50 protein-coding genes are annotated in these 53,417 nt (G+C 42.1%); 28 read left to right on the top strand and 22 right to left on the bottom strand.

Translation table 11 applies throughout. The features are described 5' to 3' along the window. From HMPREF9444_RS05240 to hslR, 5 genes are all read right to left on the bottom strand, one after another. On the bottom strand, positions 1-356 hold a 356-nt coding region (locus HMPREF9444_RS05240; RefSeq protein ID WP_198002761.1), incomplete at its 3' end, for a hypothetical protein. 214 nt (positions 357-570) lie between these two features. Next, positions 571-1,308, bottom strand: a complete 738-nt coding sequence (gene pdxJ, locus HMPREF9444_RS05235) for a pyridoxine 5'-phosphate synthase (protein ID WP_009143342.1) — start codon at positions 1,306-1,308, stop codon at positions 571-573. Between the two features lie 111 nt (positions 1,309-1,419). Then, positions 1,420-2,634 carry an MFS transporter gene (locus HMPREF9444_RS05230; protein ID WP_009143341.1) on the bottom strand — a complete coding sequence of 405 codons (1,215 nt, stop codon included), beginning with the start codon at positions 2,632-2,634 and terminating at the stop codon, positions 1,420-1,422. Between the two features lie 17 nt (positions 2,635-2,651). Beyond that, positions 2,652-3,539, bottom strand: a complete 888-nt coding sequence (hslO, locus tag HMPREF9444_RS05225) for an Hsp33 family molecular chaperone HslO (RefSeq protein WP_009143340.1) — start codon at positions 3,537-3,539, stop codon at positions 2,652-2,654. Positions 3,540-3,553: 14 nt separating this feature from the next. Beyond that, complete coding sequence (gene hslR, locus HMPREF9444_RS05220; RefSeq protein ID WP_009143339.1) at positions 3,554-3,952, bottom strand: ribosome-associated heat shock protein Hsp15; 399 nt, start codon at positions 3,950-3,952, stop codon at positions 3,554-3,556. A gap of 78 nt (positions 3,953-4,030) precedes the next feature. Between hslR and nudE the strand changes: the two genes are divergently transcribed. The 6 genes from nudE (at position 4,031) to HMPREF9444_RS11335 (ending at position 10,281) form a co-directional block, all read left to right on the top strand. Further along, positions 4,031-4,597 carry an ADP compounds hydrolase NudE gene (gene nudE, locus HMPREF9444_RS05215; RefSeq protein ID WP_009143338.1) on the top strand — a complete coding sequence of 189 codons (567 nt, stop codon included), beginning with the start codon at positions 4,031-4,033 and terminating at the stop codon, positions 4,595-4,597. A 131-nt stretch (positions 4,598-4,728) separates the two neighbouring features. Beyond that, positions 4,729-5,634 carry an ornithine carbamoyltransferase gene (gene argF / locus HMPREF9444_RS05210; RefSeq protein WP_009143337.1) on the top strand — a complete coding sequence of 302 codons (906 nt, stop codon included), beginning with the start codon at positions 4,729-4,731 and terminating at the stop codon, positions 5,632-5,634. 21 nt (positions 5,635-5,655) lie between these two features. Then, complete coding sequence (locus tag HMPREF9444_RS05205; protein ID WP_009143336.1) at positions 5,656-6,885, top strand: argininosuccinate synthase; 1,230 nt, start codon at positions 5,656-5,658, stop codon at positions 6,883-6,885. A 128-nt stretch (positions 6,886-7,013) separates the two neighbouring features. After that, a complete protein-coding gene (argH, locus tag HMPREF9444_RS05200) occupies positions 7,014-8,396 on the top strand; it encodes an argininosuccinate lyase (RefSeq protein WP_009143335.1) in 1,383 nt (460 codons plus the stop codon). A 780-nt stretch (positions 8,397-9,176) separates the two neighbouring features. Further along, complete coding sequence (locus tag HMPREF9444_RS11340) at positions 9,177-9,482, top strand: reverse transcriptase domain-containing protein (RefSeq protein ID WP_148514369.1); 306 nt, start codon at positions 9,177-9,179, stop codon at positions 9,480-9,482. Positions 9,483-9,486: 4 nt separating this feature from the next. Then, positions 9,487-10,281: a reverse transcriptase domain-containing protein gene (locus HMPREF9444_RS11335; protein ID WP_320410105.1), complete on the top strand. Its 795-nt coding sequence runs from the start codon at positions 9,487-9,489 to the stop codon at positions 10,279-10,281. Positions 10,282-10,358: 77 nt separating this feature from the next. Here HMPREF9444_RS11335 and HMPREF9444_RS05190 read toward each other — a convergent pair whose 3' ends face one another. Continuing rightward, a complete protein-coding gene (locus HMPREF9444_RS05190) occupies positions 10,359-10,910 on the bottom strand; it encodes a PD-(D/E)XK nuclease domain-containing protein (RefSeq protein ID WP_009143331.1) in 552 nt (183 codons plus the stop codon). Between the two features lie 118 nt (positions 10,911-11,028). Here HMPREF9444_RS05190 and HMPREF9444_RS05185 point away from each other — a divergent pair, with 118 nt between their 5' ends. After that, positions 11,029-11,907 (top strand): hypothetical protein, encoded by an 879-nt coding sequence (locus HMPREF9444_RS05185; RefSeq protein ID WP_009143330.1) that lies wholly within the window; start codon positions 11,029-11,031, stop codon positions 11,905-11,907. 1 nt (position 11,908) lies between these two features. Next, positions 11,909-13,993, top strand: coding sequence for a hypothetical protein (locus HMPREF9444_RS05180; protein ID WP_009143329.1), 2,085 nt, complete (start codon positions 11,909-11,911; stop codon positions 13,991-13,993). A gap of 86 nt (positions 13,994-14,079) precedes the next feature. Here the strand turns inward: HMPREF9444_RS05180 and HMPREF9444_RS05175 are convergent, their stop codons facing one another. The 6 genes from HMPREF9444_RS05175 to HMPREF9444_RS05150 form a co-directional block, all read right to left on the bottom strand. Then, positions 14,080-15,558: a tagaturonate reductase gene (locus HMPREF9444_RS05175; RefSeq protein ID WP_009143328.1), complete on the bottom strand. Its 1,479-nt coding sequence runs from the start codon at positions 15,556-15,558 to the stop codon at positions 14,080-14,082. A gap of 57 nt (positions 15,559-15,615) precedes the next feature. Next, positions 15,616-16,641 (bottom strand): zinc-binding alcohol dehydrogenase family protein, encoded by a 1,026-nt coding sequence (locus tag HMPREF9444_RS05170; protein WP_009143327.1) that lies wholly within the window; start codon positions 16,639-16,641, stop codon positions 15,616-15,618. 17 nt (positions 16,642-16,658) lie between these two features. Beyond that, positions 16,659-17,945: a TRAP transporter large permease gene (locus tag HMPREF9444_RS05165; RefSeq protein ID WP_009143326.1), complete on the bottom strand. Its 1,287-nt coding sequence runs from the start codon at positions 17,943-17,945 to the stop codon at positions 16,659-16,661. A gap of 2 nt (positions 17,946-17,947) precedes the next feature. Further along, positions 17,948-18,448, bottom strand: a complete 501-nt coding sequence (locus tag HMPREF9444_RS05160; RefSeq protein WP_009143325.1) for a TRAP transporter small permease — start codon at positions 18,446-18,448, stop codon at positions 17,948-17,950. Between the two features lie 68 nt (positions 18,449-18,516). Next, a complete protein-coding gene (locus HMPREF9444_RS05155; RefSeq protein ID WP_009143324.1) occupies positions 18,517-19,566 on the bottom strand; it encodes a C4-dicarboxylate TRAP transporter substrate-binding protein in 1,050 nt (349 codons plus the stop codon). A gap of 204 nt (positions 19,567-19,770) precedes the next feature. Continuing rightward, positions 19,771-21,639 (bottom strand): sigma 54-interacting transcriptional regulator, encoded by a 1,869-nt coding sequence (locus HMPREF9444_RS05150; protein WP_009143323.1) that lies wholly within the window; start codon positions 21,637-21,639, stop codon positions 19,771-19,773. A 128-nt stretch (positions 21,640-21,767) separates the two neighbouring features. Between HMPREF9444_RS05150 and rpoN the strand changes: the two genes are divergently transcribed. Both rpoN and HMPREF9444_RS05140 read left to right on the top strand, forming a co-directional pair. Then, positions 21,768-23,213, top strand: coding sequence for an RNA polymerase factor sigma-54 (rpoN, locus tag HMPREF9444_RS05145; protein WP_009143322.1), 1,446 nt, complete (start codon positions 21,768-21,770; stop codon positions 23,211-23,213). 62 nt (positions 23,214-23,275) lie between these two features. Beyond that, on the top strand, positions 23,276-23,797 hold the full coding sequence (locus HMPREF9444_RS05140) for a GrpB family protein (protein WP_198002760.1): 522 nt from the start codon (positions 23,276-23,278) through the stop codon (positions 23,795-23,797). A gap of 50 nt (positions 23,798-23,847) precedes the next feature. Here the strand turns inward: HMPREF9444_RS05140 and dut are convergent, their stop codons facing one another. Next, positions 23,848-24,306 carry a dUTP diphosphatase gene (dut, locus tag HMPREF9444_RS05135; RefSeq protein WP_009143320.1) on the bottom strand — a complete coding sequence of 153 codons (459 nt, stop codon included), beginning with the start codon at positions 24,304-24,306 and terminating at the stop codon, positions 23,848-23,850. A gap of 9 nt (positions 24,307-24,315) precedes the next feature. Next, positions 24,316-25,608, bottom strand: a complete 1,293-nt coding sequence (gene coaBC, locus HMPREF9444_RS05130; RefSeq protein WP_009143319.1) for a bifunctional phosphopantothenoylcysteine decarboxylase/phosphopantothenate--cysteine ligase CoaBC — start codon at positions 25,606-25,608, stop codon at positions 24,316-24,318. A 475-nt stretch (positions 25,609-26,083) separates the two neighbouring features. On the opposite strand from coaBC, the gene HMPREF9444_RS05125 reads away from it, so the two are divergent. From HMPREF9444_RS05125 to HMPREF9444_RS05095, 7 genes are all read left to right on the top strand, one after another. After that, positions 26,084-26,836 (top strand): DeoR/GlpR family DNA-binding transcription regulator, encoded by a 753-nt coding sequence (locus tag HMPREF9444_RS05125; RefSeq protein ID WP_009143317.1) that lies wholly within the window; start codon positions 26,084-26,086, stop codon positions 26,834-26,836. Between the two features lie 373 nt (positions 26,837-27,209). After that, the gene (phnX, locus tag HMPREF9444_RS05120; protein ID WP_009143316.1) at positions 27,210-28,007 is read left to right on the top strand and encodes a phosphonoacetaldehyde hydrolase; all 798 of its coding nucleotides are present in this window, start codon (positions 27,210-27,212) and stop codon (positions 28,005-28,007) included. 14 nt (positions 28,008-28,021) lie between these two features. After that, on the top strand, positions 28,022-29,152 hold the full coding sequence (locus HMPREF9444_RS05115; RefSeq protein ID WP_009143315.1) for a phosphonoacetaldehyde reductase: 1,131 nt from the start codon (positions 28,022-28,024) through the stop codon (positions 29,150-29,152). A 16-nt stretch (positions 29,153-29,168) separates the two neighbouring features. Beyond that, the gene (locus HMPREF9444_RS05110) at positions 29,169-30,074 is read left to right on the top strand and encodes a phosphate/phosphite/phosphonate ABC transporter substrate-binding protein (protein WP_009143314.1); all 906 of its coding nucleotides are present in this window, start codon (positions 29,169-29,171) and stop codon (positions 30,072-30,074) included. A gap of 21 nt (positions 30,075-30,095) precedes the next feature. Continuing rightward, complete coding sequence (gene phnC, locus HMPREF9444_RS05105; protein WP_009143313.1) at positions 30,096-30,881, top strand: phosphonate ABC transporter ATP-binding protein; 786 nt, start codon at positions 30,096-30,098, stop codon at positions 30,879-30,881. After that, entirely contained in the window at positions 30,871-31,671 is an 801-nt protein-coding gene (gene phnE / locus HMPREF9444_RS05100; protein ID WP_009143312.1) for a phosphonate ABC transporter, permease protein PhnE, read from the top strand. The genes phnC and phnE overlap by 11 nt, the downstream gene beginning before the upstream one ends. After that, a complete protein-coding gene (locus tag HMPREF9444_RS05095) occupies positions 31,668-32,495 on the top strand; it encodes a PhnE/PtxC family ABC transporter permease (RefSeq protein WP_009143311.1) in 828 nt (275 codons plus the stop codon). The genes phnE and HMPREF9444_RS05095 overlap by 4 nt, the downstream gene beginning before the upstream one ends. A gap of 248 nt (positions 32,496-32,743) precedes the next feature. On the opposite strand, the gene HMPREF9444_RS05090 is transcribed toward HMPREF9444_RS05095, so the two are convergent. Together HMPREF9444_RS05090 and HMPREF9444_RS05085 are read right to left on the bottom strand one after the other, a co-directional pair. Continuing rightward, positions 32,744-34,627, bottom strand: coding sequence for a heavy metal translocating P-type ATPase (locus HMPREF9444_RS05090; protein ID WP_009143310.1), 1,884 nt, complete (start codon positions 34,625-34,627; stop codon positions 32,744-32,746). Positions 34,628-34,685: 58 nt separating this feature from the next. Further along, positions 34,686-34,904: a cation transporter gene (locus HMPREF9444_RS05085; RefSeq protein WP_009143309.1), complete on the bottom strand. Its 219-nt coding sequence runs from the start codon at positions 34,902-34,904 to the stop codon at positions 34,686-34,688. Between the two features lie 145 nt (positions 34,905-35,049). Here HMPREF9444_RS05085 and HMPREF9444_RS05080 point away from each other — a divergent pair, with 145 nt between their 5' ends. From HMPREF9444_RS05080 to mutM, 4 genes are all read left to right on the top strand, one after another. Next, positions 35,050-36,003: a helix-turn-helix domain-containing protein gene (locus HMPREF9444_RS05080; RefSeq protein WP_009143308.1), complete on the top strand. Its 954-nt coding sequence runs from the start codon at positions 35,050-35,052 to the stop codon at positions 36,001-36,003. A gap of 288 nt (positions 36,004-36,291) precedes the next feature. Next, a complete protein-coding gene (gene rpmB, locus HMPREF9444_RS05075) occupies positions 36,292-36,528 on the top strand; it encodes a 50S ribosomal protein L28 (protein ID WP_009143307.1) in 237 nt (78 codons plus the stop codon). A gap of 11 nt (positions 36,529-36,539) precedes the next feature. Continuing rightward, on the top strand, positions 36,540-36,710 hold the full coding sequence (gene rpmG, locus HMPREF9444_RS05070; protein WP_009143306.1) for a 50S ribosomal protein L33: 171 nt from the start codon (positions 36,540-36,542) through the stop codon (positions 36,708-36,710). Positions 36,711-36,780: 70 nt separating this feature from the next. Continuing rightward, positions 36,781-37,599: a bifunctional DNA-formamidopyrimidine glycosylase/DNA-(apurinic or apyrimidinic site) lyase gene (gene mutM, locus HMPREF9444_RS05065; RefSeq protein WP_009143305.1), complete on the top strand. Its 819-nt coding sequence runs from the start codon at positions 36,781-36,783 to the stop codon at positions 37,597-37,599. Between the two features lie 4 nt (positions 37,600-37,603). On the opposite strand, the gene coaD is transcribed toward mutM, so the two are convergent. The 3 genes from coaD to HMPREF9444_RS05050 all read right to left on the bottom strand — a co-directional run bounded on the left by coaD (position 37,604) and on the right by HMPREF9444_RS05050 (position 41,050). Beyond that, positions 37,604-38,092 (bottom strand): pantetheine-phosphate adenylyltransferase, encoded by a 489-nt coding sequence (gene coaD, locus HMPREF9444_RS05060; RefSeq protein WP_009143304.1) that lies wholly within the window; start codon positions 38,090-38,092, stop codon positions 37,604-37,606. Then, positions 38,085-39,131 carry a glycosyltransferase family 9 protein gene (locus HMPREF9444_RS05055; RefSeq protein ID WP_009143303.1) on the bottom strand — a complete coding sequence of 349 codons (1,047 nt, stop codon included), beginning with the start codon at positions 39,129-39,131 and terminating at the stop codon, positions 38,085-38,087. Before HMPREF9444_RS05055 ends, coaD begins: the two co-directional genes overlap by 8 nt. Positions 39,132-39,442: 311 nt before the next feature. Next, the gene (locus HMPREF9444_RS05050) at positions 39,443-41,050 is read right to left on the bottom strand and encodes an MFS transporter (protein WP_040909265.1); all 1,608 of its coding nucleotides are present in this window, start codon (positions 41,048-41,050) and stop codon (positions 39,443-39,445) included. Positions 41,051-41,478: 428 nt separating this feature from the next. Here HMPREF9444_RS05050 and HMPREF9444_RS05045 point away from each other — a divergent pair, with 428 nt between their 5' ends. The 5 genes from HMPREF9444_RS05045 (at position 41,479) to HMPREF9444_RS05025 (ending at position 47,491) form a co-directional block, all read left to right on the top strand. Continuing rightward, positions 41,479-42,492 carry a LacI family DNA-binding transcriptional regulator gene (locus tag HMPREF9444_RS05045; protein WP_009143301.1) on the top strand — a complete coding sequence of 338 codons (1,014 nt, stop codon included), beginning with the start codon at positions 41,479-41,481 and terminating at the stop codon, positions 42,490-42,492. 26 nt (positions 42,493-42,518) lie between these two features. After that, positions 42,519-43,430: a PfkB family carbohydrate kinase gene (locus HMPREF9444_RS05040; protein ID WP_009143300.1), complete on the top strand. Its 912-nt coding sequence runs from the start codon at positions 42,519-42,521 to the stop codon at positions 43,428-43,430. Between the two features lie 141 nt (positions 43,431-43,571). Further along, positions 43,572-45,395, top strand: a complete 1,824-nt coding sequence (locus HMPREF9444_RS05035; RefSeq protein WP_009143299.1) for a sulfatase-like hydrolase/transferase — start codon at positions 43,572-43,574, stop codon at positions 45,393-45,395. A 3-nt stretch (positions 45,396-45,398) separates the two neighbouring features. Beyond that, positions 45,399-46,763, top strand: a complete 1,365-nt coding sequence (locus HMPREF9444_RS05030; RefSeq protein WP_148514365.1) for a 3-deoxy-D-manno-octulosonic acid transferase — start codon at positions 45,399-45,401, stop codon at positions 46,761-46,763. Beyond that, positions 46,760-47,491 (top strand): 3-deoxy-D-manno-octulosonic acid kinase, encoded by a 732-nt coding sequence (locus HMPREF9444_RS05025; protein WP_009143296.1) that lies wholly within the window; start codon positions 46,760-46,762, stop codon positions 47,489-47,491. The genes HMPREF9444_RS05030 and HMPREF9444_RS05025 overlap by 4 nt, the downstream gene beginning before the upstream one ends. Here the strand turns inward: HMPREF9444_RS05025 and HMPREF9444_RS05020 are convergent. Both HMPREF9444_RS05020 and waaF read right to left on the bottom strand, forming a co-directional pair. Next, positions 47,480-48,766: a 3-deoxy-D-manno-octulosonic acid transferase gene (locus tag HMPREF9444_RS05020; protein ID WP_009143295.1), complete on the bottom strand. Its 1,287-nt coding sequence runs from the start codon at positions 48,764-48,766 to the stop codon at positions 47,480-47,482. The genes HMPREF9444_RS05025 and HMPREF9444_RS05020 overlap by 12 nt on opposite strands. 1 nt (position 48,767) lies before the next feature. After that, positions 48,768-49,793, bottom strand: coding sequence for a lipopolysaccharide heptosyltransferase II (gene waaF / locus HMPREF9444_RS05015; RefSeq protein WP_009143294.1), 1,026 nt, complete (start codon positions 49,791-49,793; stop codon positions 48,768-48,770). 135 nt (positions 49,794-49,928) lie between these two features. Between waaF and rfaD the strand changes: the two genes are divergently transcribed. After that, positions 49,929-50,891, top strand: a complete 963-nt coding sequence (gene rfaD, locus HMPREF9444_RS05010) for an ADP-glyceromanno-heptose 6-epimerase (RefSeq protein WP_040909264.1) — start codon at positions 49,929-49,931, stop codon at positions 50,889-50,891. Next, complete coding sequence (locus HMPREF9444_RS10555; RefSeq protein WP_009143292.1) at positions 50,891-51,760, top strand: rhomboid family intramembrane serine protease; 870 nt, start codon at positions 50,891-50,893, stop codon at positions 51,758-51,760. The genes rfaD and HMPREF9444_RS10555 overlap by 1 nt, the downstream gene beginning before the upstream one ends. 44 nt (positions 51,761-51,804) lie before the next feature. On the opposite strand, the gene HMPREF9444_RS05000 is transcribed toward HMPREF9444_RS10555, so the two are convergent. After that, a complete protein-coding gene (locus HMPREF9444_RS05000) occupies positions 51,805-53,058 on the bottom strand; it encodes a malic enzyme-like NAD(P)-binding protein (RefSeq protein WP_009143291.1) in 1,254 nt (417 codons plus the stop codon). Positions 53,059-53,417: the final 359 nt, after the last annotated feature.

The raw sequence follows: 53,417 nt of genomic DNA, 5'->3' as shown, positions 1-53,417 counted from the left end.
TTCGGGCGATCGCCTGGGTCACGGTCAGGACGTCTGTCAGGTCTAAAGTTCGGGTGATCACCTGGACCGCGATCTGGTCTTCTATCAGGTTTAAAGTTAGGTCCGTGGTCTGGATGTTTTTTTGGCTTTAGCTTTTTATGTTTGGGAGGAGGCGGAGGTTTATGCCCGCGCTTGTTTCTATCTGCAAATAAATTGTCTTTTTCTTGTAAAAAGGCAAGTTTTACAAAGGATGAGTCGACACTGTTTACGATTTGCATGTTTTCTGCAGGATCGCTTATGTCGCTTAATGGTAAGGAAAAAGCACATCCTGACCATATAAGTAAAGAGCAACTTCCGGCTATAATAAAAGATTTCATAGAAGTCTCCTATTGCTGTTTGCCTATTACTTACTCTATAAGGGTAAACTTAGGGAAAATATAGTAAAGTATTGTAAATTTGTGACAACTATAAAGATTCTGTACAGACTGGGTGTTTAAATTCTGTCTATGTTGAAGGATTTTGTTAATTGAGGTGATGTTGGGAGCATATATAAACCGGCGCATGAGCGCCGGCAAAGTGTGTAAATAAGAGTTAAGCGTTGTGGCGAGCTTCACGCATAATACGTTTCATTTCACGCACCGCCTCGCCAAGACCCGTGAATATTGCCCGGGCGATGATGCTGTGTCCGATATTGAGTTCTTCCATTTCAGGAATTGCAGCGATCGCAGCAACATTGTTGTAATTAAGGCCGTGGCCTGAATTTACGTGAATCCCTAAAGAATGTGCATATGCAGCCATTTCTTTTAGACGATTAAGTTCAAGAGTCCTTGCTTCATCGGTTACTGCATTAGCATAAGCACCGGTATGAAATTCAACATAAGGCGCACCTACTTTTAAAGCGGCATCGATTTGTTCTTTTACCGGATCAATAAACAATGAAACTTTGGTTCCGACTTTTTCAAGTTTACGAATGGCTGCGTCGATTTTGTTCATTTCTCCGACTACGTCCAATCCGCCTTCTGTGGTGATTTCCTGACGGCGTTCAGGAACAAAGCAGGCAGCCTGCGGAGCAAGCGCTGCGGCAATACCTAAAATATCATCGGTAACTGCCATCTCCAGGTTTAATTTAGTTTGTACCGTTTCACGAATAATTCTGACATCGCGGTCAGTGATATGACGGCGATCTTCACGTAAGTGCGTAGTGATTCCGTCGGCACCGGCCATTTCGGCAACAGCAGCTGCAGTTACGGGATCAGGATAGGTGCCGCCGCGAGCATTGCGGACGGTTGCGACATGATCGATGTTTACGCCTAAATAAATTTCTTTCATAGTTGTAGCCTGTTTTTTTAATTGAAGAAATTTTTTTCAATTATAGAACAAAGTTGTAAAAAGAAAGGACACGGTGCATGAGTTTAATTCTCATACACCGTTAGTGCGAGATTAACTTTTGCTTAAATCAATATCGGCAGGCTTGGGAGGTTCTTTTAAAGCCAGAATAATGAAGATAGCTAAAACTAACGCAGGAAAAATAGTAGCAATCATTCCGATTCTCAGACCGAAAATATCTCCGACAAATCCGGTAATTACCGATTCAACGTATCCCATGCCGAAAGTAAAGCCGAGCATCATTGATGCGGCAAAAGCGGCATTGCGGGGTAAGAGACGCTGTGCCCAGACAATAGCTGCAGGAGTGGAACCGTACATGCCGGCACCTGCTAAAAACAAGGCAACCATGGATAAGAACGAGATATCAAGGCGCCATAAGAAAAAGCCTAAAGCTATTATGGTAACGATATAAGTGGAAATAATTAAAGATCTGAGTCCGAACTTGTCTGACAAACCGCCGGTCGCTAATCCTCCGAAGACAGTACCTACAAGAAGGCACATCAAAGCAAGGCCGCTTTCAACGGTTGAGTAGCCGTGATCAGTAAGCAAAAGCGGCAAGAACACAACTAAAGCGCAGTAGCACCATGATCTTAGGGCAATAGACGTATTTAAAAAGATAAACTGTTTAGATTTTATGATGCTTTTTAAGTTTATCTGCGGACCGTTGCCGCTGTCATTGCGCGGCGGTGTGACATAGAGCCTTTGCTTATATACCATCAGAGAAACGATAAGCGCCAATAGGAACAGAGCCGGCAGGCTCTTGTCGGTAAATTGTTCGATAAACGCGGCAATGATGAGCGGCGCGATGGCAAAGCCTAAATTGCCGCCTGCTATATAAATACTGGTTGCAAATGTCTGATAGCGTTTTGGCGAAATATCATGAACAATCCCCGCACTTATCGGATGGAAAGCCGAGCTGCAGATACCGGAAAGCAGAATGATGAAAATAAGAACGTAAATATTGGGACTCCATCCCACGATACTGGCAAAAAAAGCACCGGTTAAAATCGATAAAGGCATCAGATAATTTACCGGTTTTTTATCTGCCCAGATACCGATAGGCGGCTGCAGGAAGTTGGTTGAAACTGAGAATACCATGAACAAAGCCGCGCTTTGGGAGTAGGAAATTCCGTAACGGGCAGCCAGAATCGGCAGCATGATTGGCAGGACGTTACAGAAAAAGTCACTTGTAAAGTGAGAAAGGCTCATGATTGAAACATTCGACCATGAGGCTGCAGGAAGGCTGATGGCGGTAACAGTTGCTTTCATAAAAAGTAGCTTAAATTTTACTGAGATACGGTTAAAAGCATTTTTTCCAAATCTTCTTTAGTAAAATTATAAATTTTACCGCAGTGCTGACAGGTCATGGAAGTACCGTTATCAGAAATAAGATTTTCAAGTTCAGTGCGAGGCAGACCTTTTAATGCTCTTTCACAGCGTTCGCGCGAACAAACGCATTTAAATTGAATTTCCTTAGGATCAAAAACCTTTACTTCCTCTTGAACAAAAAGATTATGAAGATTTTGATATAAAGACAGTGATGTGATTTCTTCATATGTCATGGTTGAGCAAAGGGTACTCAAATGTTCAAGCGACAGATGGTTATCCTTTATTTCAGGGATAATCTGCAGCATGATAGCACCCGCTTTATGCTCTTTAGCATTTGCATAAATAAAGAAAGTGGTGTCAAGCTGCTCCGAATTTTTAAAGTAGCCTTCCAGGGCTTTGGCAAGGCTTACGGTATCAAGGCTTACGATGCCTTGCCATTTATTGCCGTCTTCAGGGAAAACGGAAATAACCAGGACGGCATCTTCTCCGCAGATATCTTTAAAACTCAGCTCCCCTTCATAATCGTTGCCTTCAATTAAAGCGGCACTGCCGTAAAACGACAAATCTTTATCGATGTTGATTAAGGCGTATTTTATGGCGTGATCTCCCTTACCGCCTAAAATCTGTACCATGATTTGACCGTTGGCTTTAAGCGTTGAACCGATAAGAATTGCCGAGCAGGCAAGCTCAATTAAAAGCTGTTTTACTGAAAGGGGATAATTATGGTGTTCTAAAAGTTTAAAACAAGGGGTATCCATCTGCATAATTTCACCGCGAACCCCGTGTTTTTCAAAAAGAAAACGAATTATTTTATTTTGAGTATCTTGATTTAAGACTTCGGTCATTTTTAATCCTCTTTTTAAAAACCGTTTTGTTTAAGGTTGATTAGAGCGCGGCGTTCTTTTTTATTAGGTTTGGTGTCAGGACGCGGATTGATAAGTGCAAGTTCTTTATTCATTCGGGAAATTTCTTCGCGGCGCTTAATGCTTTCTTCCGTCTCTTTATAAAGAAGCTGAGCTTCCTTTGCAGGACCTCTGGTGTCGGAAATGCCTAATACCACGATTTCGCGGCGGGCATTACCTTGCAGAAGCTTTATTACTGCACCTATTTCAACAGGTCGCGCTGGTTTGGCGCGGGCCCCGTTGTAATCAACTTTTCCGCCTTCGATCATTTGCCTTGCTATAGAACGGGTTTTATAAAAACGCGCCGCCCACAGCCATTTATCGATACGAACCGTTTTTTCTTTTTCTTCGCTCACTTAGTTTAATCTTCAACCTGAAAATGTGTTAATTTGACATGTGAAGTATAAGTGAAATCTAAAATAAGGGATAGCGTTATGAATCTTAGCGCGTTAAAAAAGAATCCTCCGCAGATTTTAGGAAGGCGCAAACACAAAGTTTCAAGAATTTTTACGGTAGAAGAGCTGGATTTGCAGTTTTCTAACGGTACTAAAACCGTTTATGAAAAAATTTGCGGCGGATCGGGGGCCGTGATGTGCATTCCCTTTGACGGAACACACTTTTTATTAAGTTCCGAGTATGCCTGCGGGCTTGAAGGTTACTCTTTAGGTTTTGTCAAAGGAAAGATAGATAAGGGAGAGACTCCGGAAGAGGCTGCCGTAAGAGAACTTGAAGAAGAGATAGGTTTCGGGGCAAAGCGTCTTACCAGATTGCGCAGGACTATGACTGTAGCTCCCGGCATGCTTGAGCTTAAGATGCACGTGTTTTTGTGCAGAGATCTGTATCCGTGCAAGCTTACAGGTGATGAGCCCGAGCCTATTGATATTATTAAGGTATCGATAGAAGAAGCTAAAAATTTACTTTTTGACGTTGATTCTCCGCTTATGGAAGCACGATCTATAGGAGCATTGGCACTTTCTTTGCATGAAATTGGTGCAATCTAGTTATTTGTTCTGTTTCTTGCCCTATAATTTTCTTTTACATTTTTTAGATTAGATGACGGTCTATTGCCGTCTTTAAAATTAGGACGCAGCCTAAAAGCTTGCATTTTGCTACTTTCCTTTAGGAGTACAGTATGCGCCACTTGTTAACCGGTTTTGAATTTTCTCAAGACGAGTATCTTGATATTATCAATACCGCCGCATCAATGAAAAAAGATCCTAAAGCTTACGCTGACACCTTAAAAGGCAAAGCCGGAGCTTTGTTATTTGAAAAACCTTCTTTACGTACCCGAACCACTTTTGAACTTGCTTTGTTCCGCTTAGGCGGTCACGGAGTTTATCTTGACGAGCAGAGCGGAGAACTAGGCGTACGTGAAACTATCGCTGACTATGCCCGTAATCTTTCGCGCTGGACCGACTGCTTAATCGGCCGTGTATTTTTGCAAAGAACTTTAGAAGAGTTAGCGGCAACCGGATCCGTTCCCGTGATTAACGCTTTATCCGATTTATATCATCCGGCCCAGGCTATGGCCGATTATATGACCGTAGGGGAGCATTTGGGATCAATTAAGGGTACAAAGCTTGCGTATTTAGGCGACGGTAATAACGTAACTAATTCTTTGCTTGTAGCCGGTGCTATTTTAGGCGTGAACGTTACATGTTTCTGTCCTCTCGGCAAGGGACCTGATGTTCAGATTTTTAATAAGGCAGCTGAAATTGCCCGTAAGAACGGTTCAAAACTTGAAGTTTTAAGCGATCCTTCTAAAATATCAGGATTTGACGTCATTTATACCGATACTTGGGTATCTATGGGTGATAACACTCCGCTTGACAGCGTGAGAAAGCTTTATATGCCGTTCCAGATTAATGATGAAATGGTAGAAAAATCAGGCGCTAAGATTGTTTTGCATTGTCTGCCGGCTCATCGCGGTTACGAAATTACCGACTCGGTTATGGACGGCCCGAAATCAGCAGTTTTCGATGAAGCGGAAAACCGTCTGCATATTCATATGGCTTTGCTGGCAAAACTTGTCGGCTAAGACTTTTTGAGGAAATAAAAGATGTTAAAGCATGAGAAGAAACAGTATAAAAAGGTTGTCTTAGCTTATTCCGGCGGCCTTGATACTTCAACTATCGTTCCTTGGCTTAAAGAGAACTACGGCTGTGAGGTCGTATGTTTCGTTGCTGACGTAGGTCAGGAGCGTGAGGATTTGGACGGTATTGAAGATAAAGCCAAAGCCTCCGGTGCAACAAAGTGCATTGTTAAGGATTTACGCGAAGAGTTTGTTCGTGATTATGTCTACGAGACCTTCAAGACCGGTGCTATCTACGAAGGCGATTACATGTTAGGTACCGCAATCGCTCGTCCGGTTATTGCCAAGGCTATGGTTGCTTGTGCTCTTGAAGAAGGTGCAGATGCGATTGCTCACGGCGCTACCGGTAAAGGTAACGATCAGGTGCGTTTTGAAAGTGCCGTTGCCGCTTTGGCTCCGCAGCTTGATGTTATCGCTCCGTGGCGTATTTGGGATATGCAGTCTCGTGAGGAGCTGCTTGCTTATTTAAACGAGCGTAATATCCCGTGCAAGACCACTTTAAAGAAGATTTACAGCCGTGATGCCAACGTTCTTCATATTTCAACCGAAGGCGGTGAGCTTGAAAACACTTGGAATCCTGCCTCTGAGAATGTTTGGGTTTGGACTACCGATCCTTTAAAGGCTCCTGATACTCCTGAAACTGTTGAAATTACCGTTGAAAAAGGCGTCGTTACCAAGATTAACGGTAAAGACATGACTCCGTTTGAGTCTATCAGCTTCTTAAATGAAATCGGTGCACGTCACGGTGTCGGTCGTGTTGATATTACCGAGAACCGTCTTGTCGGCATGAAGTCCCGCGGCTGCTATGAAACTCCGGGCGGAACCATTATTTACAAGGCTCTTCGCGCTATTGAACAGCTGGTTTTAGATAAGAATACCCGCTTGTATCGTGAACATTTGGCAATTGATTTTGCCCAGCTCGTTTATGACGGCCGCTGGTTTACCCGTTTGCGCGAAATCATGATGGCAGCTGCTGACGAGATTGCAAAAGACGTTAACGGTAAAGTCGTTGTTCGTCTTTACAAGGGCAATATCGATGTTATTCAGAAGGATTCACCTAACAGCCTCTTTAACTTTGATTTCGTAACTTTCGGTGCTGACCAGGTTTACGATCAGAAAGACGCTGAGGGCTTTATCCGTTTGTACTCTTTGCCTTCACGCATCCGCGCTTTAAACGAGCAGCAGCGTAAGCAGTAATTTAGGAGATGATACGCCTAAAAAGACGTATTTTCCCTTCGCAATAGAATGAAGGGTATGTCAAAATAGAGCCTGACTAAAAAAGAGAGTCGGGCTTTTTTCGTTTTATTTACACAGGATTATTTGTTATGGCTTTATGGGGCGGCAGATTTACTCAAGGACCTGATCAGAGATTTAAAGATTTCAACGATTCTTTAAAATTTGATTATCGTATGGCAATTGAAGATATTGACGGATCGGTAGGCTGGGCCAAAGCTTTATGTGAGGTCGGTGTTCTTACGGAAAAAGAATGCGCTGATTTACAGCAGGCTTTAAAAGATCTTAAAGAAGAAGTCAGTAAAGATCTGCACGCGGTTGCCGTTGCCGGAGATGAAGATATTCATTCATATGTTGAAAGACGCCTTATTGAAAAGGTCGGCGATTTAGGTAAGAAGCTTCATACCGGAAGAAGCCGCAACGATCAGGTAGCTTTAGATTTAAAACTTTGGTGCCGCGGGGCGGTGGATGAGATTTTAAAGGCAATTAATCATTTGCAATTAACTCTTTTGGATTGCGCCAAGCGTCATGAGGGAGATATTTTCCCCGGCTATACCCACCTGCAGCGTGCTCAGCCGGTTACTTTCAGTCATTTTCTCATGGCTTATGCTCAGATGTTTGAGCGCGATTATGCCAGATTGGAAAATGCTCGCGAGTTAATGAATGTTTGCCCTTTAGGCTCTGCGGCTTTAGCAGGAACGGCTTATAAAATTGATCGAGAAGAATTAGCTAAATCTTTAGGGTTTAGCGGTCCTACACGCAACAGTCTTGATGCCGTGTCGGATCGCGATCATGTTCTGGAATTGTTATCCTGCGCTTCAATTTCCATGATTCATTTATCCCGTTTTGCTGAAGATTTGATTATTTACAACAGCGGCGAGGCCAATTTTATTGAATTGTCCGACAAGGTAACCTCAGGATCTTCATTAATGCCGCAGAAGAAAAATCCCGATGCTTTAGAGCTTATTCGCGGTAAATGCGGACGCGTCGTCGGCGCATTGTCCGGCATGCTGGTAACCGTTAAAGCTTTGCCGCTTGCTTATGATAAAGATCTGCAGGAAGACAAAGAACGTTTGTTTGATGCGATTGATACTTGGCATGACTGCCTCTATATGGCAGCGCTGGTACTTGAAGATCTCAAGCTTAACAAGACCAATGCAATTAAAGCGGCTAAGGGCGGATACTCAAACGCAACAGAGCTTGCTGACTATCTTGTAAGTAAGGGCGTTCCTTTCCGTGAAGCTCATTCCATTGTCGGACGTACCGTTTTGTATGCAATTCAAAAAGGTAAAGCTCTCGAAGATTTATCAGTTGATGAGTTTGAGCAGTTTAATAATGTCATCGGCGGTGATGTTTATGAGGCTTTAGAGCTTAGCAATATTATCAAGAAGCGTGATGTCATCGGCGGTGTCGCTTTCAATCAGACCACAGCTGAAATTGAAGCGCTAACTGCAAAAGTTAAAGCTCGCATGTAAAATTTTAGTCAAATTAACAGCGGCGCCTTTTGAGCGCCGTTTGTTATTTGGTGTGCGCGGCATGCACACAATCCAGGAGGTGAAAGTCCTCGGATCGGCTGTACAGGGCAAGATCGAAGCCTAGCACAAGGTGGATGCCGTGAGGCATTGGCTGAAAGCAGTGTGATGGCATGACTCAAGCGCTCCGACGAATAGAAATCGCATCAGGCCGCCAAGTCGGGAGAGTCTGCCAAACAAGACGTAACCCAAATCTGTAACGTAAGACGAAACGGTAAATGCGGCGGAGCCGAGTTAAGGATTAGTGTCGCTTACCCGCGGAGGTCTGACAGGTAGCGTAAAACGCTATAGGTAAAGCCGAACCGGCAGAAGTCAGATGTGGTCATAGTAGCTGTGAGTATCAGCGAAGGGCCGAAACATTAGATGTGCAAAAGCGCGCAAAACTGCACGTGAAGATGAAAACCGCCGAAAACAAAGGAAACCTAATCTGCCTGCAAACCGAACGTATAACGGCGGAAGCGGTGGGAAAACCCCGTCAGCAGGAGGAAAGGAGCGGAGACACGAGCACACAGCAAACAAGTAGCACGAGGATCAAGAAGGTGGTAACCTTAGAAGCTATACTCGGGTACGGAAACCTGAAAGAAGCCGCGCTTGCAGTACGCAGGAACAAAGGGGCAGCAGGAATAGACGGAATCAAAACAAAAGAGCTCGTCAAGTGGTTCTATGACCACCCGTACAAGCTGACGGAGTCCATCAAAAGGCGGTACATACAAACCGCAGCCAATCAAAAGAGTATACATACCAAAGCCCAACGGTGAAAAGCGACCTCTAGGCATTTCAACAGTGGTGGACAGGACGGTACAGGCCGCAGTGGCAAACGTCCTGCGGGATGAATATGAGAGTCAATTCTCAGACGGCAGTCACGGCTTCCGCCCACAAAGGGGATGCCGTACAGCCATAAATCAAGCGCTAAAGTATGCCAACGAAGGATATACTTACGCTATAGATTTGGATCTGAGAAAATTCTTTGACACCGTGAACCATAGCAAAATGCTGCAGGTGCTTTACAAGACAATCAAAGATCACTAGAGTGATGAGGCTAATCAGCAGAATGCTGAGAGTTAAAATCATGGAAGAGGGGAAGTGCACCAAGTCACAAATCGGGTTACCGCAAGGCTCAGCCTTAAGTCCCGTATTAGCGAATATCCTGCTTAACGAGTTGGATCAAGAGCCGGATAGAAGAGGCCTGCACTTCATCAGATACGCTGACGATCTTTTGATTTTGTGTAAAAGCCAAAGGGCGGCGGAAAGAGTGCTGATAAGCATCAGTCGCTTTATCGAAGAAAAGCTTTTCCTGCAAATAAATAAGGAAAAGACGCAGGTAAGCAGGCTGAGCCCTAAGGTCAAATTCCTTGGATTTGGCTTTTATCAGAACAGGAATGGCACATGGACAGCCATCGTGCACGCTAAGAGTCGGGCAAAGTTACGCGACAAAATGCGAGAGTTGCTCGACAGGAGGTGTCCCCGGGGCATCGAAGCTACAAAAGAACTGTTCAATTCCATTCTGAGAGGTTGGGTAAACTATTACGGATCTGCCATTAGTAAATCCTACGGGGCAAGTGAAGATGGCTGGATACGACGCAGAATACGCCAAATTTATCTCAAGCAATGGAAAAGGAATTGGACACGTTTTGTAAAGCTATGGGGAATGCACGATAATAAGCCCGAAATGGAGTATAGGTGTGCAGAAATAGCGTTCTCACACGAAACATACTGGGCAAGAGCCAAAACGTCAAACCACGTTCTTACAAACAATATACTCTACAAGGAAGGCTGGCAAACGATCGCCGCACTCAAAAGAAACACAGAGAGTGTGGTACTAATCTAATGGGGAGCCGTGTGCGTTAGAGCCGCATGCACGGTTCGGAGGGAGGGGCAAGGCGCTAAACGCCATCCCCTACCCTATTAAGTGATAGTTTGGTTCTCGGCATCAATAATGTACGCAAAATAATGAAGCATTGTTCCCGAAAGAAGTTCTAGACCGTATTTTTGTTTTTCTATTTGATTTTTTGCTTCTCTTAATAAATTTGTTTGCTGTTTTTGGCTTTTTGCTAATTTAAATTCAAAAATTAATGCATCGTTTCCTATGATGGCAATCAAATCAGATCTGCCGTTTAAATTGGTACTTTCACGTAAAACATTTACTTTACTGTAAAGAAGTGCTTGCCAAATAGCGTCTCTGCATAAACTTTCATTAACTAAAATTTTAGATGTGTAGCTAAATTCATGAAGAATTTTTGTAAACAAAGATGCAATTTTTTGTGCGCTGAAAGTTTTCAGTGTGGAAATAACATGTTTGGAACTGGGACTTTGCTCACTTTTAAGAACATACTTTAACATCAATTTGGATAATGCTCTGTCAATTTCCAAATTGGGAACTTGCAGATAAAGATCGTCTCCGTCACTTTCGTGAATACTGAAATAGCCTGCTTGAGATAAAAGAATTTGTTTGGGCATAGTGATGAAAATATCTGCCGATTATTGTTTTTTTTTGATGTAGTTTAAAAAATTAATTATTTTAATGCACTATACTGATAACAAATAAGGTGTTTATGTGTTTTACGGATGTTTTTAAATGCTTGAAAATTTTATTCGTGCTTATGCCGATAGGATGGCGTTCCCTTCTGAACTTATCAAAGAAGCGGCAGCAAGCGATGATAAGCAATTTGTTTTAACGCTTGCGGGTAAATTCTGTGTTTTAAATGAAATAGCTTTGGAAGATAGGGTATATGCCCAAGCGATCATGGCTTTTGATAAAAGCAGCGATGATACTTTAAGCTTAATTAAAAATACTCGCAATAAGTTAAGAAATAGGGGAGGAGAGTACGGTTTTATAATTATTGACGACAAAACAGGCGCAATCGGTTTTTATGCCGCTATTTGTCTAAATGATTGCGACGTCGGATCCTTTTTTAATTTTATGCAGGCACTGTTGCGTGTCGGTGCGGCAGTGAGCGGGATCGAAGATTCGCAAGCCTATTTAGATAAAGTTGAAGCCTACCGTGAGTTTGATTTTGAGAAATGGCTCAAAAACGCCGGAATTTCCAGGGAGGTTCTTGCAAGTCTCGGTTTTTGTATCGCTTTTAACGACGTTTCGGTGTTAATTCATCTTATAGAGTCAAATAAAAGCGTGCATCTTGTAAGTCTTATCGCTTCTGATGTCAAAGGTACGGGTTTTGTGCAAAGTATCGCAAATAATGCTGCATTCAATGCTTTAAAGGGATTTGTCGTACGCGGCAATGCGCTTTATTTTGAAAGCATTATTTGTGCTCCTGATTTTGCTCCTGAGGATTTTTCATCATTTCTTGCAAACCATGCATCAGATGCGAAAAATGCTGTGTCCGTTTACAAACAAAGCATTAAAAGTGAAGAAATTTCGACTGACTCTGCAGTAGATGAAAGCATGCAGGATAGTGTTTTATCAGTATTAAGACAGAATTTTCTTGAGGTGTAATATGACAGAACGAGTATTTTCCGACAGCAGTTTGCTGCAGCAAATTGACAATTTATCTTCAAGAGAGCTTTCCCAAGAGGAGTTTTCCGCACTAACCGATGTCAATAACAAGGGCGGAAAAGTCTCCCTTGATGATGAAGGCAAAATTTTCGTTATCCGTCCCGAGGCTCGCCGTCATAACAGTTTCGTTCGATTTTTTGTAGGACTGTTTAAAGGTCATGATGCAAAAATAGCATATCAAAGAGAGCAAAGAGCTTTAGATAGATTGGAAGACTTTAAACAAAACGCGGAATTTTGTTCTGCTTTACAAACTGTCGTCGCTAAGTATGTGATGAAAAATATAGCATCCTCAAATCTTGGCGATATGAACAGCAAGTTTGAATATAGCCGTGTGGTTTGGGGAAATTTGTCAAGGATCGTACAGCCCGAGTCAGAAATCAAAACCGGGGATGTACAGAAAGCCTTAGACAGCAGCCGTCTGATGACAGACACACGAATATCCAGAGCCGTGATTTTGTCTTCATGTAAGAGTCAAGTCGGTTTTGACAATATTTATTTTCACGGTAAGACAATGGGGCCGCGCGAGTTCGTTTTAATGCAAAAGATGGAAGCTGAGCATCAAAGAGAATTGCAGGCAGCGCAAAATGCCGCACCCGGAACTCAGGAGCCCGCAGTTAAAGATGGAGCGCAGCTGCTCCAGTGGGCTGAAAAACAACTGACGAGCGAGGAAAGCGTCATTACCGGTCTTAATTCTTATATTATGTCAAATCCCGATTCTGTGGAACTTTTCCTTGATCGACAAGATATTGACCGCATGTGTGAATTATTGGCTGACCCTAAAGGACTTAAAGGAGACAAGGGTGAGGAATACAGTAATCTTTTAGGTAAGGTTGCCGTTAACTTTTATCAAAAAGTTGCTGAGGTAGCGCAGCAGCGTATTGAACAAGGAGACGATCCTAAGGATGTGGCCACGAGTGTGGCAACCATGCTGTCTATCTGCGGACGCTCGCAGTCCCCTGCGGATTTTGTACAAAATATTCAAGCGGCAATGGCGGTAACGCCACCTGCTGTTACTGACGGTCAAAATCCAAATGATGTCAATGAGCTGCAAACTAGAGCAGCCGTCCGTACGGCGTCATTGCAGCCTGAGGTTTCAGCACAAACTGCAATCAACAAGATTAAGCAGTTGGCTCAATCTTTTAAGGTTTCAGTACCCATAGACGATAAAACTGCATCCAGGATTGTAAATTTCTGCGAAAAAATGAGAGTTATGCCTGAGTTTTTCATGAAATCTGTGGCCGAGCTTTCTGAATTGCTTGCAGAAATTAATACAACAGGACCTTCACAAATTAATGAAAAAATATCCGAGCTTGCAGAAAAGGTAAGAGAGTCCGCTAAAGAGTCCAAAAAGGCTACACATCCTAATGAGCCTAATTATGTTCCTTCACCTGAGGCTCAGGATTATTCCACTACCCTTAAATGTGCAATGGTATTTTTAGGCTTTACTGCAGGAGCTCAGTCTTTGCAAAGATTGTTCAGGTTAAGCGATTGCCTTGAAAATGCCAGTTCTCTGCTGTTTGGAGTTGCCAGCGAAGATAGCAAATCAGATGCTTATCAAGCGGCATGTTCAGTAGCCGGCGGACAGTTGGTTCCTTTGTGTTCGGCTGTAAAAGATGCCCAAGTTAATATTTTAGGTAATGCCCCTGTGCTTAATGAGCACGAGACATTTGAAAGCATGAGCGTTCAAGAGCGCGAATTGACGGTATCGCTTGTTTCTAAACTTTATTTGCAGACTAGGGAAGCGAATAATTTAATTTCATTGTGCCGTACTGGTCTTGCTGAAAATGAGTTAAGGATTTTTGAGGAGGAGATTACTCAGATCCCTAATAATTTAAGGCGTGTATCCTCGGCTGAATTTGAAAATTTGAGTATTACGGAAGCCGATACCGCCAAATCCACTATGCCTTCTAATATCTCTACAGCAGGTGAACAATCAGCTTACGTTGATGCTCTTGAGTTTGACTCGGTTATAGCAAAGGCAATTAAAGACGCCCGCGACAAGGCAATTTTCGTGGTTCGCGGTTAATTGAAAGACAAACCAGTTTATAAGAGGATTTTGCTGTATAAAAAAGGCATCTTGCGATGCCTTTAATAAGTGCCTTTGCTTAGGTATTAAATAAGAGTGCGCATGGTAGCTGTTACCCCGGTACTTATTGCCTGATGCAGCAATTTACCGACTTCATTCATTAATGGGGTATCGGAGGCTATGTTTTCACCCCACAAAGAAGTGTCGGAGAATACCGCGTCGGCAACAGCTACCGCGCTGTCTTGAGTTCCTTGGTATAAAGACCAGGCTTTTACCAGGACAGAAACTGCATGCTCGTCATCAACAAACTCTCCGGTCTTGCCGTTTGCACGTTTTACCTGTACGGGAACACCTGCGGTGTCTTTGTATAACATCAGATATGCGGCAAGTGAGAAGCAAAGACGATTAGGCAGCATGTCTTTTGCTCTTGCATCTTTTACGGTGGAAAGAACGCGAGCTTTAATCTTTGACGTGCAGTTCATCAAAATTGAAGCAAGCTTATGATGCATGGATTTGTCTTTGAAGCGATTGACCACATCATCGGCAAAGGATGTAAGCATTGCTTTATCAAGATTTACTGCAGGAATGATGTCATTATAGATAACTTCATTAGCAAATTTGCCGGTGACTTCGTCAAACATCATTTCATCAACGGTTTCAAGACCCGAAAGGAAAGCTGCCGGTACGTTTGAGGTGTGTCCGCCGTTTAAAATACGTACTTTTCTTAAACGGTATTTGGTGATGTCTTTATCTACGACAACGTTAAGACCTGCCTGAGCAAACGGCAGTAATTCTTTTACTTTGTCATCACCTTCAATAGCCATGAAGTGGAAGATTTCGCCGCAAGTCATAAGTTCATCTTTATAACCTATTTTTTCAAAGTACTTTTCGGCGTTTGTCGGATATCCTGAAACCACGCGGTCGACAAGAGTATTCAGGAAAATGCATTCGTTATTTAAATAGCTGACAAAATCAGCACCTAAATCAGCGTCATTAGCGTGCTGTAAAACGATATTTTTAAGCTTGGTGCCGTTGTCGTCAATAAGCTCACACGGCATGATGACAAGGCCTGAACCTTTTTGCCCTTTATAGTGCATAAAACGCTTATATAAAACTGCGGTTAATTTGGCAGGAAAGGATAAAGGGGCTTCTTTTGATAAAAAATCTTCTTTGATATAAGTGATGCCGGCTTCCGTTGTGTTTGAAAAAATAAACTGTAAATCTGCAGAGCAGGCGTCTTCTAATATTTCTTCCCATTGGGTGTAGGGATTTTTGGCTTTAGCAATGGAATTTACGATTTCGATTTGTTCTGTGTCTTTACCGTTAACAACTCCGTGTAAAACAGTGGTGTAAAGGCAATCTTGGGTAAGTAATTTCGGTACGACTCGTCCGCGCGGAGTCGGCTGTAAAGCTAAAATGCGGCCGTTGAATAAGTTTTGCTCATTCAGCTTTTCAACCATCCAATCAATAAAACCGCGCAGGAAGTTGCCTTCGCCAAATTGCATTACCTTAATCGGTAAATTGCTTTTATATTGCGGTTTTACTTGAAGATTTAAAGTTTCCATAAAAATTCCTTATGCCTAAAAAATAACGGGAGCCTAAGACCCCCGTTAAAGCAGTTGTTACTTGGTAAAATCGATTTCTACTTTCAACATATCTGCTCCGTGAGCTGCAAAGTCTGCAAAGGCTTTAGGAGCATCGTTGAAGGCATAGGTATTGGTAATTGCTTTGCGTAAGTCAACCTTACCGCTTGCAACCAAATCGATGAGGTTTAAGAAATCAACTTTCAAGGCATTGCGGGAGCCGAATACGTTAAGCTCTTTCTTTTGCAATAAGGTGAAGTTGAAATCAAGATTCTTTTTACCGACTCCGATTAGTACGACACGGCCGCCGAATGCGGCTGCGTCAACAGCGCTTTGGAAAGTTGAAGGAAGTCCGACAGCTTCGATGGCAACGTCAAAGCCGTTACCGTCAGTTGCTTTAAAGCACTTGTCGATAAAGCCTTCACCGTCATTTAAAATGCCGCCGTCAAGACCAAAGTTTTCAACTGCATACTGCATTTTCTTTTCGGCAACGTCGGAAATATAGACTTCGGCACCCTGTGATTTAGCGGCTACTGCGGCTAATGCACCGATTGTGCCGGCGCCTATAACCAGTACTTTATCTCCGGCTTTGACTTTACCGCGGGTAACGGTTCCGTGATAGCTGATGCAGAAAGGCTCAATTGCGGCTAAAACGTCAGGGGCAAGGCCTTTGCCGTCATAAATGCGTTCAATCGGCATTGCAACGTATTCGCTGAAAGCGCCGTCACGCTGGGCACCTAAAGTTTCATTGTGCTCGCAGCAGTTAACCAAACCGCGGCGGCAGGAATAGCACTTGGTGCAGTTAAAGTACGGATTGCAGGTTACGACCATGCCTTCTTTAAGGTTAGGAGCATCACCGTTTATCTCTACGATTTCGGCAGAGAACTCATGTCCCGGAATACGGGGATATGATGCGTAGGCAAAAGTTCCTTTATAGGTTCCCAAATCGGATCCGCAGATTCCGCCGCGCAATACGCGCAGCAGTGCTTCACCTTTTTTAGGAGTAGGTTTGGGGGTGTCAATAATTTCAACTTTACCCGGCTCAGGAATAATGATTGTCTTCATTTAAGCAAAACCTCTAGTTAGTAAATCAAGTCAACAAGACCGGTACTGAATACAGGTACGAAAGTTAAAAGCAGCAAGCAAATGACGAGCAGGATGTAGAACGGAACTGCTTCTTTAATGAAGGTACCCATCGGGCACTTGGTGATGGAGCAAGTTACGAACATCAGCGTTCCCATCGGCGGCGACAAGGCTCCGATTGCGAAGTTGAAGATTACAACCATTGCAAACTGGATTTCGTTGATGCCGAAATGGTGAGCTAAAGGAGCAAGCAGCGGAACCAAGATGATCATAGCGGCGTTGCCTTCAATGAACATACCGACGATAAGGAGGAATACGTTCACGATAAGCAGGAAGATAACGGCGTTGTTCAAGTGGTCGATAAAGAGCTGAGTGCAGTACTGAGGAACTTTTTCACGGGTCAATACCCAGGCAAAAGCGGATGCGGCACCGATAATCAGCATAATGCTTGCGGAGGTTAAAATGGTTTCCTTAATGCCGACGATAATGTCTTTAAAGCGCATTTCACGGTAGACAATACCCAGCATCAAAGAGTAAATGATGGCAACGGCACCGGCTTCTGTCGGGGTGAATGCGCCGATACGGATACCGCCGATAATGATGATAGGCAGGCATAAAGGCAGGAAAGCACCTTTAAAGGTAGTCCAAATGCGCTTTGGTGAGGTGTCAACGCGAACGGGATTACGATAGCCGCGCTTGTAGGAAACGAATCCTACCAAGATCATCAGAGCAACGCAGAGGATAAGACCCGGGCCGATGCCTGCGATAAACAATTTACCGATAGATACGTTGGCAATTGAGCCGTAAATAATCATCGCGATTCCGGGCGGAATTAGCGGGGTGATAATTGCTGAGGTTGCGACTAAAACGGAAGCGAAAGCATTGGAGAAACCGCGCTTGCGCATTTCAGGAACCAGCATTTTTGCTTCCATTGCGGCATCGGCAAGGTTTGAGCCTGACAATCCGCCCATGAGAGTTGCAACCAAGACGGTAACGTGACCGACTCCGCCTATGATGTTGCCGACAATTGATTCACAGAATGCGACGATACGTTTGGTTACGCCTGTGTAATTCATGAATACGCCGGCGCAGACGAAGAACGGAATGGCAAGCAAAGGAATTGATTGTGAGCCTGCAAGTACGCGCTGTACCAAAATCGCCTGGCTTAATTCAGGATGCATCGCAAAGTAAGATACTGCGGCACCTAAAATTGCGATGAATACCGGTACTTTCATAAAGAGCAGTACCAGCATGAGAATGGAACTGAAACCTACTGCAAAATCCATGATTAGGCCTCCTTACTTACTGCGGGGGCTTCGTCTTTCTTTACAAAGAAACCCTGATAAAAACTATAGGTATAGCTAACCATCATGAGAATGCAGCCTACCGGAATGATGCCGTTAATAAACCACATCGGGATCTGCAAGATACTGGTGGTCTTGCCGATCTTGACCATAAGGGCCAGCAGATCGCCGCCTAAGATTAAGAGGTATATCAAAATACCCATGACGATGACGTAAATGATTACGTCAAGGATCTTTTTGGCAGCTTTAGGCAGCAGTTCATAAACGATTTCGATGGCTACATGGCTGCCGTAACGGAATGCGGCACCGGAGCCTAAGAAGGTTACCCACAAGAAACACCATAACTGAACTTCTTCTGCCCAAATGATCGGGCTGTCAAGCAGGTAGCGGAAAATTACGCCGCCGAACGTGACTACGATCAGCACGACAAGCGCAATTCCGGCGCAAACCATGTCCAGATTGGCTAGAATTTTTTTATTATCCATAGTCAATTTCTCTAAATTAAAAAGGTTTTTAAACCGTCTGCAAAAACGGCAGACGGTGATTTAAGGCATTACTGCATTTCTTTTTTGACAGTATCGTAAAGGCCCGGAGTCCAATCTTTGAAGTCAGGTAAAGAGTAGAACTTCATAGCAGCATCTTTAAGCTCTTTCTTGAATTCTTCTGACGGCTCGGTAATGGTTACGCCTTCATCGGCAAATTTCTTAAGTATTTCCTGTTCGGCTTTTTCCTGAACGCCGTTTTGGTATTTACCGGCTTCATCGCAGGTTTCTTTTAAGAGTTTTTGCTGATCGGCAGTTAAGCTGTTCCAGAAATCAACGCCGACAACGAGGTTGGTTACGTTATAGACATGTCCGTCAAGCAGCAGGTATTTGGCAACTTCGTGGAATTTACCGTTATAAAGTACGGCAAGCGGGTTCTCCACACCGTCGATGGTTCCCTGTTGGATTGAGGTATAAACTTCGCCCAAAGCCATCGGAGTCGGGGTTGCCCCTAATACTTCAAAGCCTTTAACCTGAATATTGTTGGTAGGAACGCGAACCTTTAAGCCGTGGAAGTCGGCAAGTTTGTTAACGGGCTTGGTGGTTAAAGTGTGGCGGGCGCCGTAACGCCAATCGGTTGAAACGATATGGATATGGGCTTTTTCTTCAAGCAGTTTCGACTGTTCCTGATACCAGGGGCTGGCATTTAATTTAAAAGCCTGATCCCAAGAATCAAAAAGGAACGGTCCGAATACGATACCCATGTCACGGACTCCGCGGTCATAGTAGAAAGCGCCGTCGGTCAAGGTGCAGACCGGCTCTCCGGCTACCATCTGATCCATGATGTCATCTTTAGAACCTAACTGGCTTGAAGGATAAAGTTCAATCTTCATTGTGCCGTTAGAACGCTGCTCTAACAACTCTTTCCATTTTTGGCATCCCTGATCAAAAGGTTCTCCGGGATGGTTTTCATATCCTACGCGTAAGATGATGGGCTCAGGTGCGGCGGCCGCAGTAGCAGTTGATTCGGAATTGCTTTTTGCGGAGTCATCACCGCCGCATCCTGATAATGCGATTAAAGCTGCGGCTGTAGCAGTCAGAGCAAACTTAAATTTCAGCATGGGTAGTCCCTCTCTTTTATTAAATTACTTGTATAAATATCAGTGGAGCTGATACTAAGTAATAAGCAAGAATCGTGCCAACTTTTAAAAACGTTGATAGAAAGGGACTGTTGAAAACGTTTGTTTTAATTTGAAACAAATCAATTATATTTTCTGTTTCATAATGTTTCATCCTGAAACAGAAAAAGTGGTTAAACTTCACATTTAGCTATTTTTGTCGGTAAACAGTTTATTTTGTTTACGCCAGAGCGAAGATCGGGATAGTCCTGATATTTGACAGACCTCTTTTATGTTGTGAATACTCAGCAGTTTTTTGATGTAAATAGATGATACGGTATCAAGACTTGCATCTTTAGGGATCCGCAGCGTTTCGTAATCTTCATTGCTTTCATTTTCGCTTTCGTTATTGTCAAAACAGTCTCTTAGGTAGGAAGTGCGTATGTGCGGCCCGTTAAAAGAGCATGCTTCGGCGATATTTTTAAGCTCACGTACGTTTCCGGGCCACGGATAATCCGTAAGCAATTGTCGTCCTTCTTTGTCGATAACCACTTCTTCTTCATAGCAGTTTAATTCAGCAGCTACGAATCTTATAAATAAAGGCACGATATCTCCGATACGCTCTTTAAGCGGTGGAATACGGAGTTTCAACACATTGATGCGATAATATAGGTCGTAACGGAATTTGCCTGTAGCGCATAAAGGCAGAATCTTTTTATTGGTAGCACAGATAACCCGAATATCAAGAGGAATAACTTTATCATCGCCGATGCGCATAACTTCACGTTCTTGCAGTACGCGTAAAAACTGACCTTGAAATTCAAGCGGGATTTCGGTTATTTCGTCAAGGAAAATAGTTCCTCCCTGCGCCATTTCAAATAGTCCTTTTTTGCCGGTTTGCCTTGCCCCGGTGAACGCTCCGTCAACGTAGCCGAAAAGCTCACTGCCTATAAGCCCCTGGGGAAGAGAGGCGCAGTTTACCGACACAAAGGGCTTGTTGCATCGATAGCTTGCGTTATGAATGCTTTGGGCAAAACCTTCTTTACCGACTCCCGTGGCTCCGGTGATTAGAACTGTGGAATCGGATTTGGCAAATTTTTTGGCAAGCTCTACGACGTCAATCATTATCGGATCAACAAAGAGTAAATCGGAAAAGTGAATTTTGGCATAAAGTCCTTGAGCATAAGAGGCAAGTCTTATAGCTTTTTCCGATTGTTCAATAAGTGCCCCTTCCTGCATAATAGCAAGATAGTGGCTTTCGTCAGCATTTTGTCTTAACTCAAAAGTGTGAATGATGATTTGCCGGTTACTGATTGTAATGACGTGCGGGTGCGGATGAATTTTATCGAGATACTTGGCAATCTTGGTACACCATTGTTCTTTGGGGATATTTTCAAAAATCTTGACGGCTTCGTCATTGAAAAATATCGGAAGCTGTTTATTGTCAAAGATGACGATGCCTTCTTCGATATTGTCAATAAGACTGTTTAGCTGCTGAATCATCAGCTCTTGATTATGTAAAGTTTTTTCAACGGCGATGGCATCAAAGATTGCCCGGCGCATTGAGAAAAAATCCGAGTCGATGTATTCACACTGGATATGATGTTTATGCGCGGCATTTACCGCGGCAACGCAGCCTACTATTCCGTCGGCACCGTTTTTGATGCAGTGATCTACGGCAAGCACGATTTCGTCGGCATTGGAACACGGTATGACCGTAACCTTTTCGATACCGAAAGAAATGTCGGCAGACGTCATACCGATAATGTTGTCATGCGTTACAACGCCGATATTGCGGCATCCTCTGCGTATCAGCGCTTCAATGCCGATTGCAACGTCATAAAAGGAGGCGTAGATATCAATTACGACGCGATCGGGAAATTTTTGCCGTAAAGCTTTGGCCGAACCGCCGCGGCTGATGAAAATTTTGGCGTCAGGATAATTTAATGCTAAAGTGTCGAATCCTCCCAGATCGTTGCCTACGACAATAGGTATGTCGATATGTATCTCGGCAAGAACTCTTTGTGCCAATTGGGCTAAATGCTTAAAAGGTGCGACAATTAAAATGTTATCCATGATCTTCGTTTTTTATCTGCGCTTTTGTGAGATTGATGACGCTGTAATTATTTTAAATATGTAAAAATTTTAGCATAGTAGACAAATTATGCTTGCTTCATCCTGATAATAAGTAGCAGCGGTAAATTATGATAAAAACAGATAACAGTCTTGAGTTTTCTTTAAGTCAAAAGCAAAGCCATGTTTTAGCTTTGAGGCAACAGCAATCCTTAAAGCTTTTACAGTTATCTGCCGTGGAGTTGAATCAAGCATTAAATGAAGTAGCAGAACGCAATCCTTTTTTAGACGTCAAGCAAAACGATGAGAATTTGGCTTCATTTGAAGATTTAAATAATGCATACGATCTTTACGACAATGATATTTCTTCCCATCCTGTGGAAATAACGCCGGATGAAAACACTAAGCTTGAAAGCAACGGTCGTTTAAGTCAATCCGATTTTATTTTAAAAAGCTCAGCAGTAGATCCGTTTTTTGAAAATGACGCTAAAGCTCAAAGCCTTCATGATTCACTTTTATTTGAGCTTAATTTAGCGTCACTTTCAGTAAAAGATAAAGAAATAGGGGAATGGCTTATTGATGGTATTGACGATGACGGTTTTTTGCAAACAAGACCTGAAGATATCGCTTTTAAGCTGTCTTGTACGGAAGATGAGGTTTTAAGCGTTTTAAAGCTTATTCAGCATTTTGATCCGCGCGGCGTGGGATCAAGAAATGTAAAGGAATTTTTGTTGCTGCAGCTTAAAGATGAGTCGTCTTCTCCTTTAAATTCTTTATGTATTATGATGCTTGAACAGTATGAAGATCTCGTCATAAGACACGATTTTAAGGGGCTTAAAAATAATATTAAGTGTGATGATGAGACTTTAAAAAAAGCTCTGACAAAGTTGGCTTCCTTAAAGCCGCGTCCTTATATTCAGATAGCAAAATCGCAAGAGCTTGATGTTATTCCCGATCTTATCGTGCAAAGGGGAAACTTAGGCTTTAAAGTAGAGCTTAATACCGACAAATTGCCTAAAGTTTTTATAAATAAGAAATGCCTAAAACTTCGCAGGCAAGCAAAAGATCCTAAAGATATAAGATTTTTTAAAGACAATTTTGAAGAAGCAAAATTTATCATTTCAGGATTAAGCAGGCGTTATGAAACGCTTTTAAATTTGGGACAATTTATTTTTAAAAGACAAGAAAACTTTTTATTGTCAGGAAAAAACGCCTTAATCCCCCTTACTTTAAAAGAATGCGCTTTAGCGCTTGGCGTTCATGAATCTACCGTATCCAGGGCTATTTCTCAAAAATATGTTTTGACTCCTTTGGGGACTTTTCCTTTAAAGTCCTTTTTTGCCGTAAAGATTAAAAATATCGGCGGTAAAACTGATGAAAAAGAAAAATCCGGAACTGCGGTTCTAGCTCTGATTGAAAATCTGATAAAAAATGAGGATAAAAGAAAGCCGTTATCTGACAGCAAGATTGTAATGCTGCTTGAAAAAGAAGGAATAAGTATTGCAAGAAGAACGGTTGCTAAATACCGGGAAAAATTGAGAATTGCTCCTGCAAGTGAAAGAAAAAGTATTTTTTAACAATGAAAGAAAAGGTTAGTAACACATATATACTCGGGTTAAAAAGAGGACAGGTAAAACTTGTGCCCCATCAGACTGATTGGCATAAGGATGCTGCTGGTGTAATAAAAAAGCTAAAAGAAATTTTGGGAAATAGCGCGATTGATATTCAGCATGTAGGCAGTACCGCGATTTTAAATATTTGCGCTAAACCGATTATTGATATCGCTGTGGGAGTTGGGAATGTTGCGGATATTCTTTTGCAAAGAGAAGCTCTTGCCCGGCACGGTATCATTTATCGCGGGGAGGATGTAAAAGGTCAGATTTTGTTTGTTCTCGGGGATTTTTTACAAGATACGAGAACTCATCATATTCATGTAGTTAAGTGGCAAGGAAAAGAATGGAACGATTACATTAATTTTCGTGATTTTCTTAATTCCAGCAAAGAGTCCGCCGACTTTTATGATAAAAGCAAACGCATTTTAGCTTTACGCTTTTCAAATGATCGTAAAAGATATACGCAGGGAAAAAAGAAAATAATTGATGAGCTGTTGTTAAAAGCAAAAGGCTGGAGACAAAGCCGAATTCACGCTGAGAATACGTAAGAAACGGCTTCATATTGGGATAATTTTCGGTGCTTTTACTAAAAGATTTTTTATACACCTGTTGAACCGAATCCTTTGTCTCCCCGCTCTTCAGTTTGGCTGAATTCCTGACAAACTTTGAATTTGGCGTGAATCACGGGTAAAAAGACCATTTGCGCAATACGCATACCGACTTCAATGACAAAAGGGGATGAAGAGCGATTCCACAGCGGTACTAAAATCGGACCTTGATAATCAGAGTCGATAAGACCGGTAAGGTTTCCAAGGACAATGCCGTGCTTGGTGCCAAGTCCTGAGCGCGGGAAAATAGTCGCACAGACATTTTTATCCGCAATGTGCATGGAAAATCCCGCCGGAATGAGGCGGGTTTCCCCGGAATTTAAGACGGTATCTTTTTCTACCATGGCTCTTAAATCCATTCCGGCAGCTCCGCTCGTCGCATAGTCAGGCAGCGGAAAATCTGTACCTAAGCGTTTATCTAAAATCTTTAACTCGATATCAAGATCCATGCTGTTTCCTTAAGCTTTTTTGTTCATTTCAAAAATAAGATCCATAAGAACTCCGGATAAAACCTCCTTTGTCATCTTAGGGAATGCGGCAACCTTACCCTCTTTATCAAAAACGGTAACTGCATTGAAATCGCTGTTAAAACCGATATCCTGCTTTGAAACGTCATTGAGAACAATAAGATCAAGGTTCTTTTTAACGATTTTATCTTTGGCATAATGTTCTATATTGTTTGTTTCTGCGGCAAATCCTACGGTAAATGGGCGTTTATGTTCCATATGTCCTACCGTGGCGATAATGTCAGGATTTTTGACAAGTTTTAACGTAAGTTCATCAATGCCGTCCTGCTTTTTAATTTTTTGATCCGATACTTTTTCGACACGGTAATCGGATACGGCTGCACAGCCTATGACTATGTCATTGTCTTTGGCATGCTCGGTTACTGCAAGGAACATATCCTGCGCGGTTTTTACCTTAATTGCTTTTACGCCGTCAGGGACTTTAAGTGAAACCGGACCTGAAACCAAGGTTACCTCAGCTCCGCGGGCAGCTGCTGCGGCAGCTAAAGCATATCCCATTTTGCCTGAGCTTCTGTTAGTTAGTACGCGTACCGGATCGATTGGCTCTTCGGTAGGACCTGCGGTGATAAGAACCTTCTTACCTGCGCCTACGGCTTTTGGCAGTAACTTGGTTTGGGTAAGTTCAAGAGGAGCGTTAGGGGGAGGCAATAACGTTTCCTCGGAGAAAGTAAGGATCTGATTGTTTAGAATGGCGCAGACGATAGCACAGATTTCAGACGGCTCACGCATCCTTCCCGTGGCGATTTCTCCGCAGGCAAGCTCTCCTGTTGCAGGTTCAATTACATAAAAACCGCGTTTTCTTAAAAGCGCAATGTTGTCCTGGGTCGCCTGATTTAAGTACATACGCGAGTTCATGGCCGGTGCGATGATTTTAATGCACGGAGCGGCAAGAGTTACGGCAGTTAGCATGTTGTCAGCCATGCCGGCTGCGAATTTGGCGATAGTGTTTGCCGTGCAGGGCGCGGTTAAGATTAGATCTGCGTCAGCACCGAGTGAAATATGATCAATGTTTTTAGCATCTGAGAAAATTTCAGAGGCAACTTCATGTCCGGTTAATGCTTCAAGAGTGGTTTTTGAGACGAGTTTTGAAGCCGCATCTGTCATCACAACATGGACATCAGCTCCTTGCTTGATTAGAAGGCGAGCAAGTTCACAGCTTTTATAGGCTGCAATTCCTCCGGTGATTCCGAGAATTATTTTACGGTTTTGTAATTGCATTCCCATCTTGGCATCTCCTTTTTATTTTTATCTTATTATCTTTTTTAATTATAAGTGTAATTTTAGGAGCGTTAGAGACTGAATATGCAATGCTGCAATATTCAGCGTAAAAACGTTTCCGATAAGTTGAACGTGGTTATTATTTTTATCTTTTCAATAGCCTTTTTTTACATGATAAAAATATTCTTGTAACAAAAAACGAAAAAGATTAATGAATTACATTTGAAAAAAGTTTAAGGAGCAAGTCGTGAATATTGTTGGGGACGTGGAAAATATACTCAAGATTTTGTTTTTGTACATTAGTACGACACTGCCGTAAAGCGGTGTTCAACAAATTAACTCTTTAGATGAAAAAGAAGGGATGATACGTAAAATTGTGCGGTGGATTAAGACTATAAGATCTTAGATTGACCGATATTGTTATGATCGGGAATAGCTATGGGATACAATGAACTAAAGTTAGTTAAAAGAGAAATTTTTAATGTTATACACAAAGCGCGTTGAGTTTATTCTTCAGGAATTACAGCTAGGCAAGTCGGTAAAGGTTGCGGATTTAAGCAAGACACTGCAGGTCTCGGTTGATACTATAAGAAGAGATTTGAAGGCGCTTGAGCAGGAAGGGTTAATAAAATATGTAAGAGGCGGGGCGTGCCTTCCTGATTCAATGCTCTCTTTTTCCAATTTTACCGGTAGGGAAATCGTCAACGCCCAGTTAAAGCGTGAAGCAAGCAGAAAAGCTCTTGCCTATATAAAAGAAGGGGATATTGTTGCAATAAATTCCGGGACGACGAATACTGTTCTGGCTCAAGAGCTTGCCGGTTTAAACAAGCGGTTTACCGTTGTCACCAACAACTATGCGGCTCTTACCATCTTGATGCAGAACCCTTTGATTAAGCTTATTTCCATAGGCGGAGATGTGGACGGACTTGAGCGTTCTTCATACGGAGCCCAATGTGTACGAGAGTTTGACGAATACATTCCTGATATTGCTTTTTTGTCGATTAACGCGGTTAATGCTTTAGACGGCTTTACTGATTTTCGTTTAAACGAGATCCCGATTATCAAGTTATTGGCTAAAAACTCTAAAAGAGTAATTGCGGTAATGGATTCAAGCAAGTTCAACAAGATTTCAAAACGAAAAGTTCTGGCGCTTGATGACGTGGATATTCTTATTACCGACTCGCAGGCTAAACATTTGGAAACATTTATTAAAGAAGGGTTAAACGTTAAATAAGCGTATAAAATTATCGTTGAGACTGTTTTATTAAAATTTATTGACAAACATTAGATTCTCTCTTTTATTTTAGCAGCGGTAAGTTTTTGTTGCCCGTGTTTGATTTTTCGTTTTTAGTACACAAAACTGCAAAATGCAGCATATAAATTTAATTATTTGCTGTTTATTTATATAAATAATGTTCGTAATTTTCTTAATGCAAAAAATATTTTTACTGTTTTTATATATAAATTTATCTATTTTTCAAATAAATAAATCTCTTAACACGGATTTAATAAATTTTTAACCAATTCATGATTGTTTATGCTGTTTTCTCTTTAATATACTGCACACAACAAAGCAAAATAAAGCAAAATATATAAAGGAAAACAACATGTCTTCTCAAAACAAAATATCTGCAGTGGTTTTTGATTGGGCCGGAACTACGGTTGATTACGGTTCAAGCGCCCCCAGTAAAGTTTTTGATATCGTTTTTTCAAAAAACGGCATTAATCTTACTTTAGATGAGATTAACGGTCCGATGGGTATGGAGAAAAAAGCTCATATCAGATCTTTATTGTCTTTAAATTCAGCAAAACAGCAATGGTTTAAGCATTACGGCAGAGAGTCCGACGAGAAGGACATTCAAAGGTTATATGAAGAATTTGAGGCTACCTTATATGAAATCGTAGCAGATTACAGCAAGCCTATTGACGGAGTGTTACAGACAGTTATCGCTTTAAGAACTATGGGAATAAAAATCGGATCTACCACCGGGTACAACTCCCAGATGATGGAAAAAGTAATTCCCGCCGCAAAGCAGTTAGGCTATAGCCCTGATTGCGTCGTTACCCCGGATAAAACCGGAGGATACGGTCGTCCTTCTCCTTTCATGCTTTTTGAATGCATGCGTCAATTAAATGTATATCCTCCCCGTTCGGTCGTAAAAGTAGGGGATACCGTCGTCGATATTTTAGAGGGCGTCAATGCGGGAGCTGTCAGTGTCGGCGTGCTTAAGGGCTCAAACCTGCTCGGATTGTCCGAAGCCGAATACGAATCGATGTCTTATTCCGATCTTAAAGCTAAAAAAGAATTGGCTACCAAAAAATATCTTGAGGCGGGTGCTGATTACGTACTTGATTCAATAAGCGATCTTCCAGAGCTTATCAACAAGCTCAACGAGACTAAGTAAAGGCAGGATAGGCAATGAATCATTATTTCAATCCGGTGAAAATCTGTCAGGGAAAAGGGTGCCTTGCAAAATTACCCGACCTTCTGCAGTCGCTTGTTGCAGATAAAGGATCGGATGTGCTGCTTATTGTTTGGTCCGAGTGCGTTCTTGAACATGAAATAATTAAAGATCTTTTAAATAAGCAGGACGGTTATAAGGTTCATCCTGTGGTTTTTACCGCCTCAAATCCTTCCGTTCAGGATTTATACGGAGTATATGATCATACCCGTAAGCTTAATTTGGGAGCCGTGGTGGGTATCGGCGGCGGATCGGTTCTGGATGTGGCCAAATCTTTATGTTGTTTGCATGATCTTGATATTTCAAACATTGATGAGCTGCGTACGGCAATCATTGATAAGCGCTTTACGGAAAATAAAATGCCGTGGATCGGCATACCTACAACCGCAGGCACCGGCAGTGAGGTTACCTGCTGGGCAACGATTTGGGATCCTGAAATAGAAGTAAAGCGCTCGGTTGAAAGCAAAGAGAACTATGCTTACGCGGCATTAATCGATCCTGATTTGTCTTCAACTTTACCTTTAGCACTTGCGGTTTCTTCAGCACTTGATGCCGTAGCCCACGCTGTAGAAAGTTATTGGGCAAAAGCGTCAAACTGTGTTTCAAAAGCACTTGCCTTAAGCGCCATCCGTGAAATTATGCTGCATATCGACGGCTTGTTCAGCGAAGATTTTGCAGCCCATGATGCAATGTCAAAAGGCAGCATGCTTGCAGGGCTTGCCTTCAGCAATACCAAGACAACCGCCTGCCACTCAATTTCCTATCCTTTAACCATGCATTATCACATTCCGCACGGGGTGGCGGTAAGCATGCTGCTGGCTCCCGTGTTTACGCTTAACTTGCCGCAAATTGAAGATCCCAAGTCTTTGCTTGCAGCGTTGGGAGTTAAAGATGCCGATGAGTTTAAAGCACGTATTAACGGGCTTTTGACGCGAGCATCGATTAAAAGCACCTTGTCCCAATGGGGCGCTGACAAATCGGATATCGAGGCTTTGGTCCCTCTTTGCATTACCAAGGGTCGAGCTGATAACAATCCGGTTTTATTAACTAATGAAAATATAGCTTCAATACTTGAATCCATCTACTGATAAGAGGAAAAGAAAGATGAAATTTTTAAATAAAATCACTGCTGCAATCTGCGGCGCGGCAATGTTAGCCGGTATCGGTCAGGCAGCGGCAGGTGAAGATGACGGAGTATTTACCATTGCTTACGCTCCGAATGAATCTACTACTCAAAGTGCAGATGCCAGAAACGGTTTGGCTAAAGATTTGGGTGCTTTTTTAGGCTGTGAAGTTGAAGAAATTCAGTCAACTGACTATAACGCCATTGTTGAAGCATTACGTACCGGAAAAGCTGATATGGCATACATGGGGTCGCAGGCTTTGGCTCTAGGCGTTACCCGCAGCAAGATGGAGCCTATCGTGATGAAAGCTGCTGACGGCGATAAAGCTAAAGCTATTTACCATTCAGTTTTTATTGTTAACAGCGCTAACAAAGATATTAACTCCATACAGGATTTTAAGGGCAAGACCATAGCATTTGTTGATCCGGGGTCGACTTCCGGTAATCTGGTTCCTACTGCCGAGATTATTAAGGCATTCCCTGCAGAAAAGCTTACTTCAGAAGAACTTCACGCAAACGGTGATTTCTTTGAAGCCGTAAGCTTCTCCGGATCTCATCAGGCCGGTTTGCAGGCTATTGTCAAGGGTGATGTCGACATTGCACCGATTTCCGATCAGATTTTGGCTTCTGAAATCGAGCACGGAAATGCTCCCAAAGATGCCGTGCGCATCGTTCACGAATCTGCGGCAATTCCGGCAGAGTGCATGGTTGTAGCCGAGCATGTTGATGCCGATACACGTGCCAAGCTGCAGCAATTTTTAACCTCATATGATAACGAGCAGTATTTTACCGACGTTATTAAGCTGCCGCATTCCCGCTTTGTTCCTTGCAGTATGGCTGATTACGCGCCGATCATTGAACTTAACAAGATTATCAACGAACTTTAATAACAAAACGGGCATGTAAAAATGAAAACAATATTGAAATTTGACGGCGTAAGCAAAATTTACTCAAATGGCGTACATGCTCTTAAAAACGTGTCATTTGAGATTAAAGAAGGAGAGTTTGTCTCAATTATCGGACCGTCGGGCTCCGGTAAATCAACTCTTCTGCGCGCCGTCAATCAATTAATCACGATTTCTGAAGGAAAAATCATTCTTGATGACGAGGAGATCTCAAAGCAAAAAGGTAAAGATCTGCGTAATCAGCGCCGTAAGGTGGGAATGATTTTTCAAAACTACAATTTAGTTTACAGCTTATCGGTTTTACAGAATGTTTTGCACGGACGACTTGGCTATATGAGCGGTTTAAACGGTATTTTAGGTCGCTATAAGGAAGAAGATAAGATTGAGGCTTTAAATCTTTTAAATGAACTAGGGCTTAAAGATTTTGCTTATAACCGGGCAGCCGATCTTTCCGGAGGACAAAAACAGCGTGTCGGTATTGCAAGGGCTATTATGCAAAATCCTAAGATCCTTTTGTGTGATGAACCCATAGCCTCTCTTGATCCGTCAAGCGCTAAAACCATTATGGATTTGCTTAAATCCATGACGGCAAAACGCAATATAGCATGTCTTGTAAATCTTCACCAACTGGATGTTGCGGTTAATTACTCAACTCGCATTATCGGATTGTCTAAAGGTCAAATTATGTTTAACGACAGTCCTGAAAATTTAAATGCCGCCATGATTGAAAAGATTTACGGAACCTCCCGTGAAAATCTAATGATAGGAAATACCCAAAATGCATCATAAGATCCCGCTAATCCCGCAAGATCTCAAAAAACTTTATACGGGATTTTTAATTGCAACGGTAATAGTATTTTGCATCAGTACGTTTGTTACTAAGTTTAATGTTTTCACCTTGTTTGCAAACGGCGACTCGATTTGGAAGTTTATAAGCGAAGATTTTTTCCCGCCTAAGCTGCCGAAAATGAATCGTCTGCCTGATGTTATGGAAAGCGTCTTAGTAACTCTGGCTCTTGCAATGGCGTCGACGACTATTGCCGCGGTTCTTGCTTTTATCACTGCATTATTCGGCAGTGAAAAGATTTCGCCTTTCCCGAAAACAGCTAAGTTTGTACGCGGTTTTGCAACCTTTTTAAGAAACATCCCTACTTTAGTATGGGCTTTTATTCTGTTTTCTTCATTAGGCATCGGTACCGGCGTAGGCTTTATCGCTTTATGCATTACAAGCTTTGCGTTTATGGTCAGGGCATTTGTCGAAACTATGGAAGATGTATCAAATGACTGTGTAGAAAGTCTTGAAGCAGTCGGGGCTACTTTCTTTCAGCGTGTAAGTCAGGCGATTTTGCCTTCATGCTTAAGCGGTTTTATCGCATGGTTTTTATATTGCATTGAAGTCAATATCCGTGCCTCTACCATTGTCGGTATGGTGGGCGGCGGCGGAGTCGGCCTTACTTTGTTTTCCTATATTAAGACTTTCCATTATGACATTGCCTTTAGCATTATTTTAATGATTGCAGTGATGGTGATTTTGGTTGATCAGTTAACCGGCAAGTTGCGCAGGGAGCTTTTAAAATGAGTGAAATAGTTATGAATGACGTTTTTGCAAAACAGCAAAGGCCCCAAAAGATTCCGGTAAAATGTAAAGACAGAAACAAAGCTATTCCCGTGTTTTTATGGTCGGTTTTGTTTCTTGCGTTAGCCAGCCTTTTTTATCTTGATATCAATTGGCCTAAGATTTTCTCGAGGATCCCGGATATCGGAACGATTTTCTGGAATTTAGGGCATTATGATTTTTCAAAAATCGATTTAATCTTAACCTCACTGCTTGATACCATCTGTATTGCGGTCCTTTCATTGCTGTACAGCATGGTGTTAGGCATCTTTTTTGGCATGTTTGCCGCACGCAACGTGTTTAAGATTAATGCTCTGTCGGTTTTCGTGCAGTCGTTTTTCTCTTTTTTAAGAGCGGTTCCTACTCCTATTTGGGTTCTTTTAATGCTCGTATGTTTAGGTATGGGGCCAGAAGCCGGTGTTGCCGGTCTTTGCGTACATACTACGGCTTTTTTTACTAAGTCTTTTGCCCAGAGTTTTGAAAGCATCCCGGAGGAGACCTTGGAGGCATTGGAAGCTACGGGAACGACTCGCGTAAATGTGTTCTTTAATGCGGTATTGCCTGCAGCCTTGTCACAGATTGTCGCATGGTGCGGCATGCGTCTTGAGGTTAATTTCTCCGAGTGCACGATTTTAGGAATGGTCGGCGCCGGCGGTGTAGGTTTTGTGATTTCTACCAGTTTGCAAGGTTACGATTACGGTACTGCCGGTGTGGCAATTACTCTTGTTTTCATCGTTGCCTACTGCATTGAGCGTATGTTCGTAAGAATCAAGAAAAAGTTTAACTAAAAAACTCCAGTGTTTTCGTTATTTGCACCTGACGGTTTAGGCTGTCGGGTGTTTTTTTGTCAAATTGGTAAATAAAAAGATAGGGATATTTTCAAAAATCTCGTTTTTTGAAAATATTTATGTTTTTTAGACTCTTTAAAATCATTTTTGTTGTGGAAGAGAACGAATAGGTCTTTTAAGAGAATGTAAAAAGTTTTATATAATAAAGCAGACCTGTATAACAGGTCTGCCGACTATTGCACATATAACTAGAGCTTTTTAACAAAGAGGGCTCTTATTGCGTTTAACACCGCAAGGATCATGACACCGACATCGGCAAAGATGGCAAACCACATATTGGCGATACCTACAGCACCTAAAATTAGGCAGGCAACCTTAATTCCGATGGCAAATACGATATTCTGATATACGATGCTAAGGCATTTGCGGGAGATTTTAATTGCTTTGGCAATTTTGCTCGGATCGTCATCCATGAGCACGACGTCTGCAGCTTCGATTGCCGCGTCGGAGCCCATTGCACCCATAGCGATACCGATATCAGCGCGGGACAGTACCGGAGCGTCGTTGATTCCGTCGCCGACAAAAGCAAGTTTGGCTTTTTCAGGCTTTCTACTGATGAGATCTTCAACTTTTTGTACTTTGCCTTCAGGCAGCAGCTCACTGTAGACCTCGTCAATGCCGAGAGTCGAAGCTACCTGATTGGCCACTGCTTTGGCATCCCCCGTGAGCATAACCGTCTTTTCAACGCCCGCACGCTTTAATTCTGAGACTGCTTCTTTGGCGTGGGGTTTTATTATGTCCGAGATGATGATATGTCCGGCATATTCATTGTCAATTGCAACATGGACGATGGTTCCTACCTGATGGCAGGGAATGGCAACAACTCCGACATGATCCATGAGTTTTGCGTTGCCGACTGCAACATTATGTCCGTCAACTTCGGCGATAATGCCTTTGCCGCTTAATTCGGTAATGTTGCCGACATGTTTGCGATCTATTAATTTACCGTAAGCTTTTTGCAGACTCTTGCTTATAGGATGGGATGAAGAACACTCGGCTGCAGCTGCAAGCTCAATGACTTTTTGGGGTTCCAACTTTGAGTGATGAACACCGTTTACCTCAAATACGCCTTGGGTTAAGGTGCCGGTTTTGTCAAAAACCACATATTTGGTTTTTGACAGTGTTTCCATGTAATTTGAGCCCTTAATCAATATTCCCTCGCGGCTTGAACCGCCGATTCCGGCAAAGAAGGACAAAGGAATGCTTATTACCAGTGCGCAGGGACAACTTATTACGAGGAAGGTAAGAGCCCGGTAGATCCAGTCGTCAAACATCGGCTCAAGGTTTAAAACCAGCATGCGTGCAAGAGGAGGAACAATTGCCAAAATCAATGCCGCAATACATACAACCGGAGTATAGATACGGGCAAATTTTGAGATGAAGTCTTCTGACTTTGATTTTCTTGAACTGGCATTTTCCACCAAGTCTAAAATTTTTGAAACGGTGGATTCTCCGAAGTCTTTAGTTGTCTGAATTCTGATGACTCCCGTAAGATTAATCGATCCGCTGACTATTTCATCGCCTGCTGAAACGTCGCGCGGCAAGCTTTCTCCGGTCAAAGCTGCAGTATTAAGGCTGCTTGAACCCTGAACCAGAATACCGTCAATAGGAACTTTTTCGCCGGGATTAATGACAATGACGCTTCCGATTCCTACTTCATCAGGATCCACTTTAGTAATTTTTCCGTTTTGCTCTAAGTTGGCATAGTCTGGGCGGATGTCCATCAGCTCACTGATGTTGCGCCTGCTTTTACCCACGGCATAGCTTTGAAACCATTCACCGATTTGATAAAAAAGCATTACTGCCACGGCCTCGGTATAGTCGCCGCTTTTATATAAGCCGAGGGCTATAGCGCCTACGGTTGCTATTGTCATCAAAAAGCTTTCGTCAAACATTTGACGGTTTTTTATACCCTTTAGGGCTTTTAGCAAAATGTCATAGCCGATGATTAGGTATACAACCATATAAAGAGCAAATTTCAGATAGCCCTGAACCGTTGAAAATCCTAAAGCGATCAGCATGGCTATAGAAATTAGGATGCGCCATAACATTATTTTTTGTTTTTTGGACATGTGATTTGCTCCCGCCTTTTATGTAAATAAGCCTCTTGTCTAAGAGGCTGTCTGGGTATTAAAGGAAAACCTCGCAGTCGTCTTCGACCTTTTTGCAGGCGCTGCGGACATCCTGCATAACGTTTTTAACGTTAGCTCCGTCCTCAAATTCAACAATCATTTTTAAAGCCATAAAGTTGACGGTACAGTCTTTTACACCGGAAACTTTTTTGGCGGCAGCTTCCATGTTGTTGGCGCAATTGGCGCAGTCGACATCTATTTTGTAAGTTTTTTTCATGATGTTTTCTCCAAAATTAAATTTTTGAACAGTTGAGCAATTTCTCAATCTTTATATATATTGTATAAATACCAGGACAAAAATGTGTCAACTGAATAAAAAGCTTATAAACGGATAAAAGAGTCCTTTTTCGGAGCAAAATTGAATGGCCGGTTATGTTTTAAAAGAAAGTAAAGGAAAGATCGAAGGATCTGTTTATGCCTCGCTTAAGACATCAGGCAACGGACAAGAGAGTTTTTCAACAGTCAGCGTCGATGCCGGTATTGAGGTGGCATTTTTCAATCTTAAAGGGGAGACGTTTTCGTTTTCTCATAAACACCGTCCTTATACGCTTATAGTTGATTTTTGTAAAAAAGGGCGTATCGAATGGACCATGCAAAACGGGGATACTATTTTTGCCGGTGAAAATGATTTTATGATCCGTAATGGCGACAGTTGTGCACAGTCAAGGGTAAAACTTCCGTTGGGTTTTTATTCCGGGATAAGCGTAAGCTTTGATTTACAGCTTATTGATCCTGTGTGTATACCAAAAACAGATACGGATTTTTCATTTGATGGCATAGTGAAAAATTTTTGCTTGAAGGAGTATTCACAGTCATTTGCTGCAGAGGCTTTTATAACCGGAATTTTTAGCAATTTACAAGATGTCAATCTGCAATGCGTAAAACCTCTTTTTAAGCTTAGTTGTTATAGCCTATTAATTTATTTGGGAGCCTTTGATCGCTTTAAACATTGTAAGCTTAGGCTCAATAGCCAAATAAAAACTGAAAAAATAAGAAAAATCGCAGATTTTCTTAAAAAAGATTTGCAAAAACGTTACACCATAGCCGATTTGTCTGAAATCTTCGGTATAAATCCGACGACTTTGCAGGAATCTTTTAAGGATATAATCGGGCAAACCGTAGATGATTTTGTAAAAGAAATAAGGATGAACAGAGCTGCCGATCTTCTTTCGGACACTTCCCTTTCGATTGGGGAAATTGCACATAGGTTAGGATATAAGAACCAGGGAAAATTCAGCAGTGCTTTTAAACAGAGGCAGGGAATCGGTCCTTTTGAATATAGAAAAAGGATCAAAAAAATCTTTTGTGAAGATTAAAATGACGCATGAAACAACGTTTTTCTTGGAAAACGGTAAAAAAGATCTGTAAAATTTCAAAGTTAATGATCTTTTTATGCGATTTTAGTCTATAATCTGCAAACCACGAATTTTGCGAGCATGATGACAAGGCATGTTCAGCTTTTTGAGTTGACGCAGCGCAAAATAGAGATCGTTCCGATCATAGGGTTTTGCGCATTTATCAGCGCAACTAAATAAATAAAACAAATTTTTCGGTTACAGCTTCAGGTGCTGTGGCCCTGTATCGTTTTTTGGAGTGTGAGAGACATGTCCAGAGTTTGCCAAGTAACGGGCAAGCGCCCGGCTGTGGGTAACCATCGTTCCCACGCTAAGAATGCGGCTAAACGTCGTTTTCTTCCTAATCTTAAGTACCACCGTTTCTGGGTTGAGAGTGAAGGCCGCTTCGTAAGATTGCGTGTTACCACCAAAGCCATGCGCACTATTGATAAGAAAGGTATCGATTCCGTTCTTGCCGATATGCGTGCAAACGGCGTTAGAGTTTAAAGGAGACTATCATGGCTAAGAAAGGCGGTCGCGAAAAGATCCGTTTGAATTCTTCTGCAGGTACCGGTCACTTCTATACCACTACCAAGAATCGTCGCACCACTCCGGGCAAAATGGAGATGATGAAATACGATCCGGTAGTTCGTAAGCACGTCCTGTACAAAGAAGGCAAGATTAAGTAATTTTTCTTGTTTTAACATAAGACCCTGCACGTTAAACTGCGGGGTTTTGTTTTTTCTGCGGAGTAAATTTATGCCTGAATTACCTGAAGTTGAAGTTACGATGCGCGGAGTTTCTCCTGCTTTAAAAGACAGTGTCATTAAATCTGTTTTTAAAGGTGAAAAGAAACTTCGGATCCCGCTTAGTGATGATTTGTATCAATTGCAAGGCGCAAAAGTATTGTCGCTGCAGCGCCGCGGCAAATATATCATTGTTACTACGACCAAGGGCTCGATTATCGTACATTTGGGCATGAGCGGTCATTTGAAAGTCGTGGATCATGAGGCTCCTTTTATTCTGCACGATCATTTCGCTTTAGCTCTTGATAACGGTAAGGATGTTCGCCTGAACGATCCAAGACGCTTCGGCTTGGTGGCTTACGTAAAAGAAGGCAACGATCCTTTAGCCTCTGAGGTTTTGAAAAATTTAGGTCCGGAGCCCTTTAGCGATGCTTTTAACGCCGATTATCTGTATAACACATTAAAAAAACGTCATATTGCGGTTAAGCAGGCGATCATGGACAGTAAAGTAGTTGTCGGCGTCGGTAATATTTATGCCAGCGAGTCTTTATTTCTTGCTGAAATTTCGCCGTTAAGAAGCGCATCTACGATTACGCGTGAAGAGTGTGAAAAGCTGGTTGAAGTGATAAGAAAACTTTTACACGAGTCCATTAAAAAAGGCGGGACTACAATCAGGGATTTTTCAGGTGCCGACGGAAAGCCCGGCTATTTCGTTCAGAACTTAAATGTGTACGGACATGAAGGAGAAAAGTGCCCTCGCTGCGGTCACCCGATTCTGGGAACGGTACAAGGGCAGAGACATACTTATTTTTGCGGACATTGCCAGCACTAAAAATTTAGTGAATATATTTATTGTTTACAAGCTCAGTAACTGCCGGCGGTACGAAAGAGGAGATATCGCCGCGGTGAATGATTACGTCACGTACGAGCGTAGATGAAATGTAAGACAGGTTGCCTGAGGTAGGCAGCATGACGATTTCAAGATCCGGCATCATGGTGCGGTACATTCCGGTAAGCTGAATTTCATAATCATAGTCGGCTACGGTTCTTACGCCGCGTACTAGTACTTTGGCCTGCTGTTTTGCAAGAAAAGAAACTAAAAGCTCACAAAAACCTTCTACCCTTACATTAGGCAGATCTTTGCAGCTTTCCTTCATCATCATGATGCGATCTTCAAGGGTAATTAAAGTATGCTTGCTCGGGCTGTTGGCGACGGCAATCAGCAATTCATCAAAAAGACGGGATGCTCGGGTGATGATATCAAAGTGTCCTAAAGTCGGAGGATCAAAAGTACCCGGAAATACTGCCAGAATTTTTTTACTCATAACCCATCTCCTTTAATACCTTTAAAAACATATCCTTTACTGCATCAATAGTTATTTGTTCCATGGCGTTGTTCTGTTTGACGCGGTATCGCCATGGCGCATCTTTACCGTTTAATTCGGACTTTGCAAGCTTATCATAAACGCTTACGCACAGGTTCATATAATTCCAGGGTCCGACCCGTTTTTCACTGTGGCGGGCAAATAAACCTATAACCGGAGTGCCGACTGCACTTGCCGCGTGCATGGTTCCGCTGTCGGGACATAAAGCCAGTTTGGCGATTTTCAGAATGCAAAGCATTTGGCGCAGCGTGGTTTTACCGCAGAGGTTAATAACGCCGTCTCCTGCCGTATCGGCAATAGCTTTAGATAAATTCAACTCAAGCGGAGCTTTGGATCCTAATAGGACCGGGACAAATCCCTTTTTAAGCGCAAGTTTGGCAAGAGCGCTGTAACCTTCTATCGTCCAATTTTTTTCAGCTTTTGCTGAGGCCGGAGCAATGACAAAAATCGGCTTATCAGGAAGTTGATTGCGCATTTCTGATAATTCCGCCTCTTCAAGCTTAAAGTCCCAATACGGGGTGACATTGTCATAGCCTAAAGCTTTAGCAAATGAGATAAATCCGGCAAGAACATGCGGATTAGCAGAGGCCGGTGCGGTCTTATTGACAAAAAAACGCTGGCCTTCGCGTGATCTTGCATTATCGTAGCCGATTTTAAGCGGGGCTTTTACGGCAAGAGATAAAAGTGACGCTTTAATTGATGTCTGAATATTTAAAAGGGCATCAAAAGTTTTTCCTTTTAATTCTTTTTTGAGGGATAAAATACTTTTAAGTCCTTCGTTTTTAAAATCAACCGTATAAAGAGGGATCAAGTCATTATTATTTGCATCCTTGAACATGGAAGCAAAACGCTTGTCGATGATCATGCTGATATCAAGATTCGGGTCGGCCTTTTTTAAACCGCCGATAAAACCGAAGGCGTTGATGCAGTCTCCTAAGGCAGAAAGACGCAATACGCAGATATTTTTTAAATTTGCCATAGAGTTAATTTCCTTTTTACTAATTTTAGCAAAAGAGGAAAGTAGTCGGCTTTACTTTAGCAATCGTTTATAGTTCTTCCGGTATAAGCATGTTTTTGGGGTAGCGGAAAAAATGAACTCACTTCAAAAATATATAATAAATTACCTCAAAAACGCATAATGAAATACCTCAAAAACATATAATGTTAATAATAATTTATTGATTTTAAATAAATTATTGCGGTCTTTTTAAAAAGAATAGTGGCTTTTTTACTGAAAATGAGACAGAAGTAAAAAAGCCCTGCATTTGCAGAGCTTTTACAGTCGACTTTTTATTTATTAGCCAGAATTGCGCCGATTTCCTCAAGGGTTTTACCTTTGGTTTCAGGCATCATGAATTTACACCAAATTAATTGGAGGATCATCATAAAGCAGAAGAATCCGAACATATAACCCGCATCAAACTTTGCGATAGCGATCGGGAAGACTAATGTCAGTCCGGCGGCAAAAATCCAGTGGGTGAAACTGCCCAGTGATTGTCCTTTAGCACGTTGATCGTTAGGGAAGATTTCAGAGATGAATACCCATATGATTGTTCCTGATCCTATGGCATGGGAAGCGATAAAGATAATCATGCAAATGAGGACAACAAAACTTACAGATCCCAAGTCGGAAGATGCTTCATGTTTGACTTGCTGTGCGACACTAAGGACTTTATCTACAGGAGTGTTTGCATCAAGACTTGCAGTTAAGTCTTTGAATTGATCGTTAGCAGTTACGACAATCAGATTGTCGCGGGCCTGATTATATTTGATAACGGCATTGTCTTTGTCTTCAGGTGTGAAGTATATATTTCCTGCTTCCATATTTATTAGTTGCTGAGCCGATGCAACTGTATCTATAGAGGATGAAACGACTTTAAGCTCGCTGAAATTAAAGAATGAGAAGGTGCAGACGGCAAGGCTTAAAATATAGCCTACGCATCCGATTAAAAGCAGGGTCTTTCGCCCGAGTACGTCGATTAAGCGTATACCTATGAAGGTAGCGATTAAATTGGTTACGCCTAAAGAAATTGAAGCTGCAACAGGATCTTCTATACCTGCAAGACCTAAGAGGCGCGGCGCAAAGTACAATATGATGTTAATTCCTGAAAGTTGGTTGAATGCAGCGATTAAAAAGGCAAATAAAATCGGGTAACGTAAGCGTCTTGTAAAGAATTTGGTTGTTGTTTCTTTGTTTTTGCCTTCTTCAATAGCGCTTTGCTTGATTTGAACTACGAGATTGTCAAGCTCGGTATCATTCATTGTAGGGTTAATTAAAGAGAAAACATGTTTGGCTTCTGCGTCCTTATTGGCGGCAGTTATAAGCCAGCGTGGGGATTCAGGCAAAGAGAAGCATAAAATCGTATATAAAACGGCAGGAACCAATTGAATTCCGAGCATCCAGCGCCAGGCTGTATGTTCAGGAGCAAATTGCATAATTACGAAGTTTGAGAAAAACGCAAGCAAGATACCGAATACTATATTAAATTGAAATAAACCGGTTAATTTGCCTCTGTCTTGCGCCGGTGATATTTCGGCAATAAAGAGAGGTGCGGCAATAGTTGAAATACCGATCCCGATCCCGCCTACAAATCTGCACAGCGCAAATGATGTGAAGTTCCAGGCAAAGGCGGTACCGGCTGCTCCAAAAATGAAAAGAAATCCGTTACAAATAAGAGTCTTTTTTCTGCCCCATTTAGCGGTAGGAATACTGCCGATTAAAGCACCTAATACGGTACCCCAGAGGGCGGCACTGATGGCAAGACCGTGCATGGTTCCGCTTAATGACCACAGTTGCTGAATTTTGCTTTCAGCGCCGGAAATGACAACGGTATCAAATCCAAATAGCAATCCGGCAAGGGCCGAGGTTACGGCCCACAGTAAAAGTCTTTTGTTCATATAAATACCACCTGCATAATGTTTCGTGTTACGGACACGATTTGTGTTGAGTAAATAATGGAATAAACGAACAATGAAAAAATATTTGCAAATCTCAAAAATTATTGCAAAATTTTGCATAACACGTGTTATGTGAAATAAAAAACGAAGAAATTTTACGAAAGTCTAGTGATTTTTTTCTAAAAACAGAATATGTAAAAACAGAACAAAATATTTAATTATCGTTTAATATCAATAAATTATAAGATGATAAATTTAAGTTAAAATAAGATTAAAAATTAAAAGAAAATAGTGCAATTCATGCAAAACTTTGCATAAATTTTTGTGTATAAGGTTAACAATTTGCAAATTTGCTGTTAACTTAACTTTATATGCTCGAATTTAAGTGGTATCTTCATTTTTGAAAGCAAAGAATCAAAAGGTATGTCATGGCAAGTATTACAACTATTGCTAAGTCTTTAGGAATATCTCCGTCTACCGTTTCGCGCGCCTTGCAAAAACCGCAAATGGTTTCGGCAAAGACCAGACATTTGGTTTTGCAAACGGCAAAAGAACAAGGTTATTTAAATAAATTAACAAAAGGCAGTTATTCATTACATAACCCTTCTGCCCTTATTGGTATTTTGGTCGCTGATTTGACCAACAGCTTTTCCAATATGATTGTAAAGACCGTTCAGGATTTTGCATATTCAAGAAATTATTCTGTAGTTGTCGGCTGTACTTATGAGCAGAGTGCGCTTGAGGCTCAGCTTTTAAAGCAATGGGATTGCCTTAATTTGAAGGGAATAGTAGCAATGCCTTCACAGAGTTTTGCCGCAACGTACAGATCTTTTGATTCCAACATCCCTGTAGTGATGGTAGACAGAACCTTGCCTGAGTTGTCTTGTGACAGCGTGGTTGTCAATAATAAAGGCGGGATGGAGCAGATTTTGGATCATTTGACGGCATTAGGGCATAAAAAAATAGTTGTTTTGTCAGGAAGCCGTAAAGTGTATACCTTTAGCGAAAGGGCGGAGGCTGCACAAAACTACGCAAATGATATTGAAGTTATTGACATTAATGCTGTCGAGTTCGATGAACTATATATGGGAGCCTTCGAGCAAACCAGTATTTTGCTGATGCGTCACGGTGTGAGCAGACCTACAGCAATTGTCGGAGCTAATAACGCTATAACAGCCGGAATTTTGTATGCACTCAATTTAAAAGGGATAAAAATCCCGGATGCAGTTTCGGTAGTTGCATATGGTGACAGTAAGTGGGGACGTTTTTATCCGACACCTGTGACATCTTTAAGACAACCGGTAGAAGAAATGGCCACTGTTGCGGTCAGATTGTTGTTTGAACGAATAAACGGAAAGACCGGTGATTTTGAACACATTTGTCTTGAACCGATGCTGCTTACCCGAGCGTCAACAGCTGGAATTGCGGTTTCAAATAGATAAATTTTACAAATTTTTGAGGTGAATATATGTTGGACTTCAGGAAGTTCGGCGGAAAGCGCATTAAATGCGCGGGTCTTGGGGAGGTTCTTTTTGACGTCTATCCTAATGAGGCCAAAATCGGCGGAGCTCCTGCCAATTTTGCGTTTCATTGCAGGCAGTTGGGACTTGATTCCATAATTATCAGCTCTGTAGGCAACGATGAATTAGGGTTTAAAGCAAGAAATATTTTGGCCGCTAAATTTTTGCCGGCTCTGCTTCTGCCTAACAGTAAAAATACCGGAGCGGTTAATGTCCTGTTAAATGCCAAAGGTGTTCCGACTTATCTATTTCTTGAGGACACTGCTTTTGACAATATTCCGTTTGATGAGCTGCTGCAGGATGTGGCCCAAAAACTACAGATGTGTTGTTTCGGAACTTTGGCACAACGCAGCAAAATGACCCATGAAACCGTAATGAAATTCCTTGATACGATGGATGAAGATAAACGCATCAGAGTTTTTGACGTAAACTTAAGACGCAATTATTTTTCTAAAGAAGTTATAGAAGAATCTTTAAAACGTACCGATATTTTTAAATGCAATGAAGATGAGCTGCCTGTTTTGTGTGAAATTGCCGGTATTAAAAACGCCTCGGCTGCCGCCTATCGGGACTATCTTGCCGACAGAGGTATTTACGGTTTTATTTTTACCGAAGGTGCCAAGCAGAGTACTGTTTTCATAAATGATGAAACTTCCATAAAGAAAACCCCTGTCATTAAGGCGCTAGATACGGTAGGAGCCGGAGATTCGTTTACCGCATCTTTGGTAAGTTTGCTTATGCAGGGCAAAAACCTTAACTTTGCCCACGAAAAGGCTGTGGAGATTTCAGCTTATGTCTGTACGCAGCAAGGAGCGATGCCTGAGCTTACAGATCAATTAAAAGAGTCTCTTGGCATTTAAACCTTCAAAAACAACACTGATTGTTCGATTTTTTGCAAAAAATCGGTATATCGGTGTTTTTCCGGCGGTAAATTAGAACGCTTTTGACGTAATTTTGTTAAGATCGCACATATCTTTTTAAAAAGAAAAAGAAGAAGTGTCATGGTTAAAAGTTTACGTCTTATAAGCTGGTTTGCAGTTTTAAATTTACCCTTAGCTTTATATTATTCAACTTTTTTTGCCCCGGATTTTAATAAGAGTTCGGCAGGAGTTCTTATGACTTTTGCCGCAGCCGCTATCGGGCTTTTTTTCATCTATTTTTTATTAGGCGGCCTGATCTTCCTTTTTGTGCCTGCGCTTTTAAAGAAAAAATGGGGTAAAGGATTTATTTTTTACGGCGTTATCATTGCACTTTTGCTGCAAATAGTTTTAGCCGTTGATGCGCATGTGTTTTCTTTGTACCGTTTTCATGTAAATCTTGCCATGCTGGATTTATTTGTAAACGGCGGCGGACAAATTATTTCATTCTCGACGGCAACTATTTTATCAATTGTGCTTGAGGTTGTCGTTTTACTGTTCTTTTCCGCAGCGGCGGTAATTTTGGCTTTTTCTTTTGCGAAAAAATCCCGTAAGGTAATATATTTTGCCGTTATCGCTATCTCTTTGTATCTTGGTGCCAATCTTGTTCACGCTTTTGCTTCGGCAAAGGCGGTGCTGTCTATCACTGAGATTGCCAATCGTCTTCCTGTGTACAAGCCTTTAACCATGAATTCTTTCCTTATAAAGGTCGGCTATATTACTGAGGATGACATAGCAAATCGCAAAGTGCATGTAGGTCAAAGCGGTTTTTTCAAATATCCTAAAGAAAAGCTTCAATACGCACCGGTTGAGAAAAAACTTAATGTTTTATGGCTTGCCATTGATACTTTGCGTTATGACGCCTTTACTAAGGACATTATGCCTAATACTTACGCTTTCTCTGAAAACGGCTATGTCTTTAACGATCATTATTCAAGCTCTAACTCAACGCGCGGCGGTATTTTCGGTCTTTTCTATGGCTTGCCGCCTTCTTATTGGCAGGTTGCACTGTCCGCCGGAATTCCTGCGGCCATAGTCCAGGCAACGCGCGATCAGAATTATGCTTTAGGCGTATTTACGTCAGCTACCGTATTTAAGCCTGAGTTTCATAATACCGTTTTTGTCGGTGAGAAGAATCTGCGTCCGCAGTCTGATGGCAATAACGTATTTGAGCGCGATGCCGATGCGATTAATGATTTTGCAGAGTTTTTAGGCAAGCGTAAAGCTGATAATAAAAATTTCTTCAGCTTTATCTTCCTTGATAATGTGCACAGTACGGCAGTACCAGAAGGGTTTAAAGGACCGTTCCAGCCGGCATGGACTACGGTTAATCATCTGGCATTAAAGGAAGACACCGATCCGACCCCGTATTTTAATTTGTATAAAAACTCCGTGTACTACGCGGATCTCAATATCAAAAAGGTTTTGGATCTGCTCAAAGACAACGGTTATGATGAAAATACCGTCATAGTTATTACCTCCGATCACGGTGAGGAATTTAACGATAACGGGGATAATTTCTGGGGACATAATTCAAACTTTACCAATGCCCAGATCAAGATCCCGCTTATTATCAAATGGCCGGGTAAAGGCCGCGGCAGCGTGGATATGACGACAAGTGCTTATGATTTGACCGCAACCATATTGCCCGAAGTGTTCGGTGTTACTAATCCTATTAGTGATTTCAGTATCGGGCAAAATCTTTTTAATTTAAAACCGGTTAACTATGTTTTGTGCGGATCTTATCTTGAGAACGCTATTGTTGAGAAAGATCGCATTGTGCTTATCGACGAACTTGGCATGCTGCGTTTTAAAGATAAACACTACAATGATACCGACAATACGGCACGCGATGCTTATTTGCTGGATGCCGTAAGAACTTTTTCCGAGTATTTGGGAGATAAATAAGTGATGCCGGAGAAGCTTACTTCAAAAGATCTGTTGGCAATCTGCCTTTTTGCGCTTATTTCCTTTGTTTTGGCTTTTTATTATGAGTCAAATCAAATCGTAAGCGGTGATCAGCTGCAGATGATTGAAAAGGGCTATCACGCTTTAATGACGGGAGAATTCCTGCCCTACGGCAATGAGGCAAGTACCGTCGGCAATGTGCCCGGTTCATTGTCATCCATCGTCATAGGTTTGCCGCTTATTATCTTTGCTCATCCTTTGTCGCCCGTATTGCTGCTGCTTGTAATAAGACTTATAGGCTATGCGATTTTCGTTAACGCTTTAACTTTGCTGTTTTCCCGCCGTACGGTAGTTTCCGGGGCGCTTTTATATGTGTTAAATCCGTGGTTTTTATATGACAGCCTTTTGTATAACCCGTCATATTTGTCATTCGGCGCGGCATTATTTTTAAATATGCTAATAAGACTGAGGAAAGACAACAAAGTCAGTGCCCTAATGCGTTTTTCTCTCTCGGTAGTTTTGGTTTTGGCAGCCGGCTGGTGTATGCAGTTTCATTATTCTTGGCCGGTTCTTGTCGCCCTGTCCGGTGTGTTATGGCTTAGAAAGGCCATTAAAGTAAGTTATTTAGGCGTGGCGGTAGGTGTTGTGCTGATTGCTCTTACTTTGATCCCGTATTTTATGGAGATAATGGTAAACGAGCGCATTATAAGCAATCCTGAAGAGTATGCTAAAGACAGGTATTTCGGCTACGGATTGGTGCACGTCTATCCGATTTTTAAAGCTCTTTTGTATTGGCTGCGTTTCGGCTCGTTGTTGGTAACCCAAAAATCTATTGTTTCAGCACCGCTTGCAGGAGACATGCCTTTTATTTTTGATATCTTGCGTTACTCCTGGCTTGTGCTTACCCAGGTTATAGGCGGTATTACGGTACTTATAAGCGCTTATGCAAATTACATTTTGCTGTTTAAAAAACGTGAGTTAAAAGAGCAGGATCCTGAATTTAATTTCGTGCGCGAAGTTTCGATTGCTGCAATTATTGCGCTTGTGGCAGCTGCCGCAGCTGCGACTTTAACCTTAAATTACTGGCAGATAATTATTTTATTTGCTTTTGCGCTGCTGCCGGTCTTATGCCTTGTAGAAAAAAAGATTTTCTTCTTAAAGCCTAAATATATGTTTTATTTTGCTGCTTTTATGGTAGCCATGAATTTCGTCAGTGCCACGAATTCCCGTAAGTTCCATGAAAGCGTCAGCTACGTCGATCAGGTAAATATGTTCTGCTATGACCGTTATCAGGATAAGTGTTCCTTATCTCCTGACGACTTAGATAAGGTTTTGAAGTTAAAAGCGCAGCAAGAAGCACAAAAATGACAGAGCAGGTTGTTTTTAAAAATGCAAAATTTATTACGGCAGATGATTTTTCATTGCCGTATAAAAGTGCTGCTGAGTTAAATAGGCTTTTTTCTTTAGACTTTATTAAAAAAAATGCAGCCGCTCTTTCATTTAAAGGCGGTCGCGGGCAGACGGCTTTATTTTCTTTATCCGGTGAAGATTTAGTGCTGCGGCAGTATTTGCGCGGCGGCCTTTGGGGAAAACTTATGCATGATAAGTTTTTCATTGCATCACATGATGCGCATCGGGCCTTTGATGAGTTTATTTTGCTTGTCAGGCTAAAAGCTAAAGGTTTGCCCGTTCCCGAGCCGGTTGCGGCTAAAGAAGAGAAAAGCGGTTTATTTTTACGCAATTACATTATCATAAAACAGATTAAAAACTGCGCTGATTTGTCTTATGTAATTAAAAACAGACATTTAAGTGCTGATGAGTTTATTCGCATCGGCAGTACTTTAAAGCGCTTTTTTGATGAAGGCGTTCTGCATACCGATCTGAATATACGTAATATTCTTCTTGATAACAAAGGAGATGTTTACGTTATTGATTTTGATAAATGCAAAATCACCGACTTAGGCAGACAGGACAAGGAGGCTATGCTTGCCCGCCTTTTACGCTCATTTAATAAAGAAGTACGCATAACGGCAAACGCGGCGTACTTTAAAGAAAGCGATTTTGCTTTACTAAAAGAAGCCGCATTAGCGGACTAAATTAGTTTCTATTGCTTTTAAAGTTTTATCAAGTGCTCCGCGGCCCTGTTGCTGTACGGCCATGGCGTTAAGTCCGACACGCTTTAATCTGTCGGGATTTTCCATCAGGGAGGAAATCGCTGAAATCAGATCTTCTTTGTTGTGAACGAGGATTGCTCCTTCACTGTCAAATAAGGTCTCAAATAAATCTTTAAAGTTATAGTAGATAGGCCCTGTGATAACCGGTAAAGCAAAGAAGGCAGGTTCTAAAGGGTTGTGCCCTCCGATATCGACAAAGCTTCCTCCGGCAAAAGCAGCATCGCTAAGCCCGAGGTAAAGCTCCATTTCTCCCATGGTATCACCGATAAGGATTTCGTCTCCCCATGCACTCAAATTCTGATTAAAAGAGCTTCTTAAAGCGTAAGACAGGCTTTTTTCCTTAAGACATTTAATCGCGGCGGCAGTATCCTGAGGATGGCGCGGTACGATAATAAAGCGCAGATTAGGGTGTTTACTGCGAATTTGAATGTAGGCATCGATAAGAATGGACTCTTCTCCTTCATGCGTACTGAAGGCGCAGAGGACAAATTTATCTTTGAAGTTGTGCTTGATACCGGTTTTGACATCAAAAAACAGCGCTTCATTAGGTTTAAGATCGTACTTTAACGATCCGCTGATACTTACTTTGTTCTCAGGTACTCCGATCCTGATAAAGCGTTTGGCATCATCTTTAGTTTGACAAATAACTTCATCAAGCTTACTTGATATCAAATCTTTGATTAAAGGCAGATGCTTTTCGTATTTAACGCAGGTCTTTTCCGGCATGCGAGCGTTGAAAACAATTAATTTGATATTCTTTTTGTGCGCCTCGTCAAGAAGATTCGGCCATAGTTCCGTCTCCATTATAAAAAGGTGGCTCGGTTTTACGGCGTTGGTAAAGCCTCTTAACGCAATGGGAGAATCAAGGGGCGCAAATAAATGAGTGACGCCCGGAATTTTTTTTACCTGTGCAGCTCCGGTAGTGGTGGTAGTGGTTACTACTACGTTAAGTTTGGGATGATTCTTAACGAACGCTTTAATTAAAGGAGCGGCAGCGTTAATTTCCCCGACACTTACGGTATGAAACCAGATACTGCGGCGGAAGCTTACGTTGTAAAAGCCTAAGAGCTCGAAAATTCTCATACCGTAAGGCGGATCGCGGCGTTTTTTATAGGCAAGAAACATCGCACCGAAAGGAGCGATTAATGCAGTTGCCGTTTTGTAAGCGCACAGAATTAAAGAAGACTTAAGGCTCATGTCAGATCCCGGTAAGTTTTGCCAATTGTTCAATAACAAGTTTTGGGGTTATCTTTTTAAGACAAGCGTAGGTCTTGAATTTGCAGGTGCGCTCAAAGCACGGATGGCACGGTTCATCCGATTCAAGACAAACAGCTCTGTCAGAAAGAGGCGGAGTGTAGCCCGTAGAAGTTGAACCGAAAATAGCGACTTGAGGAACCCCGACAGCCGCAACCAAATGCATAAGACCTGAATCATTACAAACTGCAGCAGCAGCCTTAGCAGTAAGATCAAGCGCCTCAACCAGGTTGGTTTTACCGGCGATATCATAAAAATAAGAAAGATGCCTTACATCAATTCGCTCTTTTATTTTATTGACGGTCGGAATATCGTTTTTAGATCCGATACCTAAGACCGCACCGCCTTTTTCTATCCATTTATCGGCAACTTCGGCAAAGTATTCGGGCGGCCAAAGTTTTGACGGTCCGTAATTTGCTCCGCAGCCTAATGCAAGCAGCGGGCGGGAAAGACTGAGGTTAAGTTTTTCTAAGAGAGAGCAGCTTGGCTCTTGAGTTTTTAAGCTCGGATATAAAATGTCGGGCAGATCCTGTGCCGTCTTAACCGAGTCTTTAGAAAATGCAAGAGCGCTGTAGCGTTCCACCATTAAAGGAAAGTCTTTTTTGTTATTGCGATAGTCGTTTAATAAAAAATAGCGGGACTCTCCGATAAATCCGCAGCGTTCTTTTACCCCGGCAAAAAACGGAACTAATGCCGATTTCCAGGAATTAGGCAAAATAATCGCTTTATCGTATTTGCCGCGCAGTTTCATGCCTTCGTTTTTACGCTTTAAAAAATCAAAACTGCCGTGGGCAAAGGGATTTTCGATGACGTTATTTACTTCATCCATGCGCTTTATGATAGGGAACATCCACTTTAAGGCATAAAGATCAATCGTAGCGTCGGGATTTGCTTTTTTAATAGCTTTATATAGGCTTTGCGACATAACAAGATCGCCAAGCCATGAGGGGGCAATAACTAGAATTCGCACTCTTTTGTTCTCTTTATAAGGTATTTCTACCGATCTTAAAACGCTTAACGTTAAAAGTAAAATCGCAAGTGGAAGCTAAAAGCTTTCATGTCGGCTATAATTTAACCAGTGGATTTTAAATTTGAAGGAATTGCCATGATCATAGTTACAGGCGGCGCCGGTTTTATCGGCAGCAACATCGTCAAAGCTTTAAACGATAAAGGCAGAAAAGATATTTTAGTGGTCGATAATTTGAAAAACGGTCATAAGTTTGTCAATTTAATCGATCTTGATATTCAGGATTATATGGATAAAGAAGACTTTATCGAGCTTATACAAGACGAAAAGGCTTTTGACAAGCGTTACGGCGCAGCTTCAATTGACGCGATTTTCCATGAGGGTGCTTGTTCTTCCACTACCGAATGGGACGGTAAATACGTTATGAAGAACAATTACGAGTATACCGTAACTTTGTTTGAATTTGCGACGGCGCATCGTATTCCTTTCCTTTATGCTTCATCCGCAGCAACCTACGGCGGCGGCGAAGTTTTTGTCGAAGATCGTAAAAACGAAGGACCGCTTAATGTTTACGGTTATTCGAAATTCCTCTTTGATGAGTATGTAAGAGCACGTTTACCCAAGCTTAAATCTCAGGTCGTAGGTTTTAGGTATTTTAATGTGTACGGACCGCGTGAAGGGCATAAAGGCACTATGGCAAGCGTTGCTTTCCATCTTAACAATCAGATGCTGCGCGGTGAAAATCCTAAGCTTTTTAAAGGCTGCAACGGCTATCCCGACGGCGGACAGACTCGTGATTTCGTCTATGTAGGAGATGTTGCCGCGGTAAATTTATGGTTCTTTGAACATAAAGGACCGTCCGGAATTTATAACTGCGGAACGGGACGTGCTGAGCCGTTTTTAAATATCGCTAAAGCCGTAATAAAACACCACGGTCGCGGAGAGGTGGAGTTTATTCCTTTCCCCGAGCATTTGGTAGGTCATTATCAGTGCTTTACGGAGGCTGATTTAACCAAGTTAAGAGCCGCCGGCTGCGATGTTAAATTCAAAACCGTAGCCGAAGGCGTGGCCGAGTATTTGGATTGGCTGAATAAAAAATAGTGAACTACGATAATTTTACTTTTGAAGTCGGAGTCATTGCGCAAAAAGACGCGGCTCTGACTTTTGCCGACTATTTAGTGTCAATAAATATAAAAGCCATCGTTAGGGAAAAATTAGGCGGCAATTATTCGGTATGCGTGGATAATGAGCTTGCTCTTTATCGGGCGCGTACTGAATTTGCCGAGTTTGCCCGCGATCCTCTAAACCGTAAATATAAGAATGCGGCATGGCAGCGCGGACGGGTTTTGCGCAAAAGACCGGAAATAAAAGCACGCGGTTTTACTTTATTTTCAATGGATCTGGTTTCTTTTACTACGGCCGTTGAGGCGGTTTGCGTTATCGTCTACTTGTTAATGTTCGTGGCAAGAACTTCGGTTATTGATGCTTTGGGCTTATACGACAGCAGGCTTATAAGTGATGATTTTGCGATATATCGCTTGGTAACGCCTGCGTTTATGCATTTCTCCATTATGCACATAGGTTTTAATCTTGTTATGTGGGAAGCTTTTGCCAGACCGATAGAACGGTATTTGGGAACGTTGAAGCTCATAGGTCTTTTTATTTTAGTTGCTCTTTTGTCGAATATTGCTCAGCTGTGGTTTTTGCCGACAGGCGCGGTATTCGGCGGAATGTCGGGGGTCGTATACGGGCTAATCGGTTATATGGCGGTCTTGTCTTTAAGGAAAGATTTGCCTTATAAGCTGTATATTCCTAAAGGGCTTTTTACGGTAAGTCTTGTTTTTATCGCTTTAGGTTTCTTTATGGACGGCATTGCTAATTTCTGTCATATAGGCGGGATTGCTGCAGGAGCTTTATGCGGCTTTATTGATTTAAAACGGCCGCTTGGCAGTGTTTTAAAAAATCGTTAAGCATAAAAAAAGCCCCGCAGGGCTTTTTTTATATATGAAGAAAATTAATCTTCCATATAGTGTTCCGGCATCGGAATAGTGGCAGCACCGCTGTCGACTGCAGCCTGAGCTACGGCACGGGAAACCTGTTTTAACAGGCGCGGATCCATAGGCTTAGGAATTACGTAATCAGGACCGAACTCAAGCTTATCTACTTGGGCAGCCTTAACTACTTCAGCAGGAACCGGCTCTTTGGCAAGCTCGCGAATGGCGTTCATTGCGGCTTTCTTCATTTCCAGGTTAATGCAGGTGGCTCTTACATCCAAAGTTCCGCGGAAGAGGAACGGGAAGCACAAAACGTTATTAATCTGGTTCGGATAGTCGGAACGGCCGGTACCCATGATAATGTCAGGACGGACGCGTTTTACGAGCTCAGGATCGACTTCAGGATCCGGGTTGGAGCAGGCAAAGAGTACCGCTTTGGGAGCAAGGCTCTTAACTTCATCTTCAGTGACAAGACCCGGTCCGGATACACCCAATAAAATGTCAGCTCCGTCACAGGCTTCAGCTAAGGTCTTAGGACCTGCATCGTTGATGAATGAAGGTTTTTCACCGTTATTGTACTGCGGACGATCAGAGCGGATAACACCGTGACGATCAACCATAAAGAATTTCTTTTTGTCAGCTCCGCAGGCAAGTAATAAGTTAGAGCAAGCAACGCCTGCTGCACCTGCACCTACGCAGACTACTTTACAATCTTCAATCTTCTTACCTTGCAGTTCAAGAGCATTTAAAATACCGGCGGCGGTAACGATGGCGGTACCGTGCTGGTCGTCATGGAATACCGGAACTTTGCAGCGTTTAATTAATTCACGCTCGATGACGAAACATTCCGGTGCTTTAATGTCTTCAAGGTTGATGCCGCCGAAAGTGTCGGCGATGCATTCTACGGTTTTGATGAATTCATCAACGGTATCGTGCTTAACTTCAATATCAATAGCATTAATTCCGGCAAAGCGGTTGAACAGTAAGGCTTTGCCTTCCATAACCGGTTTAGAAGCCAAAGGTCCTAAGTTGCCGAGGCCTAAAATTGCAGTACCGTTGGAAATAATGGCTACGCTGTTGCCCTTTCCGGTGTATCTGAATGCATCAGACGGATTTTTGGCGATTTCTCGTACCGGTTCGGCAACGCCGGGACTGTAGGCTAAGGTTAAATCACTAGAAGTTTCTGCCGGTTTTGTAACGACGACTTTGATCTTACCCGGAGTCGGGAACTCATGATATTTTAACGCTTCGTCGTGAAGTTGCTGATGATCCAAGGTGTCCCCCTTATTTTTGACGTTAATTTTAAGCTATAGCTTTTTATAAAATGCAGCTTTTTAGCTTTTTGTGTTTGCTCATAAAAAAGATTTATAAGCGCTTTCTTCTTCATGTAAGAAGTTATTTTCAAAGCACAACCTATAAGATTATCACTAATGGCGGCAAATAATTGAGAATTTTTCTTTTGAAGATCAGAATTTGTGCATTAAGTCTGAATCTGTGGAGTTCGTTAACTTTAAGGTTAATTTAACGGCAAATAAACGGCGGCCTTTTAAGCCAGCCTCAGGCGGGCTCTTAGCGAAATTTTAAATGTTTGACCGGACAATTGACATCCTCACCGGCCTAAAGGCCGATGATT

The organism is Succinatimonas hippei YIT 12066 (assembly GCF_000188195.1).
Lineage (GTDB): Bacteria > Pseudomonadota > Gammaproteobacteria > Enterobacterales > Succinivibrionaceae > Succinatimonas > Succinatimonas hippei.
Note: the sequence above shows the minus strand (reverse complement) of the source record. Positions and strands in the feature narration are given on the sequence as shown.

What these genes read in the sequence shown, in the direction of transcription:
- HMPREF9444_RS05190 (WP_009143331.1), bottom strand. Translation starts at nt 10,910, where the DNA reads ATGCCCAAACAAATTCTTTTATCTCAAGCAGGCTATTTCAGTATTCAC.
- HMPREF9444_RS05205 (WP_009143336.1), top strand. Translation starts at nt 5,656, where the DNA reads ATGTTAAAGCATGAGAAGAAACAGTATAAAAAGGTTGTCTTAGCTTAT.
- HMPREF9444_RS05035 (WP_009143299.1), top strand. Translation starts at nt 43,572, where the DNA reads ATGGTTAAAAGTTTACGTCTTATAAGCTGGTTTGCAGTTTTAAATTTA.
- HMPREF9444_RS05095 (WP_009143311.1), top strand. Translation starts at nt 31,668, where the DNA reads ATGAGTGAAATAGTTATGAATGACGTTTTTGCAAAACAGCAAAGGCCC.
- hslO (WP_009143340.1), bottom strand. Translation starts at nt 3,539, where the DNA reads ATGACCGAAGTCTTAAATCAAGATACTCAAAATAAAATAATTCGTTTT.
- HMPREF9444_RS05080 (WP_009143308.1), top strand. Translation starts at nt 35,050, where the DNA reads ATGGCCGGTTATGTTTTAAAAGAAAGTAAAGGAAAGATCGAAGGATCT.
- HMPREF9444_RS05055 (WP_009143303.1), bottom strand. Translation starts at nt 39,131, where the DNA reads ATGGCAAATTTAAAAAATATCTGCGTATTGCGTCTTTCTGCCTTAGGA.
- phnE (WP_009143312.1), top strand. Translation starts at nt 30,871, where the DNA reads ATGCATCATAAGATCCCGCTAATCCCGCAAGATCTCAAAAAACTTTAT.
- HMPREF9444_RS05230 (WP_009143341.1), bottom strand. Translation starts at nt 2,634, where the DNA reads ATGAAAGCAACTGTTACCGCCATCAGCCTTCCTGCAGCCTCATGGTCG.
- dut (WP_009143320.1), bottom strand. Translation starts at nt 24,306, where the DNA reads ATGGATCTTGATATCGAGTTAAAGATTTTAGATAAACGCTTAGGTACA.
- HMPREF9444_RS05180 (WP_009143329.1), top strand. Translation starts at nt 11,909, where the DNA reads ATGACAGAACGAGTATTTTCCGACAGCAGTTTGCTGCAGCAAATTGAC.
- argF (WP_009143337.1), top strand. Translation starts at nt 4,729, where the DNA reads ATGCGCCACTTGTTAACCGGTTTTGAATTTTCTCAAGACGAGTATCTT.
- rpoN (WP_009143322.1), top strand. Translation starts at nt 21,768, where the DNA reads ATGATAAAAACAGATAACAGTCTTGAGTTTTCTTTAAGTCAAAAGCAA.
- HMPREF9444_RS05150 (WP_009143323.1), bottom strand. Translation starts at nt 21,639, where the DNA reads ATGGATAACATTTTAATTGTCGCACCTTTTAAGCATTTAGCCCAATTG.
- HMPREF9444_RS05185 (WP_009143330.1), top strand. Translation starts at nt 11,029, where the DNA reads ATGCTTGAAAATTTTATTCGTGCTTATGCCGATAGGATGGCGTTCCCT.
- HMPREF9444_RS05165 (WP_009143326.1), bottom strand. Translation starts at nt 17,945, where the DNA reads ATGGATTTTGCAGTAGGTTTCAGTTCCATTCTCATGCTGGTACTGCTC.
- phnC (WP_009143313.1), top strand. Translation starts at nt 30,096, where the DNA reads ATGAAAACAATATTGAAATTTGACGGCGTAAGCAAAATTTACTCAAAT.
- nudE (WP_009143338.1), top strand. Translation starts at nt 4,031, where the DNA reads ATGAATCTTAGCGCGTTAAAAAAGAATCCTCCGCAGATTTTAGGAAGG.
- HMPREF9444_RS05090 (WP_009143310.1), bottom strand. Translation starts at nt 34,627, where the DNA reads ATGTCCAAAAAACAAAAAATAATGTTATGGCGCATCCTAATTTCTATA.
- rpmB (WP_009143307.1), top strand. Translation starts at nt 36,292, where the DNA reads ATGTCCAGAGTTTGCCAAGTAACGGGCAAGCGCCCGGCTGTGGGTAAC.
- HMPREF9444_RS11335 (WP_320410105.1), top strand. Translation starts at nt 9,487, where the DNA reads ATGAGGCTAATCAGCAGAATGCTGAGAGTTAAAATCATGGAAGAGGGG.
- argH (WP_009143335.1), top strand. Translation starts at nt 7,014, where the DNA reads ATGGCTTTATGGGGCGGCAGATTTACTCAAGGACCTGATCAGAGATTT.
- HMPREF9444_RS05050 (WP_040909265.1), bottom strand. Translation starts at nt 41,050, where the DNA reads ATGAACAAAAGACTTTTACTGTGGGCCGTAACCTCGGCCCTTGCCGGA.
- HMPREF9444_RS05155 (WP_009143324.1), bottom strand. Translation starts at nt 19,566, where the DNA reads ATGCTGAAATTTAAGTTTGCTCTGACTGCTACAGCCGCAGCTTTAATC.
- coaD (WP_009143304.1), bottom strand. Translation starts at nt 38,092, where the DNA reads ATGAGTAAAAAAATTCTGGCAGTATTTCCGGGTACTTTTGATCCTCCG.
- HMPREF9444_RS05040 (WP_009143300.1), top strand. Translation starts at nt 42,519, where the DNA reads ATGTTGGACTTCAGGAAGTTCGGCGGAAAGCGCATTAAATGCGCGGGT.
- rfaD (WP_040909264.1), top strand. Translation starts at nt 49,929, where the DNA reads ATGATCATAGTTACAGGCGGCGCCGGTTTTATCGGCAGCAACATCGTC.
- HMPREF9444_RS05125 (WP_009143317.1), top strand. Translation starts at nt 26,084, where the DNA reads ATGTTATACACAAAGCGCGTTGAGTTTATTCTTCAGGAATTACAGCTA.
- HMPREF9444_RS05020 (WP_009143295.1), bottom strand. Translation starts at nt 48,766, where the DNA reads ATGAGCCTTAAGTCTTCTTTAATTCTGTGCGCTTACAAAACGGCAACT.
- HMPREF9444_RS05085 (WP_009143309.1), bottom strand. Translation starts at nt 34,904, where the DNA reads ATGAAAAAAACTTACAAAATAGATGTCGACTGCGCCAATTGCGCCAAC.
- HMPREF9444_RS05160 (WP_009143325.1), bottom strand. Translation starts at nt 18,448, where the DNA reads ATGGATAATAAAAAAATTCTAGCCAATCTGGACATGGTTTGCGCCGGA.
- phnX (WP_009143316.1), top strand. Translation starts at nt 27,210, where the DNA reads ATGTCTTCTCAAAACAAAATATCTGCAGTGGTTTTTGATTGGGCCGGA.
- HMPREF9444_RS05115 (WP_009143315.1), top strand. Translation starts at nt 28,022, where the DNA reads ATGAATCATTATTTCAATCCGGTGAAAATCTGTCAGGGAAAAGGGTGC.
- pdxJ (WP_009143342.1), bottom strand. Translation starts at nt 1,308, where the DNA reads ATGAAAGAAATTTATTTAGGCGTAAACATCGATCATGTCGCAACCGTC.
- HMPREF9444_RS05025 (WP_009143296.1), top strand. Translation starts at nt 46,760, where the DNA reads ATGACAGAGCAGGTTGTTTTTAAAAATGCAAAATTTATTACGGCAGAT.
- HMPREF9444_RS05110 (WP_009143314.1), top strand. Translation starts at nt 29,169, where the DNA reads ATGAAATTTTTAAATAAAATCACTGCTGCAATCTGCGGCGCGGCAATG.
- HMPREF9444_RS05170 (WP_009143327.1), bottom strand. Translation starts at nt 16,641, where the DNA reads ATGAAGACAATCATTATTCCTGAGCCGGGTAAAGTTGAAATTATTGAC.
- rpmG (WP_009143306.1), top strand. Translation starts at nt 36,540, where the DNA reads ATGGCTAAGAAAGGCGGTCGCGAAAAGATCCGTTTGAATTCTTCTGCA.
- HMPREF9444_RS05030 (WP_148514365.1), top strand. Translation starts at nt 45,399, where the DNA reads ATGCCGGAGAAGCTTACTTCAAAAGATCTGTTGGCAATCTGCCTTTTT.
- mutM (WP_009143305.1), top strand. Translation starts at nt 36,781, where the DNA reads ATGCCTGAATTACCTGAAGTTGAAGTTACGATGCGCGGAGTTTCTCCT.
- HMPREF9444_RS05175 (WP_009143328.1), bottom strand. Translation starts at nt 15,558, where the DNA reads ATGGAAACTTTAAATCTTCAAGTAAAACCGCAATATAAAAGCAATTTA.
- coaBC (WP_009143319.1), bottom strand. Translation starts at nt 25,608, where the DNA reads ATGGGAATGCAATTACAAAACCGTAAAATAATTCTCGGAATCACCGGA.
- HMPREF9444_RS05045 (WP_009143301.1), top strand. Translation starts at nt 41,479, where the DNA reads ATGGCAAGTATTACAACTATTGCTAAGTCTTTAGGAATATCTCCGTCT.